Annotated in this window: 44 protein-coding genes and 1 pseudogene; 18 read left to right on the top strand and 27 right to left on the bottom strand. The window is 68.7% G+C overall.

The genetic code is table 11. The annotated features are described in order from the left end of the window. Positions 1-683: 683 nt before the first annotated feature. The 10 genes from AX730_RS02705 to AX730_RS02660 all read right to left on the bottom strand — a co-directional run bounded on the left by AX730_RS02705 (position 684) and on the right by AX730_RS02660 (position 13,142). Positions 684-4,151 carry a hybrid sensor histidine kinase/response regulator gene (locus AX730_RS02705; protein ID WP_062351573.1) on the bottom strand — a complete coding sequence of 1,156 codons (3,468 nt, stop codon included), beginning with the start codon at positions 4,149-4,151 and terminating at the stop codon, positions 684-686. Positions 4,152-4,214: 63 nt separating this feature from the next. Further along, positions 4,215-5,612 carry an FAD/NAD(P)-binding protein gene (locus AX730_RS02700; RefSeq protein ID WP_232310159.1) on the bottom strand — a complete coding sequence of 466 codons (1,398 nt, stop codon included), beginning with the start codon at positions 5,610-5,612 and terminating at the stop codon, positions 4,215-4,217. Between the two features lie 49 nt (positions 5,613-5,661). Next, complete coding sequence (gene cls / locus AX730_RS02695) at positions 5,662-7,080, bottom strand: cardiolipin synthase (protein ID WP_062351570.1); 1,419 nt, start codon at positions 7,078-7,080, stop codon at positions 5,662-5,664. 200 nt (positions 7,081-7,280) lie between these two features. Beyond that, positions 7,281-7,445 (bottom strand): 50S ribosomal protein L33, encoded by a 165-nt coding sequence (gene rpmG / locus AX730_RS02690; RefSeq protein ID WP_027070918.1) that lies wholly within the window; start codon positions 7,443-7,445, stop codon positions 7,281-7,283. A 13-nt stretch (positions 7,446-7,458) separates the two neighbouring features. After that, complete coding sequence (gene rpmB, locus AX730_RS02685) at positions 7,459-7,695, bottom strand: 50S ribosomal protein L28 (RefSeq protein WP_062351567.1); 237 nt, start codon at positions 7,693-7,695, stop codon at positions 7,459-7,461. A gap of 356 nt (positions 7,696-8,051) precedes the next feature. Beyond that, a complete protein-coding gene (locus AX730_RS02680; RefSeq protein ID WP_083537668.1) occupies positions 8,052-9,839 on the bottom strand; it encodes a DUF885 domain-containing protein in 1,788 nt (595 codons plus the stop codon). Between the two features lie 174 nt (positions 9,840-10,013). Further along, positions 10,014-10,910, bottom strand: coding sequence for a ParB/RepB/Spo0J family partition protein (locus tag AX730_RS02675; RefSeq protein ID WP_062351564.1), 897 nt, complete (start codon positions 10,908-10,910; stop codon positions 10,014-10,016). Beyond that, positions 10,910-11,707, bottom strand: a complete 798-nt coding sequence (locus tag AX730_RS02670; protein WP_062351561.1) for a ParA family protein — start codon at positions 11,705-11,707, stop codon at positions 10,910-10,912. Before AX730_RS02670 ends, AX730_RS02675 begins: the two co-directional genes overlap by 1 nt. Positions 11,708-11,892: 185 nt before the next feature. Then, positions 11,893-12,549, bottom strand: a complete 657-nt coding sequence (gene rsmG / locus AX730_RS02665) for a 16S rRNA (guanine(527)-N(7))-methyltransferase RsmG (protein ID WP_062351558.1) — start codon at positions 12,547-12,549, stop codon at positions 11,893-11,895. Further along, positions 12,546-13,142, bottom strand: a complete 597-nt coding sequence (locus AX730_RS02660; protein WP_062351555.1) for a 4'-phosphopantetheinyl transferase family protein — start codon at positions 13,140-13,142, stop codon at positions 12,546-12,548. The genes rsmG and AX730_RS02660 overlap by 4 nt, the downstream gene beginning before the upstream one ends. A 208-nt stretch (positions 13,143-13,350) precedes the next feature. Here AX730_RS02660 and AX730_RS02655 point away from each other — a divergent pair, with 208 nt between their 5' ends. After that, entirely contained in the window at positions 13,351-13,608 is a 258-nt protein-coding gene (locus AX730_RS02655; RefSeq protein ID WP_062351552.1) for a GlsB/YeaQ/YmgE family stress response membrane protein, read from the top strand. Between the two features lie 116 nt (positions 13,609-13,724). Here AX730_RS02655 and xth read toward each other — a convergent pair whose 3' ends face one another. The 3 genes from xth to AX730_RS02640 all read right to left on the bottom strand — a co-directional run bounded on the left by xth (position 13,725) and on the right by AX730_RS02640 (position 16,602). Continuing rightward, complete coding sequence (xth, locus tag AX730_RS02650; RefSeq protein ID WP_062351549.1) at positions 13,725-14,495, bottom strand: exodeoxyribonuclease III; 771 nt, start codon at positions 14,493-14,495, stop codon at positions 13,725-13,727. A gap of 79 nt (positions 14,496-14,574) precedes the next feature. Next, positions 14,575-15,066 (bottom strand): hypothetical protein, encoded by a 492-nt coding sequence (locus AX730_RS02645; RefSeq protein WP_062351546.1) that lies wholly within the window; start codon positions 15,064-15,066, stop codon positions 14,575-14,577. A 6-nt stretch (positions 15,067-15,072) separates the two neighbouring features. Further along, on the bottom strand, positions 15,073-16,602 hold the full coding sequence (locus tag AX730_RS02640; RefSeq protein WP_083537667.1) for a coniferyl aldehyde dehydrogenase: 1,530 nt from the start codon (positions 16,600-16,602) through the stop codon (positions 15,073-15,075). Positions 16,603-16,651: 49 nt separating this feature from the next. On the opposite strand from AX730_RS02640, the gene AX730_RS02635 reads away from it, so the two are divergent. Further along, entirely contained in the window at positions 16,652-17,212 is a 561-nt protein-coding gene (locus AX730_RS02635; protein WP_407071466.1) for a gamma carbonic anhydrase family protein, read from the top strand. A gap of 38 nt (positions 17,213-17,250) precedes the next feature. Continuing rightward, entirely contained in the window at positions 17,251-17,547 is a 297-nt protein-coding gene (locus AX730_RS02630) for a VOC family protein (RefSeq protein ID WP_062351544.1), read from the top strand. 4 nt (positions 17,548-17,551) lie between these two features. Here the strand turns inward: AX730_RS02630 and AX730_RS02625 are convergent, their stop codons facing one another. Both AX730_RS02625 and AX730_RS02620 read right to left on the bottom strand, forming a co-directional pair. Next, complete coding sequence (locus AX730_RS02625; RefSeq protein WP_062351541.1) at positions 17,552-18,190, bottom strand: Pr6Pr family membrane protein; 639 nt, start codon at positions 18,188-18,190, stop codon at positions 17,552-17,554. Between the two features lie 10 nt (positions 18,191-18,200). After that, entirely contained in the window at positions 18,201-18,485 is a 285-nt protein-coding gene (locus AX730_RS02620) for a YkgJ family cysteine cluster protein (RefSeq protein ID WP_083537666.1), read from the bottom strand. Positions 18,486-18,641: 156 nt separating this feature from the next. On the opposite strand from AX730_RS02620, the gene AX730_RS02615 reads away from it, so the two are divergent. Genes AX730_RS02615 through AX730_RS02585 form a run of 7 tightly spaced genes read left to right on the top strand, consistent with a single transcriptional unit; the run spans position 18,642 to position 26,452 of the window. Then, positions 18,642-19,322, top strand: coding sequence for an RDD family protein (locus AX730_RS02615; protein ID WP_062351536.1), 681 nt, complete (start codon positions 18,642-18,644; stop codon positions 19,320-19,322). Then, entirely contained in the window at positions 19,319-20,317 is a 999-nt protein-coding gene (locus AX730_RS02610) for a stage II sporulation protein M (RefSeq protein WP_062351532.1), read from the top strand. The genes AX730_RS02615 and AX730_RS02610 overlap by 4 nt, the downstream gene beginning before the upstream one ends. Next, positions 20,307-21,878 carry a DUF4129 domain-containing protein gene (locus tag AX730_RS02605; RefSeq protein WP_062351522.1) on the top strand — a complete coding sequence of 524 codons (1,572 nt, stop codon included), beginning with the start codon at positions 20,307-20,309 and terminating at the stop codon, positions 21,876-21,878. The genes AX730_RS02610 and AX730_RS02605 overlap by 11 nt, the downstream gene beginning before the upstream one ends. Continuing rightward, positions 21,875-23,074: a DUF4350 domain-containing protein gene (locus AX730_RS02600; protein ID WP_062351580.1), complete on the top strand. Its 1,200-nt coding sequence runs from the start codon at positions 21,875-21,877 to the stop codon at positions 23,072-23,074. The genes AX730_RS02605 and AX730_RS02600 overlap by 4 nt, the downstream gene beginning before the upstream one ends. Further along, a complete protein-coding gene (locus tag AX730_RS02595) occupies positions 23,071-24,072 on the top strand; it encodes an AAA family ATPase (RefSeq protein WP_062351515.1) in 1,002 nt (333 codons plus the stop codon). Before AX730_RS02600 ends, AX730_RS02595 begins: the two co-directional genes overlap by 4 nt. 52 nt (positions 24,073-24,124) lie before the next feature. Then, on the top strand, positions 24,125-25,423 hold the full coding sequence (locus tag AX730_RS02590; protein WP_062351512.1) for a DUF58 domain-containing protein: 1,299 nt from the start codon (positions 24,125-24,127) through the stop codon (positions 25,421-25,423). A gap of 9 nt (positions 25,424-25,432) precedes the next feature. Then, positions 25,433-26,452: a DUF4380 domain-containing protein gene (locus AX730_RS02585; RefSeq protein WP_062351509.1), complete on the top strand. Its 1,020-nt coding sequence runs from the start codon at positions 25,433-25,435 to the stop codon at positions 26,450-26,452. A 13-nt stretch (positions 26,453-26,465) separates the two neighbouring features. On the opposite strand, the gene AX730_RS02580 is transcribed toward AX730_RS02585, so the two are convergent. The 8 genes from AX730_RS02580 to AX730_RS02545 form a co-directional block, all read right to left on the bottom strand. Continuing rightward, entirely contained in the window at positions 26,466-27,239 is a 774-nt protein-coding gene (locus AX730_RS02580) for a ThuA domain-containing protein (protein WP_062351506.1), read from the bottom strand. Positions 27,240-27,320: 81 nt separating this feature from the next. Then, on the bottom strand, positions 27,321-27,671 hold the full coding sequence (locus AX730_RS02575; protein WP_062351502.1) for a hypothetical protein: 351 nt from the start codon (positions 27,669-27,671) through the stop codon (positions 27,321-27,323). A 40-nt stretch (positions 27,672-27,711) separates the two neighbouring features. Continuing rightward, a complete protein-coding gene (locus AX730_RS02570) occupies positions 27,712-28,149 on the bottom strand; it encodes a hypothetical protein (protein ID WP_062351501.1) in 438 nt (145 codons plus the stop codon). Next, complete coding sequence (gene aroE / locus AX730_RS02565; protein WP_062351498.1) at positions 28,146-28,994, bottom strand: shikimate dehydrogenase; 849 nt, start codon at positions 28,992-28,994, stop codon at positions 28,146-28,148. Before aroE ends, AX730_RS02570 begins: the two co-directional genes overlap by 4 nt. An 81-nt stretch (positions 28,995-29,075) precedes the next feature. After that, positions 29,076-29,540, bottom strand: a complete 465-nt coding sequence (locus tag AX730_RS02560) for a GNAT family N-acetyltransferase (RefSeq protein ID WP_062351495.1) — start codon at positions 29,538-29,540, stop codon at positions 29,076-29,078. Between the two features lies 1 nt (position 29,541). Beyond that, positions 29,542-30,531, bottom strand: a complete 990-nt coding sequence (gene hemB, locus AX730_RS02555) for a porphobilinogen synthase (RefSeq protein ID WP_062351492.1) — start codon at positions 30,529-30,531, stop codon at positions 29,542-29,544. Between the two features lie 97 nt (positions 30,532-30,628). Beyond that, positions 30,629-30,877, bottom strand: a complete 249-nt coding sequence (locus AX730_RS02550) for a hypothetical protein (protein ID WP_062351489.1) — start codon at positions 30,875-30,877, stop codon at positions 30,629-30,631. Positions 30,878-30,949: 72 nt separating this feature from the next. Beyond that, positions 30,950-31,969 (bottom strand): chorismate transformation FkbO/Hyg5 family protein, encoded by a 1,020-nt coding sequence (locus AX730_RS02545; RefSeq protein ID WP_062351486.1) that lies wholly within the window; start codon positions 31,967-31,969, stop codon positions 30,950-30,952. 124 nt (positions 31,970-32,093) lie between these two features. On the opposite strand from AX730_RS02545, the gene AX730_RS02540 reads away from it, so the two are divergent. The 3 genes and pseudogenes from AX730_RS02540 to AX730_RS19310 all read left to right on the top strand — a co-directional run bounded on the left by AX730_RS02540 (position 32,094) and on the right by AX730_RS19310 (position 38,590). Next, positions 32,094-32,564, top strand: coding sequence for a hypothetical protein (locus AX730_RS02540; protein ID WP_062351477.1), 471 nt, complete (start codon positions 32,094-32,096; stop codon positions 32,562-32,564). Between the two features lie 3,461 nt (positions 32,565-36,025). Beyond that, positions 36,026-36,166 (top strand): annotated as a pseudogene (locus AX730_RS19315) (energy transducer TonB); the annotation flags it as partial. Positions 36,167-36,346: 180 nt separating this feature from the next. After that, positions 36,347-38,590 carry an alpha-2-macroglobulin family protein gene (locus AX730_RS19310; RefSeq protein WP_232310160.1) on the top strand — a complete coding sequence of 748 codons (2,244 nt, stop codon included), beginning with the start codon at positions 36,347-36,349 and terminating at the stop codon, positions 38,588-38,590. Between the two features lie 49 nt (positions 38,591-38,639). Here AX730_RS19310 and AX730_RS02530 read toward each other — a convergent pair whose 3' ends face one another. The 3 genes from AX730_RS02530 to AX730_RS02520 form a co-directional block, all read right to left on the bottom strand. Further along, entirely contained in the window at positions 38,640-39,077 is a 438-nt protein-coding gene (locus tag AX730_RS02530) for a cytochrome c oxidase assembly factor Coa1 family protein (RefSeq protein WP_062351474.1), read from the bottom strand. 25 nt (positions 39,078-39,102) lie between these two features. Continuing rightward, positions 39,103-41,376 carry a S9 family peptidase gene (locus AX730_RS02525; RefSeq protein ID WP_062351471.1) on the bottom strand — a complete coding sequence of 758 codons (2,274 nt, stop codon included), beginning with the start codon at positions 41,374-41,376 and terminating at the stop codon, positions 39,103-39,105. Between the two features lie 65 nt (positions 41,377-41,441). Then, the gene (locus AX730_RS02520; protein ID WP_062351468.1) at positions 41,442-42,158 is read right to left on the bottom strand and encodes a glutathione binding-like protein; all 717 of its coding nucleotides are present in this window, start codon (positions 42,156-42,158) and stop codon (positions 41,442-41,444) included. Positions 42,159-42,269: 111 nt separating this feature from the next. Between AX730_RS02520 and AX730_RS02515 the strand changes: the two genes are divergently transcribed. The 4 genes from AX730_RS02515 (at position 42,270) to AX730_RS02500 (ending at position 46,192) form a co-directional block, all read left to right on the top strand. Continuing rightward, on the top strand, positions 42,270-42,911 hold the full coding sequence (locus tag AX730_RS02515) for a TIGR00645 family protein (RefSeq protein ID WP_062351465.1): 642 nt from the start codon (positions 42,270-42,272) through the stop codon (positions 42,909-42,911). A 3-nt stretch (positions 42,912-42,914) separates the two neighbouring features. Further along, on the top strand, positions 42,915-43,415 hold the full coding sequence (locus AX730_RS02510; protein WP_232310158.1) for a GNAT family N-acetyltransferase: 501 nt from the start codon (positions 42,915-42,917) through the stop codon (positions 43,413-43,415). 48 nt (positions 43,416-43,463) lie between these two features. After that, complete coding sequence (gene uvrD, locus AX730_RS02505; protein WP_062351462.1) at positions 43,464-45,665, top strand: DNA helicase II; 2,202 nt, start codon at positions 43,464-43,466, stop codon at positions 45,663-45,665. A gap of 80 nt (positions 45,666-45,745) precedes the next feature. Continuing rightward, positions 45,746-46,192, top strand: coding sequence for a universal stress protein (locus tag AX730_RS02500; RefSeq protein ID WP_062351459.1), 447 nt, complete (start codon positions 45,746-45,748; stop codon positions 46,190-46,192). Positions 46,193-46,202: 10 nt separating this feature from the next. Here the strand turns inward: AX730_RS02500 and AX730_RS02495 are convergent, their stop codons facing one another. Beyond that, positions 46,203-46,508, bottom strand: a complete 306-nt coding sequence (locus AX730_RS02495) for a DUF2782 domain-containing protein (RefSeq protein WP_407071465.1) — start codon at positions 46,506-46,508, stop codon at positions 46,203-46,205. A gap of 97 nt (positions 46,509-46,605) precedes the next feature. Between AX730_RS02495 and polA the strand changes: the two genes are divergently transcribed. Beyond that, positions 46,606-49,383, top strand: coding sequence for a DNA polymerase I (gene polA, locus AX730_RS02490; protein WP_062351454.1), 2,778 nt, complete (start codon positions 46,606-46,608; stop codon positions 49,381-49,383). The last annotated feature ends 254 nt before the right edge of the window (positions 49,384-49,637 follow it).

Below are 49,637 nucleotides of genomic sequence, written 5' to 3'. Positions count from 1 at the left end.
CGCGAAGCGGGTTCGGCTTGGACGAGTTGTTATGCACCAAGGTAAGCCCGAAGCCGGTCGCCTGCAACGGCTGCGCGATGACCGGGAGCCGGAAATCACCCACCGTCAGCCCGTAGCAGCGAGGGGCCGGCTGCGCTTGAAGCCGAAGCCGACAGCGCCGCCCATCCGCAAGCCGCGAACCTGGCCTAGAACCGCGCGGAGCACACACGATGCAACCGAAGCCAAGACAAGCGAAGCAGCAAAAGGCAGCGGAACCGGAACCGTCAACGGCCGATCAGCGCCGAAGCCAGTAACAACGCGAAGCCCGGTGACGACCGAAGCCGACCCAACAAGAACGCCCACCCACGCATAACGCCTAGTAGACCCCATTTTGGGGTGATATTGCCGAGTATTCAGGTAGTTGGGGTTGGGCGTCAACATGGAAAACGCTTTCCAATCAACTGCTTCCGCGGGGGCTGCGCAGCGGGCCGCTTTCTTGCTGCCGGAGATATTTGGATAAAGCGCAGGAGTGACTTGATATCAGTGTGGAGCGGGGGTGATAGCGCGGCTCGCTTGTCACCCACTTCAGGCCGGGACATAACCGGAATTGGCGGTGCAATCGCCGTCGTTCGAGCGATCCACGGACAAAGCCGGAGCGCGTCTGCATCGACAACGCGTTCAGTCTGCGGAGGTGAGACGGCTGGTCAATCGGTCGCCGGGGAAGGCACTGGCACATGATGCGCGGCCAGGAACGCGCGCAGCGAGGCGGGTTTTACCGGTTTGGTAAGCAAGCGGTAACCGCGCTCGCGGGCTTCGCGTTTCAGTTCGTCGCGGCCATCGGCGGTGAGCAGGGCGCCAGCGATGGGGCCGGGGCTGGCGGCACGCAGGGCGTCGAGCGTGGCCAGGCCGTCGAGCCGGTCGTGCAGGTGGTAGTCCACCAGCATCACCGCCGGGCCCTCGGCGATCTTCTCCAGCGCCTCGTCCACCGTCGTGGCGGTGATGACGTCCACCTGCCAGCGACCGAGCAGCGCCTGCATGCCGTCGATGATCTCGCGGTCGTTGTCCACGCACAGTACGCGCAGGCCGGCCAGCGAATCGCTGGACAAGGCTCGGCGCGCCGACGCGCGCCGTTCGCTGAGCGGCGATCCGCGTGGGACGACGATGGAGAACATGCTGCCGCGGTCGACGCTGCTGCGTGCGTCCAGTTCGTGTTCCAGCAGGCGCGAGATGCGCTGGCAGATCGACAGGCCGAGGCCGAGGCCGCGCTCGCCCCAGTCGAACGGCTGCTGGTAGCGGTGGAACTCGTTGTAGATCTGCCGCATGTGGTTTTCGGGAATACCCGGGCCGGTGTCCCACACCTGCAGCGCCACTCGCTCGCCCTGTACACGCATGCCGATCACGATGCGGCCCTCGCGCGTGTATCGCAGTGCGTTGGCGAGGAAGTTCTGCAGCACGCGGCGCAGCAGGCGGCGGTCGCTGCGTACCGGGATCGCGCGTGCGTGCACGTGCAGCTTCAGGCCGCGGCCGGCCGCCACGGGCGCGTACTGCGCGGCGAGCTCGCGCAGCAGTTCGCCGGCGTCGAAATCGGTGATCTGCGTGTGCAGGCCGCCGGCATCCAGGCGTGACACGTCCAGCAGGCCATCCAGCAGTTCCTCGGCGGCGCGCAGCGACGCATCGACGCGCTCGGCCAGGTGCTGGCGTTCCTGTGCCTGCGGATCGCCGCCCTGTTCACTGTCGCGCAGTGCGCTGACGAACAGGCGCGCCGCGTTGAGCGGTTGCAGCACGTCGTGGCTGATTGCCGCGAGAAAGCGCGTGCGTGACTGCTGCGCGTGCTCGGCGGCTTCGCTGCGTTCGGCGACGCGCTGTTCCAGCGTTTCGTTGGTTTCCAGCAGCAACGCTTCGGCATGCTTGAAATCGGTGATGTCGTTGTAACTGGTGACATAGCCGCCGCCGGGCAGCGGTTGCCCGCGCATTTCGATCACCTGGCCGTCGGGACGCACGCGTTCGAAGATATGCGGCGAACCGGCGCGCATATAGCGGATGCGCTTGTTGATCTGTGCGTCGATGTCGCCGTCGCCGAGTTCGCCACGCTCGGCGTTGTAGCGGATAAGATCGGCGACCGGACGTCCCACGTACAGCATGCCGTCCGGATAGCCGAACATCTGCTGGTAGCGCCGGTTCCATGCCACCAGGCGCATGTCCGGATCCACCACGCTGACGCCGGCGCTGATGTTCTCCAGCGTGGTCGACAGGATCTCGCGGTTGAAGCGCAGCTCTTGGCCCGCCTGGTCGAGCACCGCGACCACTTCGCCCAGCTCCATGCCCGAGCCGCGCAGCACGCTGGTCAGCACGATGCGCGCGGAGGCCGCACCGATCGCGGCGGCGAGCAGGCGCTCGGTGAACTGGACCCACGCCCGGTCGGCCGGCGCATGGGGCTGGAATTCGCGTTCGAGCAGCTGCGCCTGCTCGGCGAACGCACGGCGCGCGTGGCGCTCGCCGACCACGCGCTCGGCCAGCGTACGCAGGTCGCCCACGCGCACGCTGCCCGGCCATTCGCCGGCGACCAGTGCGGGACGCTGCGCATAGGGATCGAGGAAGGGCGCGGCGCGCAGGCGTTCGTCGACGCCGGGACGCGAGCGTGCCGAGACGATCATCATCGCGCCCGTGTTGACCAGCAGCGACCAGAACGTGCCGTGCGTCAGCGTGTCCCAGCCGCTCAGGCCGAACAGCTGCTGCGGGCGCAGCCAGCGGATGCCGAACGGGCCGTCATGCAGCCACAGCAGGTCGAACCAGCCGGCCTGCGTCATCGTCGGCAGCAGCAGCGTGTAGATCCAGGTGGCGAAGCCGAGCACCATGCCGACCTCCACGCCGCGCCGGCTGGCGCCGCGCCAGTACAGGCCACCGATCAGGCCGGGTGCGAATTGCGCGACCGCGGCGAATGCCATCAGGCCGTACGACGCCAGCGTGCTGTCGTTGCTGCTGCTGCGGTAGTACGAGTACGCCGTCAGCGCCAGCAGCAGGATCGCCACGCGGCGGATCCACAGCACGCGCGAAGCGACGTCGGCTTCGGCATGGTGGTCCGCCCAGCCGCGGCGCAACAGGACCGGCATGATCAGGTCGTTGCTGACCATCGTGGCCAGCGCGATGCTCGCCACGATCACCATGCCGGTGGCGGCGGAGAAGCCGCCGACGTAGGCGATGATCGCCAGCGCGGTGCGACCTTCCGCCAGCGGCAGCGCGAGCACGTAGCTGTCGTCGGCCACGCTGGTGCCGCCGAACAGCGCCGCACCGGCGGCGGCCACCGGGATCACCATCAGCGAGAACAGCACCAGGTAGCCGCCGAACAGCCAGCGCGCCTTGCGGATATCGCCGACGTCGCTGCATTCCACCACCGCCACGTGGAACTGGCGCGGCAGGCACACGATCGCCAGGAAGCCGAGCAATGTCTGCGCGATGAAGCCGACCGGCGGCGCATTTTCGAACAGCGTGCGCGCGGAATCGGTGACGCGGAAGGCGTTGTCGTCCAGCCACAGGTAGGCGAACACGCCCACCGCGATCATGGCCACCAGCTTGACCACCGACTCCAGCGAGATCGCCAGCATCATGCCGTGGTGGTGCTCGGTGGCGTCGACCTGGCGCGTGCCGAAGAGCGCGGCGAACAGCGCCATCAGCAGCGCGACGTACAACGCGGGATCGGTGAAGAAGCCATGCGGGCTGTCGCCACCTTCGCCGCTCAGCACACTGAGGCTCATTGCCACGGCCTTGTACTGCAGCGCGAGATACGGCACCACGCCGATCAGCGCGATCACCGTGACCAGGGCGGCCAGCCGGCGCGAACGGCCGTAGCGCGAGGAAATGAAGTCCGCGATGGAGACCGTGTTCTCACTGCGGGCGATCAATGCCAGCCGTTCGATGATGCGCCAGCCGAACAGCAGCAGCAGGACCGGGCCGAGGTAGATCGGCAGGTAACCGAGGCCATTGCGCACCGCGCTGCCGACCGCGCCGTAGAACGTCCACGACGAGCAGTACACCGCCAGCGCCAGGCTGTAGACGACCGGGCGAAGCCAGGGGCGGTCGGGGTACATCGGGCGGCGGTCGCCCCACCACGCCACGCCGAACAGCAGCGCGGCATAGCCGACCGACACCAACAGCAGGATCCAGCTCGAAACCAACGCCCTCTCCCGGCGCTCAGAACGCTGTCGAGTGTACCGGCTGGCGCATGCCGCGGCCGCGGGTCAGGGTGCGGGAACCGCCAGCAGTTCGCGCACGGCGGTCTCGGCCTGCCCGCGCAGCTCGGGGATGGCGATGCTTTCCCACACGCAGCCGATGCGCAGGCTGCCGAGGATGAACACGCGCGGCTGCGGGTTGCCGTCGGCGTCGACCATGCGGCCATCGCGCGCGGCCTTCAGGCCGATGCCGTGCGGTCCCGGCTGTGCGTGGCCCTTGCCCAGCACGTCGTGCAGCAGCGGATTGCGCATGGTCTGCGCGCGCATTTCCACGCCGGTGGCGTTGACCACGTAGTCGACGTCGAACTCGTCGGTGCGACCGTCGCGGGTATGCGTGGTCACGCGCAGGCGGCGGCCCTCGTTCATCACCGTATCCAGGCGGCCGCGGTGCAGGCGCAGCTGGCCGCGGTCGAGCAGGGCCTGCAGCATGGCGTGCACCTCCGGCGCGATGCGGTGACGGTGCACGTCCCACTGGCGCACCACGTGGCGCAGGAAGCGGCGCTGGTCGGGCAGCGACAGCGACTGCCACAGCGCCTGGCCGTGCGGACGGATGCGTTCCATCGCCGCTTGCCACGGCAGGCCATCGGCGACGGCCTGCTTCGCCGCCACGCGCAGGAAGCGCATGCGCGCGCGCAGGTCCATCGCCTGCAGCGGCGCAGGATCGAAGGTCGCTGCGGCGCCATGGCAATGCGGCAACGGCAGCAGGGCATGGCGCGACAGCACGTGGATCGCGCCGGTGTGGCCGTTGTCGGCCAGGCTGAGCACGGTATCCACCATGCTCAGGCCGGAACCGATGATGCAGAGCTCGGCGTCGGTCGGGATCGCCTTCACCGCGTCGAAATCCCAGGCCGCCAGCGAGCGGCCTTCGGGCAGCTGCGGTGCGCCGCGCGCCGGCAGCGGCTTCGGCGTATTGCCGACCGCGAGCACCACGCCGGCGGCCTCGAGCGGTCCGTGCGCGGCCAGGTGCAGCGTCGCACCGTCGTCGCGCGCATCGAGTTCGGGCACGCTGTCCTGCACGATCTGCAGCGAGGCCGGGCTGGCGGCGATGGTTTCCTGCAGGCGCGTGCGCAGGTAGTCGCCGTAGCGGCGGCGCGCAATGAAGGCGTGCGCCAGCGTCTCGCGGTCCGGGCCATCCGGCGGTGTGGTGGCGACGACGTAATCGAGGAAATCCGCAGGGCGGTCGTCGAAGGCGCTCATGCGGCCTGCAGGCACGTTGAGGACGTGTTCGCCGTAGGTGGTCGCATAGGCCACGCCCTGCGCCAGCACCTCACGCGGCTCGATCATCACGATGCGCAATGGCGTGGTGGCCAGGCGCAGTGCCTGCATCGCCGCGAGCACGCCGCCGGCGCCGCCGCCGATGATCGCGAGGTCGCAGGGCGGCAGGGGCATGTCGGTCGCGGCAGTCATGCCGCCATTGTAGGCGAACGGGCCGCGGCGCTCCTGCGGCACGGCGTCGTTACATCAGCGAGTCCGCGAGGCGAGCGATGCCTTCGCGGCTGCGCTGCCAGCCCGGCCGCTGTCGCCAGCGGTCGCGGTCGACGTCGTCGGCATGCGCGAGATAATCTGCCTCGATCGCGCGGATCCGCGCGACGACATCGGCGTCGTAGCAGACCAGGCCGATCTCCGCGTTGAGCGCGAACGAACGGATGTCCAGGTTGATCGAACCGACCAGGGCGATGTCGTCGTCCACCGTCAGGTGCTTGGCATGCAGGAAGTGCGGCCGGTACAGCGCGATCTTCACCCCGCAGGCCAACAGTTCCTCGTAATACGACTGCTGCGCCCACGCGGTCAGCGGCTGGTTGTTGGTGGCCGACAGCACCAGTTGCACGTCCACGCCGGACAGCGCGGCGATCCTCAGCGCACTGAGCGTGGCGTCGTCCGGGACGAAGTAGGGCGTGGTCAGCACCACGCTCCGGCGGGCGAGATGGACCAGTGCGTTGACGGTATCGCGTGCGTTCTCGAACGGATACGCCGGTCCGCTGGGCAGCAGCTGCGTGGCGACATCCTGCGGCTGTACCTGGAGGTCGGGTTGCACGTCGAGGCGCTCCCCGGTTTCGATGTACCAGTCGCTCGCGAACACGCCTTCCAGATGCGCCACCACCGGTCCCTGTACGCGCGCGACCAGTTCGCGGTTCGGATGGCCGGGCACGAACACGGCGTCGGCCAGGTTCTGCGACCCGACGTAGCCGATGCCGTTGTCGATCACGGCGATCTTGCGGTGGTTGCGCAGGTCCATGCGCCCGCTGCGCCGCCACTGCAGGCCGCCGGGCAGCATCGCATACACCTGGACGCCGGCCGCGCGCAGGCGCGGGGCGTAGGCGCGCAGGCCACGCTTGGCACCGACCGCATCCAGCAACATCCGGCATGCGACACCGCGGGCGACGGCGCGGGAGAGCGCGGCAGTGACGGCCTCGCCTACGGCATCGTCGAACATCAGGTAATACAGCAGGTGGACCTGCTGCGTGGCGCCGTCGATATCGTCGAGCAGTGCGCGCAGCGAGGCGTCGTAATCGTCGAGCAACGCCACGGTATTGCCGTGCGTGGGCATGAAGGCGCCCTGGCGTTCGATCAGCGGCGCCATCTCGGCGGCGGCGCCGTCGCGCGGCGTCCAGCGCAGGGCGCTGAGCGGGCGCTGTTCTTCGCGGATCACATCCGACGCGCGCGCCTGCCGCTCGATGCGTTCGCGCGACAACCACGGATGGCCGAGCAGCAGGTACAACGGCAGGCCGAGCAGCGGCACGAAACCGACCAGCAGCAGCCAGCTGCGCGCGGCGGCCGGCGTGGTCCGGCTGGGAATCCACCACAGCGCGGCCAGCCGGATCAGCCAGTCGACGATCAGCAGCGCGGTGCCGAAGGACCAGTCCATGCGGCGCATCCGTCCGAGGGGGATGGCCTGATTCTGCTGGTGCGGGCGGGCAAAGAAAACCCGAGTAGCGGTTCCTTCTCCCCGCATGCGGGGAGAAGGTGCCCGAAGGGCGGATGAGGGGCAGCTTTTCCGCGTGGTCGGAGCAAAAAAGAAAAACCCCGCCGAAGCGGGGTTTTCTGGAGGCGGTGGGCCGGGCTTTCGCCCCAGGCTCACTTGATCTTGCCTTCCTTGTAGATCACGTGCTTGCGCACGACCGGGTCGTACTTCTTGATTTCCATCTTGCCCGGGGTGTTCTTCTTGTTCTTGTCCGTCGTGTAGAAGTGGCCGGTGTTGGCCGAGGAGATCAGACGGATCTTGTCGCGCTTGGATGCCATGGTCGGTTACTCCTCAGATCTTCTCGCCGCGCGCACGCAGCTCGGCCAGGACGGAGTCGATGCCGTTCTTGTCGATGGTGCGCAGCGCGTGCGCGGAAACTTTCAGCTTGATCCAGCGGTTCTCGCTGGCGACCCAGAAGCGACGCTCATGCAGGTTGGGCAGGAAACGACGACGGGTCTTGTTGTTGGCGTGGCTGACGTTGTTACCCGTCATCACACGCTTGCCGGTCACTTGGCATACGCGGGACATACGCACCTCGATAGATAGATTGTGTCGCCCGTAGCCCGGGAAACGGCGGCCCGGCGTACGGCCTGCGGACAGGTCGGACACCACGCGATACGGCAGGAAAACCGCTGCTGACACAAGCCGGAATCGCGCTTCCGGCCGCAGATCCGGTCATGCCGGACGCAGCGAGCCGGCGATTATGCCGAGGTTTCCCTTGCCCTGCAAGCACTTAGGGCGGGCCGGGCGCCAGATCGCCGGGCCGGCGACGCGTTGGGCCAATGCCCACCCCGTGGCGTGGGTCGGGCCTTGGCCCGACATCGCGGCGTTTCGGGGACCGGAGGGCCGGACGGGCAAGGTGGGCCGAGGCCCACCCTACGGGGTCACGGCGCGGCCGTCGCCGGCTTGGCCGGCCCGGCCTTGCTCTCCGTGATAAAGGCGCGGATCTGGCTTTCCAGCACCGGCAGGGTCACCGAGCCCTGTTTCAACACGGCGTCGTGGAAGGCCTTCACGTCGAACTTCGGCCCCAGCGCCTGCTCGGCCTCGCCGCGCAGGCGGACGATGGCGATCTCGCCCAGCTTGTAGCTCAGCGCCTGGGCCGGCCAGGAGATGTAGCGGTCGACCTCGGTGGTGACCTCGTGTTCGGACAGGGCGGTGTGGTCGCGCAGGTAGGCCAGGGCCTGGTCGCGGGTCCAGCCCTTGTGGTGCACGCCGGTGTCGATGACCAGGCGGGTCGCGCGCCACATCTCGTAGGTCAGCCGGCCGAAGTCCTCGTACGGCGTCTCGTAGATGCCCATCTCCTTGCCCAGCTTCTCGGTGTACAGCGCCCAGCCTTCGCCATAGGCGGAGATGTAGTTCTCGCGGCGGAAGGCGGGCTGTTCGCCCTGTTCCTGCGCCAGCGCGGCCTGCAGCGAGTGGCCGGGCGAGGATTCGTGCAGGGTCAGCGCCGGCAGGTTGTACAGCGGGCGCGAGGGCAGGTCGTAGGTGTTCAGCCAGTAGGTGCCCAGGCCGCCGCGACCGGCGGTCCAGAACGGCGCGATGTCGGCCGGCACCTCGACGATGGTGAAGCGCCCGCGCGGCAACGTGCCGATGACCTTGCCGACCTCGCCGTCCACGCGCTTGGAGATCCACGCGGCGCGGTCGAGCAGTTGCTGCGGCGTCTTGGCGTAGAACTGCGGATCGGTGCGCAGGAAGGCCAGGAACTCGGCGAACGTGCTGTCTGGAGTCCGGCCCTTGAAGCCGGTCTGCGTGATGACCTCCCGCATCTCGGCCTGGATGCGCGCCACTTCCTTCAGGCCGATCTGGTGGATCTGCTCGGCGCTGAGGTCGAGCGTGGTGTATTCGCGGATCTGCTGCGCGTAGAACGCCTTGCCGCCGGGCATCGCTTCCGCGGCCAGCGTGGTGCGCGCCTGCGGCACGTACTCGCTGCGGAAGAAGGTCAGCAGCGTGCCGAACGCCGGCACCACCTGCTGGCTGATCGCGTCGCGGACGTCCTTGCGCAGCGCCTCCTGCTCGGCGGCCGGGATGCCGGCGGGCATCTTCCTGTACGGCGCGTAGAACGCGGACTGCTCGGGGTCCTTCAGGTCGGCCACCGCGGCGATCGATACATCACGGCCATCCAGCACCGCACGCGGCACGGTGAAGCCGCGCTTCAGGCCGCTGCGCATGTTGGTGATGTGCTGGTCGAAATGGCGTGGCACATCGCGCAACCGCGCGGCGTAAGCGCGGTAGTCGTTCGCCGTCTTCATCGGCCGGCGCGCCATGAACGACAGGTTCGACCAGAACGACGAATCCGAATTGAACGGCATCTCGTAAGCGCGCAGGCGGACCTTGTCGGCCAGGTTCTCCACCTGCGGGCGATAGATCGCCAGGTTCATGCGGTTCTCCGGCGACAGCGCCGTCGCATCGAGGCCGTCGAGGTCCTTCAGCACCTGCTCCCACACCTGTAGCCGCGCTAGTTGTGCGTCGGCGCTGACATCCGGCAAGCGGCGCTTGTCGCCGCTGGTGTCGGCGTCCTCGTCGGCCTGGCCGGTCTGCTCCTGCCGCCACTTCCACTCCTTCTCGTACAGCGCCTGGAAGCGCTGGTCGGCGTCGGAGGGAGCGAAGGCAAGCGCGTGCAGCGGAGCGCAGGCGAGCAGCAGGGCGGCGGTGCGGAGATTCAAAGCGGACATCCGGTGGAAGCGGAAGCCGGATGGTAATGCAGGGGCGATGTGCCCGTCCGGGCGGCATGGCCCGTTGTGGGAGCGACGTAAGTCGCGAGCTGTTGCTTATCGGTGAATCAGCCTCAGCGCTATCGCGACTTGCGTCGCTCCCACATCCCGCATTCCCACAACCGCCTGAGCGCCTCAGCCCTTCGGGCGCAGGCGCTCGAGCACGCCGTCCAGCGTGTCCAGATCGGTGTACTGGATGATCAGCTTGCCCTTGCCGCCGCGGCCGTGGGCGATGGTCACGCGGGTGCCGAGGCTTTCGGACAGTTCGGTCTCCAGCGAGGCGATGTCGGGCTGCGGTGCGGCTTTCGCCGGCTTGGCCTTCTTGCCATTGACGGGTACCTTGCCGGCAGCGAATTGCTGCGCGCGGTGTTCGACTTCGCGCACCGACCAGCCCTGTTCGGCGGCGTCGGAGGCGAGCTTGCTGGCCAGGTCGGGCGACAGCGTCAGCAGCGCACGCGCATGGCCCATTTCGAGGCGGCGCGCTTCCAGCAGGGCGCGGATCGCCGGCGGCAGTTCCAGCAGGCGCAGCAGGTTGGACACCGCGGCGCGCGAGCGGCCGACGGCGCCGGCGGCCTCGGCGTGGGTCAGAGCGAATTCGTTGATCAGGCGCTGCAGCGACTGCGCTTCTTCCAGCGGGTTGAGGTCTTCGCGCTGGATGTTCTCGATCAGCGCCATCGCGATGACGGTGCGGTCGTCCAGTTCGCGCACGACCACCGGCACTTCGGCCAGGCCGGCTTCCTGCGACGCGCGCCAGCGGCGCTCACCGGCGACGATCTCGAACTTGGCTGGCGATAGTTCGCGCACGACGATCGGCTGGATCACGCCCTGCGCCTTGATCGATTCCGCCAGCTCGCTGAGCTTGGAGGGATCCATCGCCATGCGCGGCTGGTACTTGCCTGGCTGCAGGTGCGCGACCGGCAGCGTGCGCAGGGCTTCGCCCGGCTGCGCTTCCGGCGGCGGCGTCTCGGCGGCCTTCGGGCCGAGCAGGGCTTCCAGGCCGCGACCCAGGCCGCGCTTCTTCGGGGCGCTCATCACGCGTGCTCCATGTGCTGCTGTTGCTTCTTGCGGTCGGCCGCGCGGCGCAGGATCTCGCCGGCCAGGCCCAGGTAGGCGACGCCGCCGCGCGAGGCGCGGTCGTAGCCCACGATGCTCTGTCCGTGGCTGGGCGCTTCGGCCACGCGCACGTTGCGCGGCACGATGGTGCGGAACACCTTGTCGCCGAAGTGCGTGGTCAGTTCGCCGGAGACGGCGTTGGCCAGGTTGTTGCGGATGTCGAACATCGTGCGCAGCACGCCTTCGATCTCCAGGCCGGGATTCAGGCGCGCGCGCAGTGCGTCGATGGTTTCCATCAGCGCCGACAGGCCTTCCAGCGCGTAGTACTCGCACTGCATCGGCACCAGCACCGAATCGGCGGCGGTCAGCGCGTTGAGCGTGAGCAGCGACAGCGCCGGCGGGCAGTCGACGATGATGAAGTCGTAGTCGTTGCGGATCGGCTGCAGCGCGCTCTTCAGGCGCTGCTCGCGGCCTTCCACGTCCATCAGCTGGATCTCGGCCGCGGTCAGGTCGATGTTGCCCGGCATCAGGTCAAAGCCCTCGGCGGTGGTCACCACCGCGGCCTTCGCGTCCACCTCGCCCAGCAGCACGTCGCAGGTGGACGCCTCCACCTCGCGCTTGTCCACGCCGCTGCCCATCGTCGCGTTGCCCTGCGCATCCAGGTCGACCAGCAGCACCCGCTGCGGCGCGCGTGCCAGCGCGGCGGCCAGGTTCACGGCGGTGGTGGTCTTGCCGACTCCGCCTTTCTGGTTGGCGACGGCGATGATGCGGGCCATGCGAGGGCGCCTTATCGAATCCGGGGTGAGGGGGGATTATGCGGGGTCGGGAGCGGGCGTGCGAAATCATCCCAACGGACGTACCGGCCGCGGCCGGTCATGGGGCTGCGTTCTCCCATCGCCATGCCGGAAGCGGCTCAGTCATATCAAGGAGTTACCTCCCGCGCGCTGGCGCGCGCCATGCTTCACTCGTGGCGGACGACGACCATGTGGCGTTCGCCCACCAGGCCGGGCACGGCCAGCGATTCGATCGTGGCTACCGACCAGCCGGTGGGCAGGACGGCGATCTCCTCGTCCGGGCGCACGCCCTTCATCGCCAGCAGCGTGCCGCCGGGCTTCAGCAGGTGCCCGCCGACCTCGATGATGCCGGCCAGCACGTCGAGCGCACGCGCGGTCAGCGCGTCGTAGGCCTGCGGTTCGTCCAGCGCTTCCGCGCGCGACTCGGCCACGCGCGCGTTGTCCAGTTTCAGCGTGCGCACGGCCTCGCGCAGGAAGCGCGCCTTCTTGCCGTTGCTCTCCACCAGCGTCACCCGCAGGCCGGGCTTGGCGATCGCCAGCGGAATGCCGGGCAGGCCGGGTCCGGTGCCGAGGTCGGCCAATGCACCGCCGCGCGCGGCCAGCTCATCGACGAAGGGATGCATCGCCAGCGAATCCAGCAGGTGACGCGTGACCATCTCGCGCGGGTCGCGGATGGCGGTGAGGTTGTAGGTCTTGTTCCAGCGGTCGAGCAGGGCCAGGTAGGCGAGCAGGCGCGGCGCCAGCGCATCGGCGTCGAGTCCCAGCGTGCCGAGGCCGCGATGGAGGTCGTCGCGCAGGTCGGCGGGGAAGGCGGTGTCGTTCATCGCGGCATTATCGCAGGCCGCCACGCTGCACCGCGCGGATGCCACGCCAGCGCGGCGCGATAGTCCGGGCGTGGTGCCCACTCGTGCAGGTGCCAGTCGTCCACGCGACCCAGCGCGGGATCGCACCACGCCAATCGCACGCCCTCGGCAGCGAGCCGCACATGGAAGCGATGCAGGCCGAAGGCGATGCCCTGGCCGTGCGCCTTCAGCACCGCCTCCTTGGCGCACCACAGGCGCACGAAGGCGAGCATGCGCATGTCGTCGCCATCGAGCGACAGCAGCCAGGCGGTTTCGTCGGGGTGGTAGAAGCGACGCGCCAGTTCCATCGCCCGCGGTCGCGGCCGGAGCCGTTCGATGTCCACGCCCAGCTCCACGTTCTCGCCCAGCGCCAGCAACAGCGCTTCGCCGCTGTGGCTCCAGCCGGTCTCAAGCGCATGCAGCGGCGCGATGAAGTGTGGACGCCCCTGGGGATCGCGGGTGATCGGCAGTGCGTGCGGCGCGGTGTCCAGCACGCGCGCAAGATGCTCGCGTGCCGCGGGTTCGCCGCGCTGCCGCGGTGCGTGCGGCAACAGCCACAGCGCGATCCCATCCATCCGCCAGTCCGCGCCGGCATCGCGCCAACTCACGTTGGGGCGTCCGTGGCGTGGTGCGGCACAGCGTGCATGCACCGGAGGATGGCGTTATGAAACACAGGCACGGACGCTTCCCCCATGTGGAATAACGACGGCTTCACGTCGTTGGTCGAAGATTCAAGCGTGCCCCGCGCGACGGGGTCCTGTCCATCGAGGGAGACGCGACGAAATGAATTTTCTCATCTATCTGATCGTGGGTGGCATCGCCGGTTGGCTGGCCAGCATCGTGATGAAGCGCGATGGCTCGCAAGGCATCATCCTGAATGTCGTGGTCGGCATCATCGGCGGTTTCCTCGGCGGCTGGCTGCTGCCGACGCTGGGTCTTGGACTGGGCGGCGGCTGGGTCGGCTTCCTGATCACCGCGTTCATCGGTGCCGTGGTCCTGCTGCTCATCGTCAACCTGTTCTCGAGGGGCAGGGCGAGGTAACGGTTCCGCTGCGGCCGCGTGCGCGTTCGAGACGCACCCAGGGTCCGTGGCAATGCAAAGGCCCGGCAGCGATGCCGGGCCTTTGTTCATCCGGACGCGCAGCCTGCGGCGACGGCTTAACCGCCCAACCGCACCCACGCCGGTGCGTGGTCGCTCGGTCGCTCCCAGGTACGCGGCTCGCGGTCGATGCCGGATTCCACCGCATCCGCGCGCAGCGCATCGGATACCAGCGTCAGGTCGATGCGCAGGCCCAGGTTGCGGCGCAGGCCGCCCATCCGGTAATCCCACCAGCTGTAGACGTTGGCTTCGTCGCTGTGCAGGCGGAACGCGTCGTGCAGCCCCAGCGCGTACAGCCGCTGCAGCGCCGCGCGCTCGGCGGTGGAGGTCAGGATGTGGTCGTCGTTCCACACCTTCGGGTCGAACACGTCACGGTCGTCCGGCGCGATGTTGAAATCGCCCATCACCACCAGCCTGGGATGGGCCTTGAGTTCGGCGGCGATCCAGTCGTGCACGGCGTCGAGCCAGCGCAGCTTGTACGCGTACTTGTCGGTGCCCACGTCCTGGCCGTTGACCACGTACAGGTTGATGATGCGTACCTCGCCGACGGTGGCGGCGATCACGCGCTTCTGCTCGTCCTCGAAGCCGGGAATGCCGATCTGCACATCGCCGATCGGCTCGCGCGACAGCAGCGCCACGCCGTTGTAGGTCTTCTGTCCGGCGAACACGCTGCGATAGCCCGCCTCCGCCAGCGCGGTGTCGGGGAACTTGTGATCTTCCAGTTTCGTTTCCTGCAGACCTACGACATCCGGCGCGAACGCGCCCAGCCATTGCGTGAGGTGCGGCAGGCGCACGTTGAGCGAATTGACGTTCCAGCTGGCGATCTTCATGGCGGGATTCTAAGCGAGGACGATCGATGACGCGTCCACCGGTGGAAACCGCATCCATCGGCCAGCGGCGCGTCCCGCCTCAGCCACCCTCCACGTCCACGCGGATATGCGGGAAATGCGTCGCCAGATCCTTCGCCCACTGCACCGCGTCGTAGGGAACGCCGCGCTCGGACGGGAAGCGCAGCGGCGCGTCGTCGTGGTCGTACAGGAACACGCGGTCGTCGCTCTCGTCCGGTCGCTGCACGCGGATCCGCGCGATCCGGTTGAGCGCGATGGCGTGTTCGCCGGGGGCGATCTCGTCGTCCCACCACCACAGCGTGCGCGCCTCGAGGTCCAGCCGGCTGCCCCAGCGGCGCACGTGTACCAGCATCGCCAGCGCCATGCCGGTCATCGCCACGCCCATCAGGAACGCCACTGACACCAGCCACGGGGCGCATTCGCGTCCACTGGGGTCGCAGTTGCTGGCCGGGTCCACCGTCAAGCCGGCGTATACGAACATGCCGCCGACCAGCAGCAGCATGTAGACGCGCAGGTCTGTGCGGGTACTGCTGCTGCGGACGAGCTTGCGCATGCGTGGCTAGCGGATGATGAAATCGATGAACCGCGCGACCTTCGAGTACGGCGGCTTCAGCAGGTCGCTGCCGGCGCGGCGCGGCTGCCACAGTACCGGCAGCGCCTTGCTCATCGCATCGAAGCCGGAGCGGCCGTGGTAGGCACCCATGCCGCTGGGGCCGATGCCGCCGAACGGCAGCGCGTTGATGCCGAAGTGCAGCACGGTGTCGTTGACGGTGACGCCGCCAGCCAGCGTGGTGCGCAGGATCGTTTCCACGCGCGCGCGATCGTGGCTGAAGGGATACAGCGCCAGCGGCCGGTCGTGCGCGTTGACGTAGGCAATGGCGTCGTCCAGCGAGTCGACGGTGCGGATCGGCAGGATGGGGCCGAAGATCTCGTCCTGCATCACCTTCGCGTCGTCGCCGGGTTCGATGACGACGGTCGGCGCGAACAGGCGCTGCGTGCGGTCGTGCGTCGGCGCCAGCGGCACCACGTCGTGGCCGCGCTGGCGTGCGTCGTCCAGATAGCTTTCCAGCCGCGCGAACTGGCCGTCGTTGATGATGCGGGTGAAGTCGCCGGCATCGGACAGGTCGCCGTAGCGCGCCGCGACTTCGTTCCGCAGCGCCTGCACCAGCGCATCGCGTCGCTGGCGACCGACCAGCAGCACGTAGTCCGGTGCGATGCAGGTCTGCCCGCCGTTGAACCACTTGCCCGTCGCCAGGCGCGCCGCGGCCTGGTCCACGGGGAAATCGTCGCAGACGATGGCCGGCGACTTGCCACCCAGCTCCAGCGTCAGCGGGGTCAGGTTCGGCGCGGCGGCGGCCATCACCTTGCGGCCCACCGCGGTGGAGCCGGTGAACACCAGGTGGTCGAACGGCAATGCGGCGAACGCGCCCGCCACCTCGGCACCCCCGGCGGCCACGCTGACGCGCTCCGGCGGGAATACCTCCGCCAGCAGCGAGCGCAGGAAGGCGGTCGTGCGCGGCGTGTGTTCCGACGGCTTCAGGTACACGTGGTTGCCGGCGGCGATGGCGGTCGCCAGTGGAATCAGCGCCAGGTTCACCGGGTAGTTCCACGGCGCGATCACGCCGACCACGCCGACAGGCGCGTGGCGGATCTCCGCGCGCGCCGGCCAGAAGCGCCAGCCCACGCCGACGCGCTTCGGCTTCATCCAGCGACGCAGGTGCGAGGCGAGATGGTCGATCTCGTTCAGCACCGTCATGCCGTCGGCGATCAGCGATTCGTGCCGCGAGCGGTGGCCGAAATCGGCGGCGATGGTATCGGCCATTTCCGGCAGCCGGCGCTTCAGCGTGTCGCGCAGCCGCTGCAGGTCGTCGCGGCGCTGCGCGTCGTCGGGCGTGCGCGCCTGCCAGGCCTGGCGCAGCCGCTGCAGCGTCGGTGCCAGCACGGCGACCGGCGTGTCGCCCTCGGGAACCGGCGCGGCGTTGCCCGGAGTGGTGTCGGGTTTCGCCGCGTTCGCCGCCGTGATCGCGGCGTTGGCGGTAATGATGGCGGCGTTGGCAGCGGTCGTGGCGGCGTGCGGGAAAGTCGTCATGGCCCGAGTGTATGCCTTCCTTTTGGGGCGGGCGCACTACAATGCCGGCATGGATCCGAATCTGACCGCCCTGCGCCCCTACCTTGACCGTTTTCCCGTCCTCGGGCCGCGTGTCTACGTCGATCCCGCCGCCACGATCATCGGTGACGTCGAACTGGCCGAAGACGTCTCGGTCTGGCCGGGCACCGTCCTGCGCGGCGACGTCAACTTCATCCGCATCGGCGCGCGCACCAACGTGCAGGACGGCACCCTCGTCCACGTCAGCCACCACAGCCCGTTCAACAAGGCTGGCTATCCCACGCTGATCGGTGCCGACGTCACCATCGGCCACGGCACGATCATCCATGCGTGCACCATCGAAGACCTGTGCCTGATCGGCATGGGCGCCTGCATCCTCGATGGCGCGACGGTGAGGAAGTACGGCTTCCTCGGCGCCGGCGCGGTGCTGGGTCCGGGCAAGGTGGTCGGCGAGGCCGAACTCTGGCTCGGCAATCCGGCCCGGTTCGTGCGCGCGCTCTCCGACAAGGACATCGAGAGCCTGCATTATTCGGCGGCGCACTACGTGCGGCTGAAGGACCATTACCTGCAGCCGACATCCCCCGCTGCATGATGGCCGGCAGCGCATCCCGCGCTGCCCGGACCCTCCGCATGGCCTGGAAGCCGGAGGGCTACACCTCGGTGTCCCCGTATCCCGTGGTCGATGGCGCGCAGCGCACGATCGATTTCCTCGTCACCGTGTTGGATGCCGAAAGGATGGCCGGCTGGCCGCCCATCGCCAGCCACGTGCATCTCCATCCGCCCGATGTCGACGCCACGTGGTCGCGCGCGCCGGCGGTCGCCGCCGAGCCGGTGCAGGCACCGGAAGAGAACGGCGATGGCGACCGCCGCGGCGGCTTCCGCGATGTCGGCGGCACGACCTGGTGGATTTCCACGCGGGTGGCGTGAGCGCCTAGCGCGTCGGTGGCAGCCGGCGCTCGATCGCCTGGAACACGAACGCGGTGACAAGCGACGCCACCAGGATGACCACGATGGTCAGCCCGACGCGGCCATATCCCAGCGTGTCCGCATTGAGGAAGGGATAGGGATACCAGCCCGTCAACGCACCGTGCACCATCGTGTAGACCAGCCAGGCGACGGGCCAGACGAACGCCCAGCGGATCGTGCGCGCATCGATCCGCGGGCGCGGCCCCAACAGCAGCCAGCCCGCCAGCGCCCACACCGGCGAGAACTGGTGGAAGCCGGCGTTGATCCAGATGCCGATGCCGCTGGGCTGCACGAGTCCCGACAGCAGCGTGGCGAACACCACGCCCGTCACCGCGATGCCGAGCAATGCGTCCAGCCGCAGCACCCGCCACAGCGCACCGTCGCGGTCGGGCCGCATCACCAGGCTGATCGCCGCCGCCAGCACCAGCAGGTTGCTCTGCACGGTGAAGTAGCTGAAGAACCGCAGCAGTTTCACCGGAAGCGGAACCGGCGCCGCCGCGGTGGCGGTGTTCACGTCCTGCCCGCCCATCACCAGCAGCGCCAGTTGTGCGATCACCGTGGCCGCGATCACTGCGGCGAGGATCATGTTCCAGGTCCGCTGCATGCGTGCTCTCCTAGGGAAAGGACAACGTGATCGTTGCGGTGGCGCGCTCGAGGGCGGACAGCAGCGCCATGGCGTCCTGCCGGCTGGTGCCGCACATGTCGGGTCCGGGCTTCAGTGTGCCGCAGAACGAAGGCCGTTCCGGGGTGCCGAACAACCGGCAGCGCAACCCATCGTCCAGCTGGACGCACGGGACGCCGGCCGGCTTGCCCTGCGGCATGCCGGGGATCGGCGAGGTGATCGAGGGCGCAGTACAGCAGGCCGCGCAACCCGGTCGGCAGGAGAAGACGGTGTCCACGATGGCGCGCAGTGTAGCTGGGCAAGGATGGCGTTCGCGGCTAAAGTCGCGAGGCATGGGGAAGGCGCATGGACAGCGGGACACTCGGGTTCCACCACATCGATCCGGTCGCGGCCATCGCGCTGCCATGGGGACCACGCCCGTGGTGAGCGGCTGATGCTGGATACCTATCGCGAAGTCGTCACGCCCGAGGGCGTGGGCCTGCACCTGCCGGCGGCGGGTCCGGTGCCGCGCGCGCTGGCCTGGGGCATCGACCTGGCCATCCGGCTCGGCATCGTGGCGGTCATGGCGATGCTGCTGGCCGTGCTGGGCAAGGTGGGCAACGGCCTGCACCTGATCGTGGTGTTCCTGGTGTTCTGGGCGTACCCGATCATCCTGGAGTCGCTCTGGCGCGGACAGACGCCCGGCAAGAAAGCCCTCGGCCTGCGCGTGGTGTCTGCCGACGGCGCGCCGCTCGGTTGGCTGGCCGCGATCACGCGCAACCTGCTGCGGACCGTCGACATGCTGCCGTTCGGCTATGCCACCGGCCTCGTCGCCTGTCTGGCCGACCCGCATGCGCGCCGCTTGGGCGACATGGTCGCCGGTACGCTGGTCGTGCATGCCGGCGGCGAGCGCGACCACGCGCCGGCACCGGTCAATACCGTCTTCGTGCCGCCCGCGCAGCTGTTGCCGGAGGAACAGGGCGCGATCGTCGCGTTCGGTGAGCGCGCGCCGCAGCTGACCGCATCGCGCCAGGAAGAACTGGCCAATCTTGCCCAGCCCATCACCGCCGCGCAGGGCCAGGTGGGCGTGCAGCGGTTGTACGGCATGGCCAACTGGTTGCTGGGCCGCCGATGAGACAGGAACAGTTCGTCGCCCGCCACCAGGCGGAATGGCTCGCCTTCGAATCGTGGTTGCACGCACGTGGCGAGAGTGCACGGCGGGCGCGCGCCGAGCGCAACCATGGCGCACTCACCGACGAGGACGTGCCGGCACGCTACCGGCGTATCTGCCAACACCTCGCGCTGGCGCGCAGCCGCGGGTACAGCCCCGCCGTGCTGGATCGCCTGCAGGCGTTGATGCAGGCAGGCCACGGCGTGCTCTACCGCACGCCGCCGCCGCGCTGGCAGCGTGCGGCACGCTTCCTGCTGGCGGATTTTCCGCGGCTGGTGCGCAGCGAGGCCGGCTGCATGTGGGTGGCGGCGGCCGTGTTCGTGGTCCCGCTGGTGCTGATGTTCGTGCTGCTGCAGGTCCGTCCGGAACTCGTGTACAGCATCGCCTCGCCCGAACAGGTGGCGATGTACGAACGCATGTACGACCCCAGCGATCCCAGCCACGCACTCGGTCGCGAGAGCGGTACCGACTGGGAGATGTTCGGCCACTACATCTGGAACAACATCAGCATCGGCCTGCGCACGTTCGCCGGTGGACTGGTCGCCGGCGTGGGGGCGCTGTTCGTGCTGATCGTCAACGGCGTCGGCATCGGCACGGTGTTCGGCCACCTTCACCAGATCGGTTACGGCGATCCGCTGTGGCGCTTCGTCTGCGGGCATGCGCCGTTCGAACTCACCGCGATCGTGCTGGCCGGCGGTGCCGGCCTGCGGCTGGGACTGAGCCTGATCGCGCCCGGGCAATACCGGCGCATCGATGCGCTGGCGCGTGCGGGGGTGAAAGGCGCTCGGCTGTGCCTGGGCGTGGCCTTCATGCTGCTGGTCGCGGCGTTCATCGAAGCCTTCTGGTCGTCGACGCAATCCGTTCCCGCCGCCGTGAAGTACAGCGTGTCCGGCGTGCTGTGGACACTGGTGGCGCTGTGGCTGGGCTTCGGCGGGCGCGGGGTGGCCGATGAGGATTGAGCAGCTGACGGTCCGCCTGCGCGCGCGTTCCGACTGGGAAGCCATCGAGCTGGGCATGGCGCTGGTGCGCCGGCATGCCGGCGCCATCTGGGCGCCGTGGCTCTGGCTGACGCTGCCGGTGTTCGCGCTGTTGAATCTCGGCGCGTGGTGGATCGACCAGGTCTGGCTGGCCGCGGTTCTGATGTGGTGGCTGAAGCCCGCCTTCGATCGCATCCCGCTGTACGTGATCTCGCGCGCGGTGTTCGGCAGCGTGCCGTCGACGCGCGCGACGTTGCGCGCGCAACTGGGCTGGGGCACGCGCACGCTGCTGCACCTGCTCACCTGGCGTCGCCTCAGTCCCGTGCGTTCGCTGTACATGCCGATCGACCTGCTGGAAGGCGTGCAGGGCGAGCGCCTGGGCCAGCGCCGTCGCGTGCTCGGCGGGCAGGCCTACGGCACGGCGATCCTGCTGACCTGGATCTGCCTGGTGTTCCAGGGCGTGCTGGTCCTGGGCGGCATCGTGGCGGTGGTGATGTACCTGCCGCAGGACCTGTTGCCGGACAGCGTGCAGGCGGCCTTCGCCGTCGCTGCCATCGAATGGCCGTTGTGGTTCAAGCTCGCGTGGAATGCGCTGGCCTGGACGGCGATCAGCGTGATCGAACCGTTCTACGTCGGCGCGGGCTTCGGCCTGTACCTCAACCGGCGCACGCAGATCGAGGCCTGGGATCTGGAGATCGTCTTCCGCAAGCTGCGCGCACGGCTGTCCGCCGCCGCCCCTGTCGCGCTGGTCGCCATGCTGTGGGTCGGCATGGTGGGCGGTGCGGAGGCGCAGGAGCGCCATGGTGCGCCGCCGGTTGCCACGCCCGCGCCCGCGGTGTCGGACGCGCAGGAAGAAAAGCCGACGCCACCGACGCTGCCGATCGTGTTCGGCGACCAGCGTGTCGATGATCGTGCGTTCCGCAAGGCGGCCGACCAGGCGTATCGCGATCCGCTGCTGGACCGCACCCATGTGCAGTCCAGCTGGGAGCGCCGCGACCCGGACCGGAAGAAGCCCGACGACGCGTCGGACTCCGACAAGGCCTGGTTGTCGGGCATCGGTGCCGCGCTGGCCTTCATCGGCGAATGGGGACTGTGGCTGGTGGTCGGCGTCCTGGTGCTGGCGCTGCTGGCGACTGCGCGCTACTGGTGGCCGTGGATGCGCGGCCTCGCGCGGCCGGATGCCGCGCCGCCCGAGGCGCCGCAGATCGATGCGCTGGTGCTGCCGGATGCGTTGCCGGAGGATGTCGCCGCGGCGGCACGCAGGTGGTGGCGCGAAGGCCGCCCGCGCCAGGCCCTGGCGCTGCTCTATCGCGCCAGCGTGGACAGCATGAGCCGACGCGTCGACATCGTGCTGCCACCCGGCGCTACCGAAGCGGAATGCCTGCGCGCGTCGCGGCGCCTGCCGCAGGCGGAGGACCGGAACGTGTTCGCACGCATCGTGCGCACGTGGCAGTACGCCGCCTATGCCGAGCGCCTGCCGGACGAAGCCGAGTTCGACGCGCTGGTCGGCGAACTGCAGCGGCGCTACGGGTGGGCGTCATGACGTCCGCGCGCCGCAACGGCCGCGTGGTCGGCGCGACGCTGGTCGTCGTGCTGGTGGTGCTCGCCCTGCTGGGCCTCTGGTTCCGCCACACCTTCCATCGCGTCGAGAAGACCCTGCATCTACCGCCTTCAGGCGAGGCCGCCTACAACCCGCTGTACGCGCTGGCGAAGACGCTGGAAGCCGATGGCGTGAAGGTCAACGCGCGCCAGCGCCTGATGCTGGACGACAACGCATTGGCCGCGGGCGATACGCTGTTGCTGTTCAACGATCCGCGCGCGCTGTCGCCGCCGGAGGCCGAACGCCTGCTGGCATGGGTCGAGGAGGGCGGACACCTGTTGATCCGCACGCCGCTGTACGCGCCAGGCGAAGACACGATGGGGCCGGATGCGCCGCAGTCGGCGATGCTGGACCTGCTGTCGGCGTGGCTGGTGGATGAAACGCCCTCCTGCGTGGATTTCCAGGTGGAAGGCGAGGACCATCACGTCGAGTTCTGCCGTGGCCGGCGCTTCGCATTCGACGGCGTGGTGCCCGAGTTCGCCTGGGGCGACCTGCAACATGGGTATGTCTACGCCCGCGTCGCGGCCGGGAAGGGGCGCGTCGACGTATTGGCCGATTTCGATTTCATGGCCAATACCGCCACGCGCAGCTTCATGCAGGAAACGCTCGACGCCCCGCCGGTCGGTGGCCTGCGCGATGGCCCGCATCGCGCACTGGCGCGGCAGGTGCTGGCGCCGAACTACCGCCAGGGCACCATGCACCTGGTCTACGCGGCGGAAATGCCGTCGCTGTGGCGCACGCTGTTCCTGCGCGGGTGGATGGTGTGGGCGCCGCTGCTGCTCGCACTCGCCGCGTGGCTGTGGATGCGCATGCAGCGCTTCGGTCCGCCGCTGCCATCGCCGGCCGGCGAGCGTCGCTCGCTGCTCGAACACGTGCGCGCGAGCGGCGAACATCTTTACCGCTACGGCCGTGGCGTCATGCTCTATTCCGCCGTCAGGCAGGCGTTCCTCGCGCGCCTGCGCCGTCGCGATCCCGTCGCCGCCGCACTCAGCGGCGACGCGCAGGTCGCCGCCATCGCCGACCGCACCGGCCAACCGGCCGACCGCATCCGCACCGCCCTCAACGTTCCTGCCTCGCACGACCGGCAGGGCTTCCGTGACCGCATCTCCCTGCTGATCCAACTGAGAAACCGCCTATGAACGACGAGACCGCCGCCGCGCCGCCCGCGCTTCCGCCGACGCCCGGCAATGCGCTGTCCCAGCGCGTCGAGGCCGTGCGCGAGGAAGTCTCGCGCGCCTTCATCGGTCAGCCCGACGTGCTGGACCAGATCCTGATCGCGCTGCTCGCCGGCGGCCATGTGCTGATCGAGGGTGTGCCGGGACTGGGCAAGACCCTGCTGGTGCGCGCGCTGGCGCAGGCGCTGGAGCTGAGCTACGCACGCGTGCAGTTCACGCCCGACCTGATGCCCAGCGATGTCAGCGGCCATGCCGTCTACGACCCGAAGACCGAGAGCTTCCAGATCCGCCGCGGCCCGGTGTTCACCAACATCCTGCTGGCCGACGAGATCAACCGCGCACCCGCCAAGACCCAGTCCGCCCTGCTCGAAGTGATGCAGGAAGGCCAGGTCACGATCGAAGGCAAGTCATTCGCACTGTCGCCGCCGTTCATCGCGCTGGCCACGCAGAACCCGGTGGAGCAGGAAGGCACCTATCCGCTGCCGGAAGCGCAGCTGGACCGCTTCCTGCTGAAGGTGCTGATCGACTATCCGGCGCTGGAGGACGAGAAGCGCATGGTCGATGCGATCACCACCGGGCGCACCGCCGCCGACTTCGACCTGTCGCAGGTGAAGCGCGTGCTGGGTGCCGCCGACATCGCGGCGATGCAGCGCGAGACGGCCGCGATCCGCGTCGATCCCGAAGTGATCGACTACGCCGTGCGCATCGTCGCCGCTACCCGCAAGTGGCCGGGCATCTCGCTGGGCGCCGGTCCGCGCGGCAGCCTCGCGCTGGTGCGTGCGGCACGGGCGCAGGCCGTGCTGCAGGGGCGCGACTTCGTCACGCCCGACGACGTGCGCGACATCGCCCGGCCCGCCCTGCGCCATCGCATCACGTTGTCGCCGGAACTGCAGATCGAAGGGCAGTCGCCGGACGATGCATTGCGCGCGTTGCTGGCGAAAGTGGACGCTCCCAGGAAATGAGCGCATCGCTGCGACCGAGAGCGGTGTTGCGTAGCGTGCCGGGTATCCGCGGGTGAGGCCTGCGCCGCTGCTCATTGCGCTGATCGCCGGCTGGGGACTGGCCGGCCTGGCCGTGCCGTTCCTCGGCTGGCCGCTGTGGCAATGGCAGCTGGTGGGTGTGGTGCTGCTGCTGCTGTCGGCGCTGGACGCGTGGTGGTTGCGTGGCCGCCCCACGCCGGAGATCGTGCGCGACGTGCCCGAGGCGCTGCCCCTGGGTATCGAGCGCGAGGTGGCATTGTCCTTCGAGTCGCGGGTGCGGCAGCGGCTGGAGGTCTTCGACCTGCACCCTGGCGGTTGGCCGGCATCCGGGATGCCTCGCCGTCTCGCCCTGGCGCCGATGTCGGCGACGCGCATCACCTACCGCCTGCGGCCGACCGCGCGCGGTGACGCTGCGTTCGACGGCGTGCACCTGCGGCTTCGCTCGTTGCTGATGCTGTGGCGGCAGTCGCGGGTCGCCGGCATTCCGCAGCGGGTGCGCGTGTACCCGAACTTCGCACCGTTGACCCGCTTCGCGCTGTTCAGCGCCGAACAGGCGTCGCGCCTGGTGGGCGCGCACCTGAAACGACGTCGCGGCGAAGGCACCGATTTCAACCAGATGCGCGAGTACCGCATCGGCGACAGCCTGCGCCAGATCGACTGGAAGGCGACGGCGCGTTCGCGCAAGCTGATCTCGCGCGAGTACCAGGATGAGAAGAACCAGCAGTTGGTGATGCTGATCGACACCGGCCGCCGGATGATGGCGCGCGAGGACGGGCTGGGGCATTTCGACCACGTGCTCAATGCGTCGCTGGTGGTCTCGTACCTGGCGCTGCGGCAGGGCGACGGCGTGGGCCTGTTCGCCGCCGGAGGCGACCGCCGCTGGGTCGCGCCACAACGTGGCATGGGCGCCATCGATACGCTGCTGCGCGCCAGCTACGACCTGCAGCCGCGCGCGGTCGCCACCGACTACCTGGCGGCGGCCACCGAATTGAGCTTGCGCCAGCGCCGCCGCGCGCTGGTGATGCTGGTCACCAACGTGCGCGACGAGGACATCGACGACCTGCTCGCCGCCGTGCGCCTGCTGCAGAAGCGGCACCTGGTCTGCGTGGCCAGCCTGCGCGAGACCTCGCTGGACGATGCACTGGATGCCGACGTACGCGACCTTCAGGGCGCGATCCATGCCGGTGCGGTCGCGCGGTATCTGGAACAGCGCACCGCGGCGCACGATGCGCTGCGCAGCCATCGGGTGATGGTGCTGGACGTCACCGCGGACGAATTGCCCGCGGCGCTGGTGGAGCGCTACCTCGCGGTGAAGCGCGACGGCGTGCTCTAGGGGGTTGGCATGCGCACCTTCGCCATGCCGCTGTTCCTGCTCGCGCTATGCCATCCCGCGTCCTTGCACGGCGCGGAGGTCGAACGCATCCGCCTGCGGTCAACCGAGGTCGTCGTCGAGATCACGCCGGCACTGGGCGGCCGTGTGCTGCATGTCGGGCGCGTCGATCGTCCCAACCTGATCAGGATCGGCGAACCGGTCGTGTCGCAACCGACGCCAGCCGTCTCCGCGGACGCGGACGACATCGGCTATCTGGGGCACGACGTGTGGCTGGGACCGCAGAGCGGTTGGTGGTCCGACCAGCACGCGAATCCATCGCGCCGCGCCGCACGGGCGGTGTGGCCACCGGATCCGTTCCTGGCGTTCGCGGAGACACGCGTGGTCGCACGCGCGCCCGACCGGCTGGTGCTGGAAGGCGTCGACAGCCCGGTCACCGGCGTGCGGCTGCTGAAATCGTTCGCGTTCGATCCGTCCGATCCGTCCACCGTCGTCGTGACGGCGACCGCACGCAACATCCGCAGCCATCCCGTCGCACGCGATCTGTGGTTCAACACGCGCACGTCCGCCGCCACGCGCGTCTACGTGCCGGTGGCGGATGCGGGTGACGTACGCGTCGATGGCGCGAAAGACGTGCTGCCCGCGTGGCGGATCGACGGTGGCGTGTTCTCCTTCCTGCCGGCGCCAGCGGAGGCGGCGATGCGCCGCGGCAAGGTGTTCCTGCAGCCCTCGGCAGGCTGGATGGCGGGCTTCGCGCAGGGACAGGCGTTCGTGATCCGCTTCGATCACCAACCACGTGCCGCCATCCATCCCGAGCACGGCCAGATCGAGCTCTACCTGGACCACACCCGCGACGTGCAGGCGGGCCTGCTGGAAATGGAAGTGCATGCGCCGTTCCGCACCCTCGCCGCCGGCGAGGCGATGCAGGCCCGTGAACGCTGGACCGTGCTGGCCTACGACGGACCCGAGACGCAGGACGCGCAGCTGGCGTTCCTGTGCGAACGGCTGGAGCTTTGCGTCGCCGGCCAGTAATCACGAAGCCGCATCAGCGCGGAGCGTCGATGCCCTTGCCGGTCGCGGTCCACCACAGGCCGCCGTAGAGATGCGCCAGGTACGATGGATCGTCGTACAGCGCCGGCGTGTGCCCCAGCGCGGTGACGAACACGCGGCCGCCGTCGTAGGCGTGGTACCACGCCACCGGGTGCTCCTTGCCCATGCCGCGCGCGGTCTGGCCGGGCCAGATGCGGGTGGGATCGTAGCTGGACTCGTCCACGCTCAGCACGGTGCGCAGGCCGCGCGTGACCGGGCCGTGGAATTCGTACCACTCGTCCGTCCAGATCCAGCGCGCGGGCACGCCGAACGCCGCAGGAAACGACGCGTCCTCCACCCGTACGGTGGCGGTCTGCACCATCGGATGGATGCGGAAGGTCCGCCCGATCAGCTTCTCGAACCAAGGCCAGTCGCCGGGCGGATTGAAGATCAGCGCGCGGTGCACGGCCATCACGCCACCGCCGGCACGGACGTAGGCTTCCAGTTTCCCCCGCTGCGCGCCTTTCAGCTCATCGCCCGGCGTATTGAGCAGCACGATGGCGGCGTACGGCGACAGGTCGCCATCGAACGGCGCGCTGTTCCACGACCAGGTCAGGTCGAAGCCATGCACCTGCGCCATGCGTTCGAACTGCGGCTTGGCGACCACGGCGTAGTCGTGGTGGTAGCGGTTGGGGATGGCGACCACCAGCACCTTGAACTGGCCCTGCGCGAAGGCCGCGGCCGACAGGCAGGAAAGAAGGATCAGCGTCAGCAAGAAAAAGCGTTTCATGGCGCGATATCCCGGCGGGCTTGGTTGATGGCGGGCTCTGCCGCACCGCCGCCTGTGCGGATGCCGCCTGGCGGCGTAAACCTAGCCCGTGCGCGCGGCCTGCATCGCCTTGCAGGCGCCCCAGACCAGCATGACCAGTCCCGCAGCGGACACGACGCCCATCAGCATGCCGAAGGCGCTGAAAAGACCCAACATCCCGCTGAGGGAGGAGTAGCCATCCGTGGCGTTGTTGATCAGCCACGCCTGCCACACGCTCATGATCCCGCGCAGTACCGTGGTGGTCAGCATGATGGCCGTACCCGCCAGGGTCAGCGTGCGGCCCGGCGCCTTCGGCGCCCACATCATCAGCATCGCGATACCGGCCACGCAGGCCAGCAGTTCGGGCAGCTGGTAGCCGAGCATCGTCAACAGCTGGGTGAGGAATCCGTCCATGCAGAAGCTCCTTGAGGGTGTGAGTGGAGTTGGAGTGATGTCATTCGTGGTGCGATCGGAAGGCCGTATCCGGCGATGACGTCTCGCCGTCAGGTTGCGTCTCGCCACGCGGTCGCGCGATGGAGGCCACGGCGAGTACGAACGAGAGGGCTACCCAGATAAAAAGAATCGAATCACCGGCGATCAGTGCGTTGTGGGCTGGTGCGGCCCGGTCAAGCGCATCGATCGCCGCTTGCGCGTTCATGCCTGATGTACCCGGCGGCAGCGAGGTGGCCGTGGGCGTCATGAGGAGGTCGTGAACCATCGACTGGCCCACCGTGTCCCACACCGCCGTGGTGGCCAGCGCCATCAGCAACGAAAGGCTCGCAGGCTTGCGCAGGCGCACATGAAGCAGCACACAGCCGATGATGATAAGTACGAAGCTTCCCGTACTGGCGAGTTCGCCAAATCTCGAAAAGCCGGCATCCGCGATGCTCAATCCGCCGTCACCAGCACCTTGTCCTTGCCGCGCAGCGCGGCGTAGACGGCATCGGTTTCCGGTCGCACGCCATGCCATTGCTCGAAGGCTTCGGCGGCCTGCTCCACCAGCATGCCCAGCCCGTCCACTGCGTCGTGGCAACCCGCGGCGCGGGCCCAGGCGAGGAAGGGGATCGCCGCTTCGCCGTAATTGAGGTCGACCGCCAGCGTGCGTGGCGTGGCCAAGGTGAAGGGCAGGGTGAACGCGCCCTGGTCCTGGCGCGCCGCCGAGGTCGCGTTGATGATCAGCGAGAAGTCGCCGAGGTCGCGCAGGTCGTCCCAGTAGCGCGAGTGCGCGCGCTCCGGTTCGCCCAGCGCATCGGCCAGCGCGTCCGCGCGATCCGCCGTGCGGTTGACGATGATCAGTTCGCTGATGCCGGCATCGAGCAGCGCGGGCGCCACGCCGCGCGCGGCACCACCGGCGCCGAGCAGCAGGGCGCGACGTGCGCGTAGGTCCAGTCCCTGGCGGCCGGTCAGGTCGCGGACCAGGCCGGCGCCGTCGGTGTTGTCGCCATGCCACTGGCCGTCGTTGCGCGTCAGTGTGTTGACCGCACCGGCACGCCTGGCGCGATCGCTCGCCTGCGCGCAGATCGCGAACGCCGCTTCCTTCAACGGCAGGGTGACGTTGGCGCCCGCACCGCCGTCACCGGCGAAGCGGTCGAGCGTGGCGGCGAAGTCGTGCGGCGCCGTGTCGATGGCGGTGTATTCCAGCGCAATGCCGACCTGCTGCGCGAACGCGGCATGGATGCGTGGCGACAGCGAATGGGCGACGGGGTGACCGAAGACCGCATAGCGATGGTTCGACATGGCGTGCTGGATCCCCGTCGTTGGGTGGAGGCAAGCGGGGCGGGCGCGCTACGACGCGGCTCCCCTGCCGTTGCCGGCAGTCTACTCCGCGTCGGGATCGCTGCGCAGCCGCCGCACGTACACGTGCTGGGTCTTGGCGAGTGCGAAGCTGGCGGACGGATAGAACGCGTGCGATTCCGGCCGCACGATGTTGGAACGCACGAAGACGTCGTGGCCACCCCGGTCGCGGATCCAGTCGCAGGCCGCGTCCACCAGGCGCTGGCCCAGGCCCAGGCGACGCGCCCGCGGGTCGACGATCAGCGCCGTGATCTCGGCGCGGTGGCCGAACTCGATCATCAACCGCCACTCCGCAGCCACCATGCCCAGCAGGTCGTCATCGTCGTTCGGCGGGGCCGCGACCCTCACCGCCTGCGCGGGCGACGCCAGCAGGGTGGCCAGCCGTTCCTTCATGCCATCGGCGTCCACCGGATAGGCCAGCAACGTGCACAGGCGCGCCAGCTCGTCCGCATCGTCAGGCCGCGCATCGCGGATGACGACGGCCTCCATCTCAGCCGTCCCGCAACCAGCGCGCCGCATCCAGCGCGAAGTAGGTCAATACGCCATCGGCGCCGGCGCGCTTGAAGGCGGTCAGCGCTTCCAGCGCGCAGGCCTTCTCGTCCAGCCAGCCATTGGCGGCCGCCGCCTTGATCATCGCGTACTCGCCGCTGACCTGGTAGGCGAACGTCGGCACGCCGAATTCGTCCTTCACCCGACGGATCACGTCCAGGTACGGCAGGCCCGGCTTGACCATCACCATGTCCGCGCCTTCCTCGAGGTCCAGCGCGATCTCGTGCAGCGCTTCATTGGAGTTGGCCGGGTCCATCTGGTAGGTGAACTTGTTGCCCTTGCCGAGGTTGCCGGCGCTGCCCACCGCGCTGCGGAACGGACCGTAGAACGCGCTGGCGTACTTGGCGGCGTACGACATGATGCGGGTGTTGATGTAGCCGGCGTTCTCCAGCGCGGCGCGGATCGCGCCGATGCGGCCGTCCATCATGTCGCTGGGCGAGAGGATGTCCGTGCCCGCGGCGGCATGCGCCAGCGACTGCTTCACCAGCGCTTCGATCGTCTCGTCGTTGAGGATGTAGCCGGTGTCGTCGATCAGGCCGTCCTGCCCGTGCGTCGTGTACGGGTCCAGCGCCTGGTCGCTCATCACGCCGAGCTCGGGGAAGCGCGCCTTCAGCGCGCGGATCGCGCGCGGAATGATGCCGTCCTCGTCCCAGGCGATGCGGCCGTCGGCGGTCTTCGCCGATGGGTCCGGCACGCCGAACAGGTCCAGCACCGGTACGCCGAGTTCCAGGGCTTCTTCGGCCACGCGCAGCAGCTCGTCGATCGACAGGCGCTCCACGCCCGGCATCGAGGCCACCGGCGAGCGACCCTTTTCCTCGTGCACGAACACGGGGTAGATCAGGTCGTTGGTGGTCAGCACGTGCTCGCGCATCAGGCGACGGGAAAAGTCGTCGCGGCGCATGCGGCGGGGGCGGATGTGGGGATAGGCCATCACGGGCTCCTGGCAGAGCGGCGAATGATACGCCGGTGGTCCGCAGGGCGGCCTGCGACAGGCGGTCGCAGCGCGGAACGCGGCGTCCGCCGCGGGATCAGATGAAGCCGCCGCCCAGCGACAGGCGGATGATGCCGACCACGATGACGATGCCGTTGAGCACCAGCCCGGCCTTGGCGCGGCCGCGGTTCCCGGTGCGGGTGAACAGGATGCCGATGGCGGCGATGATCGCGCCGACCGCGGCGAACGGGATCAGGAACCAGTTGCCCCACCCGAGCAGCGGGATCAGCGCCAGCACCATCCACAGCATCGCCACGATGCCCCACAGCAGGCTGATCAGTCCCATCGAACATCCTCCGCGATACGGCGCGCGACGCGGCGCCTCATGGAACCACTATGCGGACGTCCGGCGGGTGCTTCAAGCCACCACGCCGTGCATGCCCTCGATCTCCACCAGCAGTTCGCGCCGGCAGACGTCGGCATGCAGCATCAACCAGGGCACGCGCGTGCCGAGGCGCGCTTCCAGCTGCGCGGCGACGGCATCGGCGTCGACGGCATCGCTCACGTAGACCTTCAGGCGCGAACTCGCGTCCATGTGCGGCGTCAGCGACGGCGCATGCTCGCGCGCGGCGCCGAGCAGGCTGTCCAGGTTGGTCAGGGTTTCATCCAGCTGAGCGCGCAACGAATCGGTGTGCTGCGACGCATGGCCGACGATGCTGGCCGTGCCCGAGAGCAGCAGCGGCACACGCGGCGAAGGGGGCAACAATGCGCGCGCGAAGCTGGGCGACTGCGGGCCGTACTCGCGCGGGTAGCGGTAGGCACTGACCTGGCGCGGATTCTCCAGTGGCAGGCCGGGCTCGCGCGCGGCCAGCCAGTACACCTGCAGCACGCGACGCCCGTCGCGGCTGCCGATCGCGGTCGCGGCCGGCAGCACGCGCGTGTCGACGTCGCCCAGTCCCTGCACGCGGCCAACGCAGAACTGCCGGTAGCGCTCGGCATCGCCGTCGCCCTCGGTGATCGCGTCGAAGTAGTTCCAGATCCGCAGCAGGTGCGGGTAGTCGCTGTCGCGCCAGAACGCCGCCATCGCCGCGTAGGCATGGGCGCTGGCGTGCAGGATGCCGCCGGCGGGTTCTTCCCACTCCACCACGCCGAACATCAGCGTGCCGTCGTGGCTGTAGCGCACCGCGCCGTCGCGACCCGTCGTGACCGGGCCGGACGCGCGCCAGACCTCGTACGGCGCCGCGGCTTCACGCAGGGGCGACAGCGGCACGCGCAAGTAGCGGGGATCGTCGATAGCCACGGTAGCGGGCGCCAGCGCACCGAAGCCGAACACCGCCAGGGTCTCCGGCAGGCCCAGCAACGCCTGAGGCGAGGGGGCATGGATGTAGTCGACGGCCAGCCGCTGCGGTGCGGATGGATGGTCGGGAGCGGAGCTCATCGTGCGGGAAGCGGGTGCATGGTCTGGCTCAAATGATAACCCGCCCGCTTTCGCCCGCTCCGGGATGTGTCAGTATTCAGCCGCCGCGGCGGAAGATCGCCTCACGCCAACGGGAGAAGCCGCCATGTCGTTCCGCATCGCCACCGTCGTGTTCGTCGCCTTGCTGGCCAGCGGTTGCGCCAGCAGTTCCAAGGTCATGCTGGGCCAGGCGCGCCCCGCGCTCGATCCGGCGCAGGTGCAGGTCTACCGCACCGCTCCCGCGGGATCGCTGGAAATCGCACAGCTGGAATCCAAGAGCGCGGTCGGCTTCGGGACCCAGGGCCAGACCGATGCCGCGGTGGCCCGCCTCAAGCGCGAAGCCGCCGCCCTCGGTGCGAACGGCATCGTGTTGCTGGGCGTGGGTTCCAGCGGCTCGCCGGTCGGCATGTCGGTAGGCGGCGGCAGTTACGGCCGCCACTCCGGCGGCGGCCTCAGCATGGGCATTCCCACTACGCAGAAGCAGGCGGCCGGCGTGGCGATCTACGTGCCGCCGGGCACACCGGTCGATCCGACCATCGTGGTGCCCGAGTCCGCACCGGCGACGAAGAACCCCTGACCTGCGTCACCGGCCCTCGGGCCGGGTGGCGTTCGCGCGTGATCGCAGGCAGCATCGGGTCCGGAACGGACACCGATGGGAACGGCATGCGACACGCACGCAGTGCGGCATGGGGTTGGCTGTTGGGGATGGCGGGATGGTCGTTCGCGTTACAGGCGGCGGAGCCGCCGGTCGACGCCGACTTTTCCTATGGCGGGTTGCAACTGGAATTCGCGGAGCCCATGCGGGTCTGGGACAACGAGGTCCAGCGCGATGTCGTACGGACGACGCCCGCGCTGCCGCTGACCTGCCACTGGGACGATGACGTCCTGTTGCTGTGCGCGATCGCGCCGCCAGCCGCACCGCGCCCCGCCACCCGTTATCGCGTCGATCTCGCTCCCGGCCTGTCGACCCAACAGGGCAAGGCCATCCCGGCGCAGGTGCTGCACGTGGAAACCGAACGTCCCGCCCTGAGCGCGTACGTGGAAACATGGGACGCCGGCATGCCGCGTTTCAGCATCACGGGCAACATGGCGATGACGGTTGCCGACGTGCAGGCGGTGTTGCGCGTCAGGGTCGGCGAACGCGACGTGCCCTATTCGATCGAACGTCTTCCGCGAGGCCGCTACGACGGCGGCATGCACCGTTTCCAGGTTCGGCTGCCGGGCGAAGTCGCAGCCGACGCACGCGTGCAACTGCACGTGGTGCCAGGGCTGCGGAGCGAGGCAGGCGATCTGCGGGGAACGCAGGACGACATGCTGCTGAGCGCGCTCGCCAACGAATCCTTCCGCGTGCGCCAGCTGTCGTGCCGGCAACGCGACGAGGTGCGTACGCTCGAGAGTCCGGTCACGCAGGCGGCGCTCGCGTGCCTGCCGGGCGAGCCCATGCAGGCGGTGTTGTCCCGGATGCCGGATGCCGCATCACGGGAGCGGTTCGCCGCACGCCTGCCTGCCGGCGTGACCGTGACGCGCTGGCATGAAGGCAGCCCCCACTACGCGGGAGGGCGTGGCCGGCACGAGGCACTCGCGCCTGGCGCGATCGTGCAGTTGACCGTCGCCTCTGCCAACACGCAGCTTTCGCTGGCGTGGGAGGACATGACCACGACGGAGGGAGCTTCGCTGGTTCCGCTCGCCCTCGACGTGCGTACGACCGATGCGCAGCCCAGCCTGAAGGCGCCGGGTGAGCGCGTCCTGCTCGATACGCGTGCGCTGCCGGCGTCACGGCTGGAAGGCGTCAACGCGGCGGGTACGCCGCTGCACGTCACCGCGCTGGGCACGGCGTTGCAGGCGGATGACGTACGCGTGCCGGCCGCAGCTTCCAACACCCGCGTCGCGGTGACCTCGCCGGTCGACGACCTCGTCCTCCGCGAAGGAGGATGGACGCGCTGGGACGTCCAGTCCGTCGACGCCCGTCGCTCGCCCTACCTGCGGCGCCAGACCGGGGTGGAATTCGCCGCACCAGCGTTCGATCTGGTCGCGTTGACCGGCGAGCGCGAGGTGATCGCCTGGGCGCAGGCATGGTCGGCGGACGAGGCGATCGCAGGCGCGCGCGTGGAGCTTCTGCTGCAGGCGTCGCCCGACGCGCCTACGCGCACGCTGGCGGAAGGCCGTACCGATCGGGACGGTGTCGCGCGGCTCGCGCTGCCGGTGGGCCATGTCCTGCCCGACGCGCTGGATGGCGAATACCCGCGCTGGTGGCTGCGTGCGACGCGCGGCAACGGCGCGCAGGCCGAACGCGCGGTACTGCCGCTCGGCGCGAGCCAGCGTTACGGCATGCGGCTGGGCACGTCGGCGCGCCGTCATCTGTGGGGTGTCAGCGACCGGCCGCTGTACACCGCCGGTGCCAAGGTGCAGTACCAGCTGTGGCAGCGCGAACGCGTCGCTGGCCGGCTGCAGCGCATCGCACAGCCGGAGCCGCTCGAGTTGGCGCTGGTCGCGATGGAGGAGTCGAAGACGCTTCTGCGATGGCAGGCGACACCGGATGCCCACGGCGTCATCCATGCGGAACTGGCGCTGCCCTTGCACCTGACCGACGGTACGTACTGCATCGGGCTGCCCGATGCCGATGAAGAGAACGGTGCCTGCTTCTTCGTCGGCACCTATCGCGCGCAGGACCTGTGGGCGCGTGCGGATACCGAGGAACGCGTGCTGCGCGAGGGCGATGCGTTCGCGTTCGATGTCGAGGCGGGTTACTACTCCGGTGGCCCGGCTGCCGACATGCCGCTCGAACGGGTCAGTACGTTGCTGACCGGCCTGCCGCTGGGCGAAGCGTATCCACGCTATGCCGACTACACCTTCGTCGATGTCCTGTCCGGCGCGGGACGCGGCGGCGTGACGCTGGCGCCGCCTGCCACGCGCGTCCGCACCGATGCCGATGGCAAGGCACGAGTTTCGCTGCCGGTGGCGTTCCCCGGTGGAAGCGAGCCGCACCTCGAACCGCCAGCGTTCGGCACGCTGCAGGCGGTAGTGGAGATCAAGCCCAGCGAACGCGAAGGCACCGTCAGCAATGCCGCGAAGGCACGCTACGCCCGGCATGCCCGCTATGTGGGCCTGCGCAGCGAGCCGCACTGGTGGGATGCGCGTACGCCGCTCCAGCTGCAGGCGGTCGTCATCGACGCGGACGGCAACGACATCGATGCCGCGCCCGTCGACGTGCAGGTCGACTACCTGGGGCAGGACTGGAGAGCATCCGAGGACGCCGTGGGCAAGCGCGTGACGACCTGCGCTCTGATTGCAGGACAGCGCTCCACGTGCGACGTACCCCGTACACGCAGCGGTCGTTACCGCCTGGTGGCCCGCAGCGGCGATGCCGCGCCCGCGACGATGACGCAGTACGTCTGGGCCGGCGATGCCGTCGCCGCCGCATCGCGCGAGATCACGCTGGCGACGGATCGTGGCGAGCCGCTTCCCGGCGGACCCGTCAACGTGGTGCTGACGCAACCGCAATCGCGGGCGACCGCGCTGTTCGTGTTCCGCCAGCATGGCGCACTGGTTGGCCACCACGTGGCCGAGGTGCGTGCCGGCACGCAGGAGATCGCGTTGCGCTTGCCGCCCGGCACGCAGGGACCGCTCAGCATCGGCGTGCACATTCGCGACCGCGATGATGCCGCCGACGCGGCGCCCGGTTATCGCGCGCCGTTGCCGCTGCGCAGTGCCGGTATCGACGTCACCGTCGCCCGTCCGGAAGCCGCGCCGGCCGTGAGCGTGTCGCTGCGGGCGGACGATGCGCGTCCCGGGCAACCGGCGCGGTTGGTGCTGACCAATACCAGCGATCGGCCGCGGCAGGTCGCCGTGGCGGTGACCGATGACGCGCTGCGTGCAATGGCAGGCCAATGGCTGGCCTATGCGGATCCTCTCGGCACCCACTGGCTGGGGCGTGAGCAGGCATACGGATCTTCGTGGCCAATCGGCTTCTACCAGTGGCGCAGCCATGGCTGGACGTGGGCATTGCCATGGCCGCGCACGGAAGCTGAAAGCGATGAAGCCCCACAGCCCGTCAAGGTGCTGGCGCCACCCCGCACGTCATCGCTGCCTCCGCCGCCCGAAGCACCTCCGGTGGACATCTCGGAACCGCGGCCGTCCGACATGGTCACCCCGCCTTCGCCGCCGGCACCACCTGCACCTGCGCCTGCCGTCGCGCTTGGTCGGGGGGACGGGTTTGCCGAAACCGGCAATGCCACGCTCGACAGGATCGAAGTTACTGGTTCGCGCATCGATCCCGCCGATGTCTTTCAGGCCGGTGAGCGCCCGGCGACGGACCTGCGACTCCGCGAGCAGGGCGGCGCGCAATCGCCGCTGGCGCGCGTGCGCACGCGCTTCGCCGATACGGCGTTCTGGCAGGCCGGCATCGTGCTCGCGCCGGGAGAGTCGCGCAGTTTCGAGGTGGCGTTGCCCGACAACCTCACCCGTTGGCGCGCGGTCGCGTGGAGCGGCGACGCCGATGACGGCTTCGAGCAGGTCGACGCCATGCTGGAAGTCGGCCTGCCGGTCGAAGCGCGGCTGCAGGTGCCGGTCCGCCTGTACCCGGGAGACCGGGCGCGCCTGGCTGCGCACCTCCGGCAGGCAGGCGACACTGCGCTCCCGGTGCAGGCGCGTATTGCCGTCCAGGGCGACGGTCTCGGGCAGGCCGATGCCGGTGGACACGCGTTGACGCTGGCCGCACGCGGCCAGGCCAGCATCGCCACCACCATCCAGCCCTCCGCGGTGGGCTCGGTGCAGGTGGTTGCATCCGTGGATGCCGCGACGGGTCGTGACGCCATCGCCGCACCGATCGAGGTGGCCTCGCCGCGGGTCGCGGCGCGTCGCGTGCAGGCCGGCTGGCTGGACGACGCGCCGGTCGCGCTGAAGATGCCGACGCTGCCCGCCGACGCCCGCGATCCCCAACTGGCGGTGGAGGTCAGCCGTGGCGGCGGCGGACTGGTCGAGCGCTGGACGCGCGACCTGCACGCGTATCCGCATCGATGCTGGGAACAGATCCTCAGCCGCGCGGTGGGAGCGGCGCTGGCGATCGAGCGCGGTGATACCGCGGCCTGGCCGGACGCAGCGGCGGTGGTGCAGGAGGCGTTGGACAACGCGGCCGTCTTCCAGGACGAGGAGGGCGGCATGCACTACTTCGCCGACGAGGCGGGCATGGACGATGGCGGCTTCGGCACGCGCGGCCAGGTCGCGTTGACGGCCTACACGCTGCAGGCCTTTGCCTGGCTGCGCCTGCGCGGTCACGTCGTGCCCGAGCAGGTGGAGCGTGAGGCGCGCGGGTTCCTGCGCAGCCAGCCGCTGCCCTCGCCGGAAGACACCGCACCCTCCCGGCTGGTTACCCCCCCGGCAGATGCAGATGCGGCAACACGGGCGGCCTTCGCTGCGGCCCAAACAGCCGCGGCGGCCGCGGACGCTGCGGATGCCGCTGCCATGGCGGGCGAAGCCGCCGCGGCGCGTGCCCAGGGCGTCGCGCCCGGCGACCGGAACGACGCCGCACTCGCGGCCGCCACCGTACGCAGGGAGCGCGCGGGCCTGGACAACCTGTGGCGGTCGTGGGATGTGCTCGCACTGCCAACGCGCATCAGCGGGCTGCGCGCGCTGGCGGCCGGCCGGCATCCGGCGGCGTCCGAGGCGCTGGCATCGGTGCTGGCGCGGTTTCCCGAACGGGGCCTGGCCCGGCGACTTGATCGCGATGACGGCTGGGCCCGCTGGATGGGATCGCGGATGCGCGAACAGTGCGCGCTGATCGGCGTGCTGAACGATCATCCGGCGCTCGCGGACCGGCAGGTGCGCGATGCATTGCTGAAGGGTCTGGTGGATCTCTATGCCGGGGGCACGGCGAGCGTCGATACGCAGACAGGCGCGTACTGCCTGGTGGCGATGCACGGTGCGACGGCGGCGGATCCGGCGCAGCCGGCCACGGTCCAGGCATCAGTGGGTACGCAGCAGTCCACGCTGTCGTTGCCGGTGGGCGCGCCGCGCGCGCGCTGGTCGGTGCCGCAGGCGCCCGCGCCGGGCGACATGCTCGCTCTTGCCCAGGCACCCGGCCAGCGCGCATGGCTGGGTTACGTGGCCGACCTCGGCTACCACGAGGACGCCACGCACGCGCGCGCTTCCGCCGTCGGCCTGTCGCTGGAACGCCGTTACGACGTGCTGCGGGAGGGCCGCTGGCAGGCGACCGGCCCGCACCCCGTGCAGGAAGGCGACTGGATCCGCGTGACGCTGGTGGTGCAGACGGCTTCACCGCGACATTTCGTGGCGCTGACCGACGATGTGCCGGGTGGGCTGCGACCGACCGATCTCGCGCTGTCCGCCGTGGCCGGGCTCGACCTCAAGCAGGTGTCATCGACTGGCAGTGGTGTGTTCGGCACCCGCCGGCTGGATCCGCGTGCACCGAAGTTCTACGCCGAATACCTGCCGACGGGACGGCACGAAGTGCACTACTTCGCGCGGGTCGCGAACGCGGGCGACTACCTGGCCGCGCCCGCGACGGCGGAGCTGATGTACGGCAACGCCAGCCATGCGCGCACGGCGTCGGATCGCTTCCCCGTCGTGCCGTCGCCTTCGCCGTGAACCGGACGCACGGTGGCCCTCGGGCCGCCGTGCTCGGGGCGCTGCGGCTTCAGCGATCGGAGGTGGGCGAAGCCTCGTCCACCAGCACGATCCGCTCACCTCCATCCACGTTCACCGCCAGCGTCTCGTAGCGCCACTCCCCGGCACGCTTCTCCGCGACCACGTAGAGCGTGCCGTCGCCATGCGCACCGTCCAGCGGGATCGCCAGGTCGGCTTCGCCCCCCGATCCGCTGGTGCCGATGTTGCCCTGTACGAACCAGCCGGCCTGGATGGGTTCACCGAGCGCGGCGACCACGGCGGGATCGGCCTGGGCACGCGTGATGGCATGCTGGTAAGGCGTCGAGGATTTGAGGGCGCCGAAGACCAGCGCCACGATGCCGACGATGAACGCGGCGAACAGGACCAGAAGCAGCGCCGCCAGCACGGGCACGAACCACTTCCAGTTGCGTTGCCACCAATTGGGGTGAGCGGGGACGTGCGTCGACATCGCGATGCTCCTGCGTCGGGTGGGATCAGGGCTTCAGGCAACGGGCGAAGAAATCCTCGGTCAGCCGGTAGCGGTGCAGCAGGTCGCTGCCGCGCAGGCCGTGCTTGGCGCCGGGATAGGTCATCAGCTCGAACGGCGTGCCGCGCTTCTGCAGGTCACTCATCAGCTGCGTCGAATTGGTGAACAGCACGTTGTCGTCGGCCATGCCGTGGATCAGCAGCAGCTTGGAGCGCAGGCCAGCCAGGTGGGTGAACACGCTGGCCTCGCGGTAACCAGCTTCATTCGCCCTCGGCAGGTCCATGTAGCGTTCGGTGTAGTGGGTGTCGTACAGCGACCAGTCGGTGACCGGTGCGCCCGACACGCCACAGGCATAGGCTTCGCTGTGCTTGGCCAGCAGCATCAGCGTCATGTAGCCGCCGTTCGACCAGCCGTGCACGCCGATGCGCTTCGCGTCGACGAAGGATTGCGACTTCAGCCATTCGACGCCGCGCAGCTGGTCGTCCACTTCCACCGTGCCCTGCTTGCCGTACAGCGCGCCACCGAAGGCCGCGCCACGGCGCGGGGTGCCGCGGTTGTCCAGCGAGAACACCACGTAGCCCTGCTGGGCCAGGTACTGGTTGAAGAAGGCGTCGCTGCGGCCCGGCCAGGCATTGGTGACCGTCTGCGCAGCAGGGCCACCATAGACGAACACTACAACGGGATACTTCTTCTTCGGGTCAAAGCCAGCGGGAGTGGTAAGGCTGTAGAACAACGGTGTCGTGTCGTCGGCGGCGGTCAGGACGCCAAACAGCGGAGACTGGTGCGAGTCGCGATACCGTGCGTATGGATGGTCTGCCGCCTTCAAGTCGTTGACCAGCAGTACGGCGATGCGCGTGCCATCCGCGCGATACAGCTCGATCTGCGGCGGAGTCGACCCGTTGGACCAGTCGTCGACGAAGACGCTGGCGTTGCGCGCGAACACTGCGTTGTGAGTGCCGCTCTCACGTGTAAGCGTGGTGATCTCGCCCCCTGCCAGCGGTACGGCATGCACATGCTTGTCCGTTGGCATGGCCAACGAGGGTGCAAGCGCTTCTAGCTTCATGCCGGCAAGGCGAGTGCTCATTCCCGCACTGAAATAAGCCACGCCCTTCGCTTCATCGATGGCGAGCAATGCATCGACCGGCCACTCGCCGTGCGTCAGCGCTGTCAGCTCCGATCCGTCTTCCGACGCGATGTAAAGATGCTCGAACCCGCTGCGCTCCGACGACCACAGGAAGCGCCCATCCTTGAGGAACCTCAGGTCGTTGTGCAGCGGCACCCACGTCGTCGACGTTTCGGTCACCAGCGTGCGCTGCTTGCCGGTCGCCAGCGTGGTTTCGATCAGGTCGAGTGTCTTCTGGTCGCGCGACTGGCGCTGGAACGTCAGTCGCTGCGGATCGCGCCAGTCCACGCGGGCGAGGTAGATATCCTTTTCGTCGCCGAGGTCGATCCAGCGCGGCTTGGCGCCGCTCTTCGGTGCAATCACGCCGAGCTGCACCAGCACGTTGTCGTCGCCGGCCGCCGGATAGCGTTGCTCGATCACTTCCGTGCGGTCGGGATAGACCTCGTAGCGCTTCACCAGCGGCACCGGTGTTTCGTCGATGCGGGCGAAGGCGATGGCCGCATCGTCCGGCGCCCACCAGTAGCCGGTGTGGCGGTCCATTTCCTCGTCTGCGACGAATTCGGCCACGCCGTTGCCAATGGTCTCGCTGCCATCGCGGGTCAGCTGCAGTTCCTTGCCGCTGGCCAGGTCGATGACCCACAGGTTGCGGTCGCGGATGAAGCTGACGAAGCCGCCCTTCGGCGAGATCTTCGGATCGGTGGCGAAGCCGCCACCATCGGTCAGCTTGCGTACCGCGTCCTTGCCGGACTTGGAGAGGTCATAGAAGTACAACTCGCCACCGAGCGGAAACAGCAGCGCCTTGCCATCCGGCGACCACTGGTAATCGACGATGCCGGACAGCGCGGCGATGCGCTGCCGCTCGCGGCGCGCCTTCTCTTCGTCGCTCAGCACTTCGTCGCCCGGCAGCACCACCGACGAATCCACCAGCAGGCGTGTCTGCCCGCTGGCGATGTCGTACTCCCACAGGTCCAGCCGGTTGCGGTCGCTGTCCTTGCCGCGCAGGAAGGTCACGCGCGATCCGTCCGGCGCGACCTGCGGCTTGGTCAACGTGGGACCGGACAGCGGTGCGCTGCCGGTGATGGCTTCGAGGGTGAGCTTTTCGGCGTGGGCGGGCAGGGCGGTGGCGAGGGTCATCAGGGCGAACAGGGCAAGGCGCATCGGATTTCTCGGGCGGCAGGGCCGGTCAGGCCCGGATTATGCCGCGAACGTCCGATGCCGGTTCCTCAGGCCTTGGGCGCGCCCTGGCCGAACAGGAGCTTGCGCTCCTCATCGGTCAGTGGCTTGCCGGCATCCGGATTCACCTGCGTCTTCAGCGCGTACGCGCGCTGTACGGCCGGCCGTGCGGCGATGTCCGCCTGCCAGCGCTGCAGGTGTGGATACGGCGAGAGGTCCAGCGGGGCCTTGTCGTAGGCGTTGATCCACGGATGGATCGCCATGTCGGCGATGCTGTAGTCGCCGCCGGCCACGTAGGCATGCTTCGCGAGCTGCGTGTCGAGCACGCCGAGCAGGCGCTGCACTTCGCGCGTGTAGCGGTCGATGGCGTAGGGGATCTTCTCCGGCGCATACACGGTGAAGTGGCCGTACTGCCCGCTCATCGGGCCCAGGCCGCCCATCTGCCACATCAGCCACTGGTTCACCGCGACCTTCTGGCGCGTGTCCGTGCCGAAGAAGCGGCCGCTCTTGTTGGCCAGGTACAGCAGGATGGCACCGGATTCGAACACGCTGATCGGCTCGCCGCCGTCCGCGGGCGCATGGTCGATGATCGCCGGCATCTTGTTGTTCGGCGAAAAGGCGAGGTACTCGGGCTTGAACTGGTCGCCCTTGCCGATGTTCACCGGCACGATGCGGTAATCGAGCTTCGCGCCGGCCTCGGCCAGTTCTTCCAGCAGCAGCGTGATCTTGTGGCCGTTCGGGGTGGGCCAGTAATAGAGGTCGATCATGGTGGATTCCGGAGGAAAGGGACGCTTCCGAGTCTAGCGGGCCGGGCAGACTTGGCAGCGTCAAATCCGGCCGGTACCCTGCGCCATCCTTGGAAATGACTGTTCTCCCCCATGTCGCAGCCCACCAACGCCCGCCTCGGTTTCCTGCCCAACCTGATCTTCGCCTCGCGCTGGCTGCAACTGCCGCTCTATCTGGGCCTGATCGTGGCGCAGTGCGTCTACGTGTTCCTGTTCCTGAAGGAGCTGAAGCACCTGGTGATGGACGCGAACAACCTGACCGAGCAGGGCATCATGCTGCTGGTGCTGGGGTTGATCGACGTGGTGATGATCTCCAACCTGCTGGTCATGGTGATCGTGGGCGGTTACGAGACCTTCGTGTCACGCCTGCGGCTGGAAGGCCACCCCGACCAGCCGGAATGGCTGAGCCACGTCAACGCGTCGGTGCTGAAGGTGAAGCTGGCGATGGCGATCATCGGCATCTCCTCGGTCCATTTGCTGAAGACCTTCATCGGCGCCGGCGAGCTTGGCCTGCCGCTGTGCGGGTCGTCTGGCCACATCGCAATGCTGAGTGATGTCGCGGCCGCGGTGCAGTCTGGTTACACCGTGGCGGCCACGAAGTGCACGACGGTGACGACCACGGCCGTGATGTGGCAGACCATCATCCACGGTGCCTTCATCCTGTCGGCGATCGGCATCGCCTACACCGACCGGATCATGAGCAACGGCACGCCACCGAAGCACGCCGCGCACTGATCCGTGTCGGCCGAACCCCTGATCCGCGACGCGAACGAGGGCGACTACGCCGCCATCGTCGCCCTGAACACGGCCGAGGTCCGGCACACCAGCCCGATGGATGAGGACAGGCTGCGCCAGCTGGCGTCCCTGTCCGCGTACAACCGGGTGGCGGCGCTGGAAGGCCGCGTCGTCGCCTTCTTGCTGGCCATGCGCGCCGGTGCGGATTACCGCAACGACAACTTCGCCTGGTTCACCGCACAGCATCCCGACTTCCTGTACGTGGACCGCATCGTCGTGGACGCCGCCGCGCAGGGCCACCGGCTGGGCTCGCGGCTGTACGCCGATCTGTTCGCCTTCGCCGGTGAACACGGCGTTCCGCGCATCACCTGCGAGTTCAACGTGGTGCCGCCGAACGAGCCCTCGCGCCTGTTCCATGCGCGGCACGGCTTCGTCGAAGCCGGCCGGCAGTGGCTCGACGAAGGCCGCAAGCAGGTCTCGATGCAGGTCGCCGAGCTGACCTGAACGGCGGCGTCTCAGGGTGTGGGCCGCCGCAGGCCGTAAAATGGGCGGATGGATGTTTCCCACCTGCTCGATGATCTGAATCCCGCCCAGCGCGACGCCGTCTCCGCCGAACCCGGGCACTACCTCGTCCTGGCCGGCGCCGGCTCCGGCAAGACCCGCGTGCTGACCCACCGCATCGCCTGGCTCAACGAGGTCCACGGCGTGCCGACCCACGGCATCCTCGCGGTGACCTTCACCAACAAGGCCGCCGGCGAAATGCGCGCGCGCGCCGACGTGCAGCTGCGCAACGGCAGCCGCGGCATGTGGATCGGCACCTTCCACGGTCTGGCGCATCGCCTGCTGCGCCTGCACTGGCAGGACGCGAAGCTGCCCGAGACCTTCCAGGTGCTGGACAGCGACGACCAGCAGCGGCTGGTCAAGCGCGTGGTGCAGGCGATGGAGCTGGATGAAGGCAAGTACCCGCCGAAGCAGCTCACCTGGTGGATCAACGAGCAGAAGGACGAAGGCCGCCGGCCCGAGCACATCCAGCCGGCACCGAACGACGACTGGCTGGACGTGCGCCGACAGGTCTACGCCGGTTACCAGGAACGCTGCGACCGCGCCGGCCTGGTCGACTTCGCCGAACTGCTGCTGCGCGCGCACGAAGTGTTGCGGGACACGCCAGCGCTGCTGGCGCACTACCGCACGCGCTTCCGGCAGATCCTGGTGGACGAGTTCCAGGATACCAACGCCATCCAGTACGCCTTCATCCGCGTGCTGGCGGGCGACACCGGGCATGTCTTCGTGGTGGGCGACGACGACCAGAGCATCTACGGCTGGCGCGGCGCGAAGGTCGAGAACATGCAGCAGTTCCTGCGCGACTACCCGTCGGCACGGACCATCCGGCTGGAACAGAACTACCGGTCCAGCGCCAACATCCTGGGAGCCGCCAACGCGGTGATCGCCCACAACCCCGCACGCATCGGCAAGCAGTTGTGGACCGACACCGGCGACGGCGAGCCGATCGACCTGTACGCCGCCTACAACGAGATGGACGAAGCGCGCTTCGTCGTCGAACGCATCCGACAGTGGGTGCGCGATGGCGGCAGCCTGGGCGACGCCGCCATCCTCTACCGCAGCAATGCGCAATCGCGGGCCTTCGAAGAAGCGCTGCTCTCCGAACAGGTGCCGTACCGCGTCTATGGCGGCATGCGCTTCTTCGAGCGTGCCGAAATCAAGGACGCACTCGCCTACCTGCGCCTGATGGCGAACCGTGCCGACGATGCGGCGTTCGAGCGTGTGGTCAACACGCCGACGCGTGGCATCGGCGAGCGCACGCTGGACGAAGTCCGCCGATTGGCGCGCGGTGCGCGCGTGTCGCTGTGGGGCGCCGCGATGCTGGCGGCACAGGGCAGCGATCTGGCCGGTCGCGCACGCAATGCGCTTGCAGGTTTCGCTGCGCTGGTCGATCAGCTGGCCGAAGAGACCGCGGAGATGACGCTGGCCGAGCGCGTCGACCACGTGCTCGCGCGCTCGGGCCTGCGCGAACACTGGGCGCGCGAAAGCCGTGGCGGGCTGGATTCCGAGTCACGCACCGAGAACCTCGACGAACTGGTGTCGGTCGCCTCGCGCTTCGTGCGCCGCGAAGACATTGCCGCCGAAGACGACGGCCAGGAAGGCATGAGCGAGCTGGTCGCGTTCCTGTCCTACGCCGCGCTGGAAGCGGGCGAGGGCCAGGTCGAGGCGGGCGAGGACGGCGTGCAGCTGATGACGCTGCACTCGGCCAAGGGCCTGGAGTTTCCACTGGTGTTCCTGGCGGGGCTGGAAGAAGGGCTGTTCCCCAGCAACCGCTCGCTGGACGAAAGCGGGCGGCTGGAAGAGGAGCGCCGTCTCGCCTATGTGGGCATCACCCGCGCGCGCGCGAAACTGGTGCTGAGCTACGCCGAGGCGCGTCGCCTGCACGGGCAGGACATGTACGGTATCCCGTCGCGCTTCCTGCGCGAGATCCCGGCGAACCTGCTCAACGAAGTGCGGCCGCGCGTGCAGGTCAGCCGGCCGGCATCCACCTTCGCCACGCGCGTCACCCCCGGCCATGCCAGCCTGGAAGCGCCGGGGCTCAAGCTGGGCCAGACCGTCACCCATGCGAAGTTCGGTGCGGGCGTGGTCACCGACTACGAAGGCAGCGGCGCGCATGCCCGCGTGCAGGTGAACTTCGACAGTGAAGGCAGCAAATGGCTGGTGATGGCGTACGCGAACCTTCAGGCGACGTAGGCATCGCGATTGATCCAGATCACGGCATCGTAAGCCTGCGACGCGTGTAATGGCCGCATCCCATCATCATGAGGTGCGGCATGTACCGGCATATCCTGATCGCCACCGATGGTTCCGAACGGGCAAGCAAGGGCGTGGCGCAGGGCTTCGCGCTCGCGCGTGAGCTGCAGGCGAAGGCGACCGTGCTGACCGTCAGCGAGCCCATCAACACCGGCTTCGACGATGCCCTGGGCTGGAGCGCGGTAGCGGCCTCGTTGCCGGATTTCCAGAATGCCCGGGATGAAGCGGCACGCAAGGTGCTGGATGCCGTCACCGTGCAGGCCGAGCAGGCGGGCGTAACGCCCGCTCTTCTGCACGTGGCCGATCGCTACGCGGCCGAGGCGATCGTGGACACGGCCGAACGCCAGGGCTGCGATCTGATCGTCATGGCATCGCACGGCCGGCGCGCGCTGGGTCGCCTGCTGCTGGGCAGCCAGACCAGCGAAGTCCTGGCCCGCTGCGGTGTACCGGTGCTGGTGATCCGCTGAGCGCGCAATCTCACCAGCCGTAGAGCTTCCAGTACACCGGGGAGATGTTGCTGTTGTCCTTGCTCTTGTCCAGGCGGCCGTCGCCGTCGGAGTCGTACAGGTAATACGCCGCGCCGCGCGAGGGGGTGACTTTCACCATGCGCAGATTGCCGGCCACGCGGTATTCCTCGATCGTGTCGCCGTTGCTGTCCGTCCGCACGGCGACCTGGGCATTGGCCAGGTCCACGCCGGCCGGATTGCCGCCGCCGGTGGACGCGCAGCCGGCGAGTGCCAGCATGCAGGACAGCAGCACGGTGCGGTTGGTCATGCGGGACATCGCGGACTCCTGGGCGCTCGGGTAGGGCACGATTATGCGCCCACGAAAGCGTTGCGTGCGTGACGCCCCGCCCAGACGCGCGGCGTAGAATGCCGGCATGACACGACTCGTACTGATCGACGGCTACAACTATCTCTACCGCGCCTACCACGCGATCAAGGCGCAGGGTCGCGAGCTGACCGCGCCGGACGGATTCCCTACCGGTGCGCTGTTCGGCGTGGTCAACATGCTGCGCGCCTACCTGAAGGAGCGGCCGGACTATGCGGCCTTCGTGGTCGATGCCCCGGGGAATACGTTCCGCGACGACCTCTATCCGGAGTACAAGGCCAACCGCGCGCCCATGCCGGACGACCTGCGCATGCAGGTCGAGCCGCTGCTCGAAATCGTCGCCGCGCTCGGTTTTCCGATCCTGCGCGTGCCGGGCGTCGAAGCGGACGATGTGATCGGCACGCTCGCGCTGCAGGGTGCGGCGCAGGGCATCGACGTGATGGTCTCCTCCGGCGACAAGGACATGGCGCAGCTGGTGCGTCCGCATGTGGCGCTGGTCAATACCATGAGCGGCAGCCGGCTTGACTCGGACGCGGCGGTGATCGAGAAGTTCGGCGTGCGCGCCGACCAGATCATCGATTATCTGGCATTGATGGGCGACACGGTGGACAACATCCCCGGCGTGCCCAAATGCGGACCCAAGACCGCTGCCAAATGGCTGGCCGAGTTCGATACGCTCGACGGCGTCATCGCCAATGCCGACAAGGTCGGAGGCAAGATCGGCGACAGCCTGCGCGAGGCATTGCCGCGCTTGCCGCTCAATCGCAAGCTGACCACGATCAAGACGGACGTGGCGCTGGACCAGGGACCTTCCGACCTGCAGTTGCGCGAACGCGATGTGGATGCGTTGCGTGGATTGTTCCAGCGCTACGGCTTCAACCAGGCGTTGAAGGAACTCGAGGGTGGGGCGATCAGTGCGCCGGTCGTCGCCGAGAAGGAACCCGGCCACGCGAGGGGCACCGGCCGCGTAGCGGTGGCGAGTGCCGACGAGACGCCGGTCGACCCCTCACTGGGCGTCGCCGGCGAATACGCCGCCGTCACCGAGCGCGCGCAGCTCGATGCCCTGGTCGCCGAACTGCAACAGGCTGGCGAATTCGCCTTCGATACCGAAACCGACAGCCTCGATCCGATGCGCGCCAATCTGGTCGGCCTGAGCTTCGCCACCGAGCCGGGCAAGGCCGTGTATGTGCCCGTGGGTCACGACTATCCCGGCGCGCCGCCGCAGCTCGATCGTGAGGCCGTGCTCGCGGCACTGGCGCCGGTGCTGGCGGATGCCGGCACACGCAAGCTGGGCCAGCACGGCAAGTACGATCTGCATGTGCTGCGTCGCCAAGGCGTCGACGTGCAGGGCTATGCCGACGACACGATGCTGGAGAGCTTCGTGTTGAACGCCGGCAGCAATCGCCACGACATGGACAGCCTGGCCAAACGATTCCTTGGCTACGACACGGTGAAGTACGAAGAAGTCGCCGGCAAGGGCGCCAAGCAGATCCTGTTCTCGCAGGTGGCCGTGGATGACGCCACGCGTTACGCGGCCGAGGATGCCGATATCACGCTGCGCCTCCATCGCGTGATCGCCGCGAAGCTCGCCGCCGAGCCGGGACTGGAAAGCGTGTACCGCGACATCGAGATGCCGCTGGTGCCCGTGTTGGCGCGGATCGAAGCCAACGGCGTGATGATCGACGGCGATGAACTTCGCCGCCAGAGCGCGGACCTGTCCAAGCGCATGCTCGCCGCACAGCAGAAGGCCACCGAACTGGCGGGTCGCACGTTCAACCTCGACTCGCCAAAGCAGCTGCAGGCGCTGCTGTTCGACGAGCTCAAGCTGCCGGTGCTGGTGAAGACGCCGACCGGCCAGCCCAGCACCAACGAAGAAGCACTGGAGGCCATCGCCGACCAGCACGAGCTGCCACGCGTGATCCTCGAGTACCGCGGCCTGGCGAAGCTGCGCAGCACCTACACCGACAAGCTGCCGGAGATGGTCAATCCGGACACCGGTCGCGTGCATACGAGTTACCACCAGGCCGGTGCCGCCACCGGGCGGCTGTCCTCGACCGATCCCAACCTGCAGAACATCCCGATCCGCACCGACGACGGCCGGCGCATCCGCAGGGCCTTCGTCGCGCCGCCTGGCCGCAAGCTGGTGGCATGCGACTACTCGCAGATCGAACTGCGGATCATGGCGCACCTCTCGCAGGATCCCGGGCTGGTACGCGCGTTCGAATCCGGCGCCGACATCCACAAGGCGACGGCGGCGGAAGTGTTCGGCAGGAAGCTGGAGGACGTCACCGGCAACGAGCGACGCGCGGCGAAGGCCATCAACTTCGGACTGATGTACGGCATGAGTGCTTTCGGCCTGGCGCGCCAGCTGGGCATCGCACGTGGGGAAGCGCAGGACTACATCGCGCTCTACTTCAGCCGTTATCCCGGCGTCCGCGATTACATGGAGCGCACCCGCCAGCAGGCGCGCGAGCACGGCTACGTCGAAACGGTGTTCGGCCGTCGCCTGTACCTGGAGTACATCAACAAGGGCACGCAGGGACAGCGCGCCGGTGCCGAGCGCGCGGCGATCAACGCGCCGATGCAGGGCACGGCGGCGGACATCATCAAACGCGCGATGATCGGCGTGGATGCGTGGCTCGCGGACCATCGCGACCAAGCGCTGATGATCCTGCAGGTGCACGACGAACTGGTGTTCGAAGCCGAGGCCGATTTCGTGCCGACTTTGCTGAAGGAGGCGGCAGCACGCATGGCCGCCGCGGCGCAGCTGAGCGTCCCACTGGTGGTCGACAGCGGCATCGGCGACAACTGGGAAGAGGCCCATTGAACCAGGCTGAAAATGGTTTTCCTTGTGGAACAGGTGCTTGCGGAATGTTCAGGAAAACCCTGTCAGGTATATTTGTATACCGATGAGTTCAATAAACTGAATTCCTCCTGAATCTTACGGATTTTTAACCGGAATCTTCACGAACTATCCATGTGCGGAGTGGTCATATAGCCCGTGACAGATGCAACGTCTGTCACTGATCTCTCCCATCCCCTGGAGCGATCTCCCCCGGAGCGACGACCCCTCCCCAGGTC

Origin of the sequence: Pseudoxanthomonas mexicana (assembly GCF_001556105.1) — a bacterium.
Classification (GTDB): Bacteria; Pseudomonadota; Gammaproteobacteria; order Xanthomonadales; family Xanthomonadaceae; genus Pseudoxanthomonas_A; species Pseudoxanthomonas_A mexicana_A.
This window is presented reverse-complemented; position numbering and strand designations above follow the sequence as displayed.

Coding starts and splice junctions, on each gene's coding strand:
- rsmG (WP_062351558.1), bottom strand. CDS start 12,549: ATGAACGACACCGCCTTCCCCGCCGACCTGCGCGACGACCTCCATCGC.
- AX730_RS02495 (WP_407071465.1), bottom strand. CDS start 46,508: ATGTCCCGCATGACCAACCGCACCGTGCTGCTGTCCTGCATGCTGGCA.
- AX730_RS02680 (WP_083537668.1), bottom strand. CDS start 9,839: ATGTCCGCTTTGAATCTCCGCACCGCCGCCCTGCTGCTCGCCTGCGCT.
- AX730_RS02640 (WP_083537667.1), bottom strand. CDS start 16,602: ATGACGACTTTCCCGCACGCCGCCACGACCGCTGCCAACGCCGCCATC.
- AX730_RS02655 (WP_062351552.1), top strand. CDS start 13,351: ATGAATTTTCTCATCTATCTGATCGTGGGTGGCATCGCCGGTTGGCTG.
- AX730_RS02580 (WP_062351506.1), bottom strand. CDS start 27,239: ATGAAACGCTTTTTCTTGCTGACGCTGATCCTTCTTTCCTGCCTGTCG.
- AX730_RS02545 (WP_062351486.1), bottom strand. CDS start 31,969: ATGAGCTCCGCTCCCGACCATCCATCCGCACCGCAGCGGCTGGCCGTC.
- AX730_RS02635 (WP_407071466.1), top strand. CDS start 16,652: ATGGATCCGAATCTGACCGCCCTGCGCCCCTACCTTGACCGTTTTCCC.
- AX730_RS02585 (WP_062351509.1), top strand. CDS start 25,433: ATGCGCACCTTCGCCATGCCGCTGTTCCTGCTCGCGCTATGCCATCCC.
- AX730_RS02515 (WP_062351465.1), top strand. CDS start 42,270: ATGTCGCAGCCCACCAACGCCCGCCTCGGTTTCCTGCCCAACCTGATC.
- AX730_RS02540 (WP_062351477.1), top strand. CDS start 32,094: ATGTCGTTCCGCATCGCCACCGTCGTGTTCGTCGCCTTGCTGGCCAGC.
- AX730_RS02595 (WP_062351515.1), top strand. CDS start 23,071: ATGAACGACGAGACCGCCGCCGCGCCGCCCGCGCTTCCGCCGACGCCC.
- xth (WP_062351549.1), bottom strand. CDS start 14,495: ATGAAGATCGCCAGCTGGAACGTCAATTCGCTCAACGTGCGCCTGCCG.
- rpmG (WP_027070918.1), bottom strand. CDS start 7,445: ATGGCATCCAAGCGCGACAAGATCCGTCTGATCTCCTCGGCCAACACC.
- AX730_RS02660 (WP_062351555.1), bottom strand. CDS start 13,142: ATGGATGGGATCGCGCTGTGGCTGTTGCCGCACGCACCGCGGCAGCGC.
- AX730_RS02675 (WP_062351564.1), bottom strand. CDS start 10,910: ATGAGCGCCCCGAAGAAGCGCGGCCTGGGTCGCGGCCTGGAAGCCCTG.
- AX730_RS02530 (WP_062351474.1), bottom strand. CDS start 39,077: ATGTCGACGCACGTCCCCGCTCACCCCAATTGGTGGCAACGCAACTGG.
- AX730_RS02600 (WP_062351580.1), top strand. CDS start 21,875: ATGACGTCCGCGCGCCGCAACGGCCGCGTGGTCGGCGCGACGCTGGTC.
- AX730_RS02575 (WP_062351502.1), bottom strand. CDS start 27,671: ATGGACGGATTCCTCACCCAGCTGTTGACGATGCTCGGCTACCAGCTG.
- AX730_RS02520 (WP_062351468.1), bottom strand. CDS start 42,158: ATGATCGACCTCTATTACTGGCCCACCCCGAACGGCCACAAGATCACG.
- hemB (WP_062351492.1), bottom strand. CDS start 30,531: ATGGCCTATCCCCACATCCGCCCCCGCCGCATGCGCCGCGACGACTTT.
- AX730_RS02630 (WP_062351544.1), top strand. CDS start 17,251: ATGGCCTGGAAGCCGGAGGGCTACACCTCGGTGTCCCCGTATCCCGTG.
- cls (WP_062351570.1), bottom strand. CDS start 7,080: ATGCGCCGCATGGACTGGTCCTTCGGCACCGCGCTGCTGATCGTCGAC.
- AX730_RS02500 (WP_062351459.1), top strand. CDS start 45,746: ATGTACCGGCATATCCTGATCGCCACCGATGGTTCCGAACGGGCAAGC.
- rpmB (WP_062351567.1), bottom strand. CDS start 7,695: ATGTCCCGCGTATGCCAAGTGACCGGCAAGCGTGTGATGACGGGTAAC.
- AX730_RS02700 (WP_232310159.1), bottom strand. CDS start 5,612: ATGACTGCCGCGACCGACATGCCCCTGCCGCCCTGCGACCTCGCGATC.
- aroE (WP_062351498.1), bottom strand. CDS start 28,994: ATGTCGAACCATCGCTATGCGGTCTTCGGTCACCCCGTCGCCCATTCG.
- AX730_RS02645 (WP_062351546.1), bottom strand. CDS start 15,066: ATGCGCAAGCTCGTCCGCAGCAGCAGTACCCGCACAGACCTGCGCGTC.
- AX730_RS02610 (WP_062351532.1), top strand. CDS start 19,319: ATGAGACAGGAACAGTTCGTCGCCCGCCACCAGGCGGAATGGCTCGCC.
- AX730_RS02560 (WP_062351495.1), bottom strand. CDS start 29,540: ATGGAGGCCGTCGTCATCCGCGATGCGCGGCCTGACGATGCGGACGAG.
- AX730_RS02615 (WP_062351536.1), top strand. CDS start 18,642: ATGCTGGATACCTATCGCGAAGTCGTCACGCCCGAGGGCGTGGGCCTG.
- uvrD (WP_062351462.1), top strand. CDS start 43,464: ATGGATGTTTCCCACCTGCTCGATGATCTGAATCCCGCCCAGCGCGAC.
- AX730_RS02625 (WP_062351541.1), bottom strand. CDS start 18,190: ATGCAGCGGACCTGGAACATGATCCTCGCCGCAGTGATCGCGGCCACG.
- AX730_RS02605 (WP_062351522.1), top strand. CDS start 20,307: ATGAGGATTGAGCAGCTGACGGTCCGCCTGCGCGCGCGTTCCGACTGG.
- AX730_RS02670 (WP_062351561.1), bottom strand. CDS start 11,707: ATGGCCCGCATCATCGCCGTCGCCAACCAGAAAGGCGGAGTCGGCAAG.
- AX730_RS02525 (WP_062351471.1), bottom strand. CDS start 41,376: ATGCGCCTTGCCCTGTTCGCCCTGATGACCCTCGCCACCGCCCTGCCC.
- polA (WP_062351454.1), top strand. CDS start 46,606: ATGACACGACTCGTACTGATCGACGGCTACAACTATCTCTACCGCGCC.
- AX730_RS02550 (WP_062351489.1), bottom strand. CDS start 30,877: ATGGGACTGATCAGCCTGCTGTGGGGCATCGTGGCGATGCTGTGGATG.